This is a genomic window from Brevibacillus sp. AY1, assembly GCF_029870785.1.
GTDB lineage: Bacteria > Bacillota > Bacilli > Brevibacillales > Brevibacillaceae > Brevibacillus > Brevibacillus invocatus.
This window is the reverse complement of record NZ_JAFLPN010000008.1, coordinates 1-57,671: the sequence shown is the minus strand read 5'-3', so window position 1 is coordinate 57,671 and position 57,671 is coordinate 1. Positions and strand designations below refer to the sequence as shown.

49 protein-coding genes (1 of these 49 running past the window's edge) are annotated in these 57,671 nt (G+C 50.3%); 41 read left to right on the top strand and 8 right to left on the bottom strand.

All coding sequences use genetic code 11. The features are described 5' to 3' along the window. The 4 genes from pdxR to JZI27_RS09530 form a co-directional block, all read left to right on the top strand. Positions 1–905: the 3' portion of a MocR-like pyridoxine biosynthesis transcription factor PdxR gene (pdxR, locus tag JZI27_RS09545; RefSeq protein WP_280207388.1), read on the top strand. The gene continues 538 nt to the left of window position 1, outside the view; 905 of the gene's 1,443 nt are visible here — the last part of the coding sequence; the start codon falls outside the window, past its left edge; the stop codon is at positions 903–905. Between the two features lie 50 nt (positions 906–955). After that, positions 956–1,639, top strand: a complete 684-nt coding sequence (locus tag JZI27_RS09540) for an AzlC family ABC transporter permease (protein WP_122909034.1) — start codon at positions 956–958, stop codon at positions 1,637–1,639. Next, the gene (locus JZI27_RS09535) at positions 1,629–1,955 is read left to right on the top strand and encodes an AzlD domain-containing protein (protein WP_245996791.1); all 327 of its coding nucleotides are present in this window, start codon (positions 1,629–1,631) and stop codon (positions 1,953–1,955) included. Before JZI27_RS09540 ends, JZI27_RS09535 begins: the two co-directional genes overlap by 11 nt. Before the next feature lie 92 nt (positions 1,956–2,047). Beyond that, positions 2,048–2,227 carry a hypothetical protein gene (locus JZI27_RS09530; protein WP_280207387.1) on the top strand — a complete coding sequence of 60 codons (180 nt, stop codon included), beginning with the start codon at positions 2,048–2,050 and terminating at the stop codon, positions 2,225–2,227. A gap of 89 nt (positions 2,228–2,316) precedes the next feature. Here JZI27_RS09530 and JZI27_RS09525 read toward each other — a convergent pair whose 3' ends face one another. Further along, on the bottom strand, positions 2,317–3,072 hold the full coding sequence (locus JZI27_RS09525) for an IclR family transcriptional regulator (RefSeq protein WP_122909036.1): 756 nt from the start codon (positions 3,070–3,072) through the stop codon (positions 2,317–2,319). A 184-nt stretch (positions 3,073–3,256) separates the two neighbouring features. Between JZI27_RS09525 and JZI27_RS09520 the strand changes: the two genes are divergently transcribed. The 6 genes from JZI27_RS09520 to JZI27_RS09495 all read left to right on the top strand — a co-directional run bounded on the left by JZI27_RS09520 (position 3,257) and on the right by JZI27_RS09495 (position 9,385). Then, on the top strand, positions 3,257–4,384 hold the full coding sequence (locus JZI27_RS09520) for an ABC transporter substrate-binding protein (RefSeq protein ID WP_251243987.1): 1,128 nt from the start codon (positions 3,257–3,259) through the stop codon (positions 4,382–4,384). A 9-nt stretch (positions 4,385–4,393) separates the two neighbouring features. Further along, a complete protein-coding gene (locus JZI27_RS09515; RefSeq protein ID WP_122909262.1) occupies positions 4,394–5,491 on the top strand; it encodes an ABC transporter ATP-binding protein in 1,098 nt (365 codons plus the stop codon). Positions 5,492–5,494: 3 nt separating this feature from the next. Then, complete coding sequence (locus tag JZI27_RS09510) at positions 5,495–6,337, top strand: ABC transporter permease (RefSeq protein ID WP_122909037.1); 843 nt, start codon at positions 5,495–5,497, stop codon at positions 6,335–6,337. Next, a complete protein-coding gene (locus JZI27_RS09505) occupies positions 6,334–7,134 on the top strand; it encodes an ABC transporter permease (RefSeq protein ID WP_122909038.1) in 801 nt (266 codons plus the stop codon). Before JZI27_RS09510 ends, JZI27_RS09505 begins: the two co-directional genes overlap by 4 nt. 12 nt (positions 7,135–7,146) lie before the next feature. Then, positions 7,147–8,283, top strand: coding sequence for a M20 family metallopeptidase (locus JZI27_RS09500; RefSeq protein ID WP_280207386.1), 1,137 nt, complete (start codon positions 7,147–7,149; stop codon positions 8,281–8,283). Between the two features lie 127 nt (positions 8,284–8,410). Continuing rightward, the gene (locus JZI27_RS09495) at positions 8,411–9,385 is read left to right on the top strand and encodes an aldo/keto reductase (protein ID WP_280207385.1); all 975 of its coding nucleotides are present in this window, start codon (positions 8,411–8,413) and stop codon (positions 9,383–9,385) included. A gap of 67 nt (positions 9,386–9,452) precedes the next feature. Here the strand turns inward: JZI27_RS09495 and JZI27_RS09490 are convergent, their stop codons facing one another. Then, positions 9,453–10,952: an IMP dehydrogenase gene (locus tag JZI27_RS09490; RefSeq protein ID WP_280207384.1), complete on the bottom strand. Its 1,500-nt coding sequence runs from the start codon at positions 10,950–10,952 to the stop codon at positions 9,453–9,455. Positions 10,953–11,105: 153 nt separating this feature from the next. Here JZI27_RS09490 and JZI27_RS09485 point away from each other — a divergent pair, with 153 nt between their 5' ends. Then, positions 11,106–11,897, top strand: a complete 792-nt coding sequence (locus tag JZI27_RS09485; protein ID WP_251243984.1) for a GNAT family N-acetyltransferase — start codon at positions 11,106–11,108, stop codon at positions 11,895–11,897. Between the two features lie 575 nt (positions 11,898–12,472). Here the strand turns inward: JZI27_RS09485 and JZI27_RS09480 are convergent. Both JZI27_RS09480 and JZI27_RS09475 read right to left on the bottom strand, forming a co-directional pair. Then, a complete protein-coding gene (locus JZI27_RS09480) occupies positions 12,473–13,873 on the bottom strand; it encodes a HAMP domain-containing sensor histidine kinase (RefSeq protein ID WP_122909042.1) in 1,401 nt (466 codons plus the stop codon). Next, positions 13,870–14,571, bottom strand: a complete 702-nt coding sequence (locus JZI27_RS09475; RefSeq protein ID WP_122909264.1) for a response regulator transcription factor — start codon at positions 14,569–14,571, stop codon at positions 13,870–13,872. Before JZI27_RS09475 ends, JZI27_RS09480 begins: the two co-directional genes overlap by 4 nt. 159 nt (positions 14,572–14,730) lie before the next feature. Here JZI27_RS09475 and JZI27_RS09470 point away from each other — a divergent pair, with 159 nt between their 5' ends. From JZI27_RS09470 to mglC, 9 genes are all read left to right on the top strand, one after another. After that, the gene (locus tag JZI27_RS09470; protein WP_280207383.1) at positions 14,731–15,786 is read left to right on the top strand and encodes a DUF3048 domain-containing protein; all 1,056 of its coding nucleotides are present in this window, start codon (positions 14,731–14,733) and stop codon (positions 15,784–15,786) included. Between the two features lie 108 nt (positions 15,787–15,894). After that, entirely contained in the window at positions 15,895–16,185 is a 291-nt protein-coding gene (locus tag JZI27_RS09465) for a YerC/YecD family TrpR-related protein (RefSeq protein ID WP_055747723.1), read from the top strand. A 13-nt stretch (positions 16,186–16,198) separates the two neighbouring features. Next, complete coding sequence (pcrB, locus tag JZI27_RS09460; RefSeq protein WP_251243980.1) at positions 16,199–16,888, top strand: heptaprenylglyceryl phosphate synthase; 690 nt, start codon at positions 16,199–16,201, stop codon at positions 16,886–16,888. Positions 16,889–17,023: 135 nt separating this feature from the next. Next, the gene (locus JZI27_RS09455) at positions 17,024–18,637 is read left to right on the top strand and encodes a response regulator (protein ID WP_280207382.1); all 1,614 of its coding nucleotides are present in this window, start codon (positions 17,024–17,026) and stop codon (positions 18,635–18,637) included. Positions 18,638–18,641: 4 nt separating this feature from the next. Next, on the top strand, positions 18,642–20,399 hold the full coding sequence (locus JZI27_RS09450; RefSeq protein ID WP_280207381.1) for a sensor histidine kinase: 1,758 nt from the start codon (positions 18,642–18,644) through the stop codon (positions 20,397–20,399). A gap of 13 nt (positions 20,400–20,412) precedes the next feature. Further along, on the top strand, positions 20,413–21,390 hold the full coding sequence (locus JZI27_RS09445) for a substrate-binding domain-containing protein (protein WP_280207380.1): 978 nt from the start codon (positions 20,413–20,415) through the stop codon (positions 21,388–21,390). A gap of 127 nt (positions 21,391–21,517) precedes the next feature. Next, the gene (locus JZI27_RS09440; protein WP_280207379.1) at positions 21,518–22,561 is read left to right on the top strand and encodes a galactose ABC transporter substrate-binding protein; all 1,044 of its coding nucleotides are present in this window, start codon (positions 21,518–21,520) and stop codon (positions 22,559–22,561) included. A 129-nt stretch (positions 22,562–22,690) separates the two neighbouring features. After that, positions 22,691–24,211, top strand: coding sequence for a sugar ABC transporter ATP-binding protein (locus JZI27_RS09435; RefSeq protein WP_280207378.1), 1,521 nt, complete (start codon positions 22,691–22,693; stop codon positions 24,209–24,211). 41 nt (positions 24,212–24,252) lie between these two features. Then, positions 24,253–25,272, top strand: a complete 1,020-nt coding sequence (gene mglC, locus JZI27_RS09430; protein WP_280207377.1) for a galactose/methyl galactoside ABC transporter permease MglC — start codon at positions 24,253–24,255, stop codon at positions 25,270–25,272. A 216-nt stretch (positions 25,273–25,488) separates the two neighbouring features. Here mglC and JZI27_RS09425 read toward each other — a convergent pair whose 3' ends face one another. Continuing rightward, complete coding sequence (locus JZI27_RS09425; RefSeq protein ID WP_122909050.1) at positions 25,489–25,704, bottom strand: EamA family transporter; 216 nt, start codon at positions 25,702–25,704, stop codon at positions 25,489–25,491. A gap of 146 nt (positions 25,705–25,850) precedes the next feature. On the opposite strand from JZI27_RS09425, the gene JZI27_RS09420 reads away from it, so the two are divergent. The 6 genes from JZI27_RS09420 (at position 25,851) to pruA (ending at position 34,975) form a co-directional block, all read left to right on the top strand. Next, positions 25,851–26,660 (top strand): VanW family protein, encoded by an 810-nt coding sequence (locus tag JZI27_RS09420; protein WP_280207376.1) that lies wholly within the window; start codon positions 25,851–25,853, stop codon positions 26,658–26,660. 108 nt (positions 26,661–26,768) lie between these two features. Then, positions 26,769–29,096, top strand: coding sequence for a DNA helicase PcrA (pcrA, locus tag JZI27_RS09415; protein ID WP_280207375.1), 2,328 nt, complete (start codon positions 26,769–26,771; stop codon positions 29,094–29,096). A 35-nt stretch (positions 29,097–29,131) separates the two neighbouring features. After that, on the top strand, positions 29,132–31,147 hold the full coding sequence (gene ligA / locus JZI27_RS09410; RefSeq protein ID WP_280207374.1) for an NAD-dependent DNA ligase LigA: 2,016 nt from the start codon (positions 29,132–29,134) through the stop codon (positions 31,145–31,147). Positions 31,148–31,197: 50 nt separating this feature from the next. Further along, positions 31,198–32,076 carry a WD40/YVTN/BNR-like repeat-containing protein gene (locus tag JZI27_RS09405; protein ID WP_122909054.1) on the top strand — a complete coding sequence of 293 codons (879 nt, stop codon included), beginning with the start codon at positions 31,198–31,200 and terminating at the stop codon, positions 32,074–32,076. Between the two features lie 34 nt (positions 32,077–32,110). Next, positions 32,111–33,175, top strand: a complete 1,065-nt coding sequence (locus JZI27_RS09400) for a CamS family sex pheromone protein (RefSeq protein WP_280207373.1) — start codon at positions 32,111–32,113, stop codon at positions 33,173–33,175. 252 nt (positions 33,176–33,427) lie between these two features. Further along, on the top strand, positions 33,428–34,975 hold the full coding sequence (pruA, locus tag JZI27_RS09395) for an L-glutamate gamma-semialdehyde dehydrogenase (RefSeq protein ID WP_280207372.1): 1,548 nt from the start codon (positions 33,428–33,430) through the stop codon (positions 34,973–34,975). A 239-nt stretch (positions 34,976–35,214) separates the two neighbouring features. Here the strand turns inward: pruA and JZI27_RS09390 are convergent, their stop codons facing one another. After that, positions 35,215–36,162: a diguanylate cyclase domain-containing protein gene (locus JZI27_RS09390; protein ID WP_280207371.1), complete on the bottom strand. Its 948-nt coding sequence runs from the start codon at positions 36,160–36,162 to the stop codon at positions 35,215–35,217. Between the two features lie 319 nt (positions 36,163–36,481). On the opposite strand from JZI27_RS09390, the gene asd reads away from it, so the two are divergent. The 4 genes from asd to gatB all read left to right on the top strand — a co-directional run bounded on the left by asd (position 36,482) and on the right by gatB (position 40,893). Beyond that, positions 36,482–37,327, top strand: a complete 846-nt coding sequence (gene asd / locus JZI27_RS09385; protein WP_280207370.1) for an archaetidylserine decarboxylase — start codon at positions 36,482–36,484, stop codon at positions 37,325–37,327. Between the two features lie 330 nt (positions 37,328–37,657). Further along, the gene (gene gatC, locus JZI27_RS09380; protein WP_122909058.1) at positions 37,658–37,948 is read left to right on the top strand and encodes an Asp-tRNA(Asn)/Glu-tRNA(Gln) amidotransferase subunit GatC; all 291 of its coding nucleotides are present in this window, start codon (positions 37,658–37,660) and stop codon (positions 37,946–37,948) included. 33 nt (positions 37,949–37,981) lie between these two features. After that, positions 37,982–39,451 carry an Asp-tRNA(Asn)/Glu-tRNA(Gln) amidotransferase subunit GatA gene (gene gatA / locus JZI27_RS09375; RefSeq protein ID WP_280207369.1) on the top strand — a complete coding sequence of 490 codons (1,470 nt, stop codon included), beginning with the start codon at positions 37,982–37,984 and terminating at the stop codon, positions 39,449–39,451. Positions 39,452–39,456: 5 nt separating this feature from the next. Further along, on the top strand, positions 39,457–40,893 hold the full coding sequence (gene gatB / locus JZI27_RS09370) for an Asp-tRNA(Asn)/Glu-tRNA(Gln) amidotransferase subunit GatB (protein ID WP_280207368.1): 1,437 nt from the start codon (positions 39,457–39,459) through the stop codon (positions 40,891–40,893). Between the two features lie 288 nt (positions 40,894–41,181). Here the strand turns inward: gatB and JZI27_RS09365 are convergent, their stop codons facing one another. Further along, positions 41,182–42,933 carry an RNA polymerase sigma factor gene (locus JZI27_RS09365; protein WP_280207367.1) on the bottom strand — a complete coding sequence of 584 codons (1,752 nt, stop codon included), beginning with the start codon at positions 42,931–42,933 and terminating at the stop codon, positions 41,182–41,184. A gap of 127 nt (positions 42,934–43,060) precedes the next feature. Here JZI27_RS09365 and JZI27_RS09360 point away from each other — a divergent pair, with 127 nt between their 5' ends. The 5 genes from JZI27_RS09360 to JZI27_RS09340 all read left to right on the top strand — a co-directional run bounded on the left by JZI27_RS09360 (position 43,061) and on the right by JZI27_RS09340 (position 47,270). Further along, positions 43,061–43,423, top strand: coding sequence for a hypothetical protein (locus tag JZI27_RS09360; protein WP_280207366.1), 363 nt, complete (start codon positions 43,061–43,063; stop codon positions 43,421–43,423). Between the two features lie 114 nt (positions 43,424–43,537). Continuing rightward, the gene (locus JZI27_RS09355; RefSeq protein ID WP_280207365.1) at positions 43,538–44,266 is read left to right on the top strand and encodes an ABC transporter ATP-binding protein; all 729 of its coding nucleotides are present in this window, start codon (positions 43,538–43,540) and stop codon (positions 44,264–44,266) included. Next, positions 44,266–45,441, top strand: a complete 1,176-nt coding sequence (locus JZI27_RS09350; protein WP_280207364.1) for an ABC transporter permease — start codon at positions 44,266–44,268, stop codon at positions 45,439–45,441. Before JZI27_RS09355 ends, JZI27_RS09350 begins: the two co-directional genes overlap by 1 nt. A gap of 38 nt (positions 45,442–45,479) precedes the next feature. Next, positions 45,480–46,403 carry a DMT family transporter gene (locus JZI27_RS09345; RefSeq protein ID WP_348521359.1) on the top strand — a complete coding sequence of 308 codons (924 nt, stop codon included), beginning with the start codon at positions 45,480–45,482 and terminating at the stop codon, positions 46,401–46,403. A gap of 321 nt (positions 46,404–46,724) precedes the next feature. Next, a complete protein-coding gene (locus JZI27_RS09340; RefSeq protein WP_481752806.1) occupies positions 46,725–47,270 on the top strand; it encodes a cysteine hydrolase family protein in 546 nt (181 codons plus the stop codon). Between the two features lie 151 nt (positions 47,271–47,421). Here JZI27_RS09340 and JZI27_RS09335 read toward each other — a convergent pair whose 3' ends face one another. Next, on the bottom strand, positions 47,422–48,393 hold the full coding sequence (locus JZI27_RS09335) for an ROK family glucokinase (protein WP_280207361.1): 972 nt from the start codon (positions 48,391–48,393) through the stop codon (positions 47,422–47,424). Positions 48,394–48,537: 144 nt separating this feature from the next. Between JZI27_RS09335 and JZI27_RS09330 the strand changes: the two genes are divergently transcribed. The 6 genes from JZI27_RS09330 to JZI27_RS09305 all read left to right on the top strand — a co-directional run bounded on the left by JZI27_RS09330 (position 48,538) and on the right by JZI27_RS09305 (position 57,500). Then, entirely contained in the window at positions 48,538–49,428 is an 891-nt protein-coding gene (locus JZI27_RS09330; protein WP_280207360.1) for a diacylglycerol kinase, read from the top strand. 76 nt (positions 49,429–49,504) lie between these two features. Then, a complete protein-coding gene (gene rlmD, locus JZI27_RS09325) occupies positions 49,505–50,935 on the top strand; it encodes a 23S rRNA (uracil(1939)-C(5))-methyltransferase RlmD (RefSeq protein ID WP_280207359.1) in 1,431 nt (476 codons plus the stop codon). Between the two features lie 224 nt (positions 50,936–51,159). Then, the gene (locus JZI27_RS09320) at positions 51,160–52,851 is read left to right on the top strand and encodes a DUF262 domain-containing protein (RefSeq protein ID WP_280207358.1); all 1,692 of its coding nucleotides are present in this window, start codon (positions 51,160–51,162) and stop codon (positions 52,849–52,851) included. A gap of 378 nt (positions 52,852–53,229) precedes the next feature. Next, entirely contained in the window at positions 53,230–53,697 is a 468-nt protein-coding gene (locus JZI27_RS09315) for a DUF7226 domain-containing protein (RefSeq protein ID WP_280207357.1), read from the top strand. A 139-nt stretch (positions 53,698–53,836) separates the two neighbouring features. Further along, positions 53,837–55,738, top strand: coding sequence for a Dam family site-specific DNA-(adenine-N6)-methyltransferase (locus JZI27_RS09310; RefSeq protein ID WP_280207356.1), 1,902 nt, complete (start codon positions 53,837–53,839; stop codon positions 55,736–55,738). A 13-nt stretch (positions 55,739–55,751) separates the two neighbouring features. Then, on the top strand, positions 55,752–57,500 hold the full coding sequence (locus JZI27_RS09305) for an AlwI family type II restriction endonuclease (protein WP_280207355.1): 1,749 nt from the start codon (positions 55,752–55,754) through the stop codon (positions 57,498–57,500). The last annotated feature ends 171 nt before the right edge of the window (positions 57,501–57,671 follow it).

The following is a 57,671-nucleotide window of genomic DNA, read 5'->3' as shown; positions in this document are numbered from 1 at the left end:
AACAGATCGTGATCGGGGCAGGCACGCAAACGATGATCAATCTGCTGGGTTGTCTCTTTGGCTTGCGCGGACAAGCCGTAGCGATGGAGGAGCCCGGCTATCAAGGCGTCCGCAGGGTGTTTCTCAATCAAGGCTTTGATGTTCGGCCGATTCCCTTGGAGGAGGATGGCATCGATGTACAGAGGCTGAGTGAAAGTGGAGCCAGACTGGTCTATATTACCCCATCGCACCAGGACCCGACAGGAATCGTGATGCCCTACGCCAAACGCTTGAAGATGCTGCAATGGACTAGGCAGGTAGAGGGATATATCATCGAGGATGACTACGATGGAGAGTTCCGCTATCACGGCAGGCCCATTCCGTCCCTGCAAGGCTTGGATACGGCGGGTCGTGTCATCTATTTGGGGACATTCTCCAAGTCGCTTTTGCCCTCGATTCGCGTCAGCTACATGGTCTTGCCGGAAGGGTTGCTGCCGCTCTATCAGGAGCATCTGGCCGATTACGATCAATCGGCATCGCGCATTCATCAACAGACGCTGGCCCTTTTTATGAAAATGGGAGATTGGGAGCGGCATATCCGCAAAATGAGGACGCTATACAAGAACAAGCATGATGCTTTGCTTGGCTTTTTGCGAGAGGAAATGGGAGATTCGATCCGCATTACCGGACACGACGCGGGGATTTCTGTCACGGTGGAAGTTCGGAGCAGCTGCACATCGCAGGAATTGACAGAGCGTGCGGCGTCCGCAGGTATTCGCGTCTATCCGACGGATCATAAATGGCTCCATCCGACGAGACAGGGCCACCCCAGCTTTCAGTTTGGATTTGGTGGACAGACGGTGGAGGAGATGGAAGCAGGCATTCGTTTACTCGGTGAGATCTGGCGCCCCACATTCCAAGGCTAGTAGCGGGAAGCAGAACAGAATAAGAGAAAGTGCAGGAGTGAGAAGCTAGCATGGGTTCATCATATGGTTTATTTGTGAAAGGGATGAAACAGATCATTCCGGTCGCAGCGGCCGGGATCATCGACGGTATCGTGTTTGGTCTTTTGGCCAGACAGGCTGGTCTGGGTGTGACCGAAGCGGTCTTGTTTTCTTTGCTGGTCAATGCAGGTTCGTCCCAGTTTGCGGCGGTTGGCTTGATCTCGCAGGGGATTGTCGGATGGCCAATCCTGCTTTCTACCTTATTGTTAAACGCGCGCCATCTGTTATATGGACTTTCATTGGGTCCGAAGTTTCAGGGGACGCCCGCCTGGAAGCTATCTTTGATGGGCTTGGGTTTGAATGATGAGACGTACGCATTGAAGGCGACGTATCTGGATACGGGCGGGAAGCCGAGTCTCGCGTTTTTTGCCGGAGCCGGCATCGTGGATTATTTGATCTGGAACGCGAGTACGTTTGCCGGAGCCTGGTTCGGAGCGGCGTTTACCGAGACCGAAGCTTACGGACTGGATTTTGCCTTTATCGCCACGTTCCTGGGCTTTCTCGCTGTCAATTTGTTCAGCTCCCTTCATGTTAAAGTGGCGGGATGTGCCGCAGCAGCGGCCTGCATCGGCTACTGGCTTGGTGGGGGAACAGCAGCAGTGATCGTAGGAACCTTGACTGCGGTCGTGATTGGGGCGGTGAACGGTGAACGATAATATCGTCTGGATGATTGTGCTGATGGCGCTGATTACGTATTTGACGAGATTTCCGATGCTTTTGATCAGCTCGCGATGGGAGATCCCTGCCTGGCTGAAGCGGGGACTGGCGATGGTGCCAGTAGGTGTGTTCAGCTCCATGACGATTCCGCCGATATTGTTCCACATGCGCGAGGGTGTATGGAATCCGGAGTACCTCGTGGCGGGTGTCGTGTCGCTTGCGGTAGGCTGGTGGAGAAAGCAGATTGTCTGGGCCTTGGTAGCAGGGGTAGTCGTGATTGCCTTGTATCGGCAGGTTCTATTGTTCATTTTATAAGGTTTCGTAAAAGGACAGGATATAGACCAAAACAGCCAAGAGAGCATGAATTATGGCTGTTTTTCTATTTTACGTGAGGAATGCTACGGCGAATGACTCATCAAGATGGGCCTCGACGAGAATATTGCAGCTCGGAAGACCCTGATGTAGTCAGTTCCACAGGTCATGCCGGGGACCGCAATCTGGTATGGGCATTTTCTAACCATGGCATCTACGAGCTGTCTACTCCTTTAATGGGTGAACCTAAAAACGGTTTGCCACAGGCAAAATAGCTCAAACACGTCCAAGGGGGCTCCAGAAAGTCGGTGTTGACCGATTTCCTGGAGCCCCCCTTTTAATGAGCATCTGAAATTCCTCGATTTCAAGGCCGATAACCCAACTGCACCGACATCTCCTGAACCGTCTCCAGCACCTCGCGCAGGATATTATCGAGCTCAGGCTGGACACGATCGGACGGTCCGACGACACTGATCGAGGCTGCAACCTGATCCGACGAATCAAAGATCGGTGCCGCCACTCCAGTCACACCTTCGTTGCGGCGATTGGAGCTGACTTCGTAGCCGTGCTCCCGGATGATCTGCAGATTTTGCTTGATCTCTTCCGTGGAAGTGTACGAATGTTCGGTATACGTCTTCAATGGTTCTGCCAAAATCTCTTCCTGAAATTCGTCTGGTTGATAGGCGAGCAGTACACGGGCCGCAGAAGTCGAGTAGAGCGGAAATCGCCGGAACGATTCTACGGTAAAACGGATCGGATGAGGGGAATCTACTTTGGCGACGTAGATGGCATCCTTTCCGTCTCTGACACAGAGGACGACCAGCTCGCTGGTACGTGACAACAGCCGATTGATATACGGCATGGAAAAATCTACAATGTCGTGATTCTTCAGTACCTTTGTGCCAAGCTCCAGCAAGGTGTAGCCAAGCGTATACTGCTTGGTTTTTTCATTTTGCCGGATAAAACCCTCCGACTCCAGGGTAGTGAGCAGCTTGTGGACGGCTCCTTTGGAAAGCTGAAGCTTTTTGCTCAGTTCGGTTACACCCAGCTCCTTGGGAGAGTCCAAAAAGATTTTTAATAGTTTACAGCCATTACGAACAGAAGAGAGAACTTGATCCATGCACACGTCTCCTTCAAAGTACAGTGACCTCAATTCTACCATAATAAGGTATTCGTACTTTACGTTTTTTTCGAAACAATCTTGAATTGTCAGTCTACTTATGGTAGTGTAACACTATCGTTCTCGAATAGCAAACACCGTTCTCTATTCGTGAACAAACTAGAAAATCGGGGGTTGAACTCAGATGAAGAAAAAAGCTCTATCCGTACTCTCCATTTTTGCTTTGACAGGCTCACTGTTGGTGGGATGTTCTTCCACACCTGCACCGCAATCTTCTGCACCAGCTCCAACACCAGCTCCAGAAAATGCACCTGCTGCTGAACAACAGGTACAGCTGGAAGATTCCCTGATCGTATCAGGTAATGGTGCGACGGTAGAAAAGCTGATGAAAGACGAGATCTTCAAGAAGTTTAACGAGAAGTACCCGAATGTGAAGCTGACATACGTATCCGGGGTTTCTACCGAGATCGTAGCGAAAGTAAAAGCACAGCAAAACGCTCCACAGATCGACATCGCGATTATCGAAGGTGGAGAGCAAGAAAAAGGACGTCTCGAAGGACTATGGGAACCACTTAACGAAGCAGAAATCCCGAATATGAAAAACATTTCCAAGGATTTGCTTGTAGCGGATAACAGTGGTGCAACGGTTAACTTTACCCCAATGGGTATTTCCTACAATAGCGAAATCGTAAAAGAAAAGAACCTGCCGGTACCTACCTCCTGGAATGACCTGGCGAAGCCTGAGTTGAAAGGCAACATCACGATGACAGACGTAGCGAGCAACTTCGGACGTTCTGCCACAATCATGATGGCGTATGCCAACGGCGGTTCCGAAAAGAACATGGAACCAGGATTTGAAAAGCTGACCACCATCGCGGGCTACATGCCGACATTTGCTAAGAGTGCAGCGCAATTGCAACAAAACCTGCAAAATAAAACGTCTGCTTACACCACTTGGACAATGGCTCGCAGCTTGACGCAAAAAGCAGCTGGTCTGCCAATCGAGTTCGTCTTCCCGCAAGAAGGTGCTAACCTCGTTCCAACGATTGCTTCTCTCGTAAAAAATGCCAAGCATCCAGAAGCAGCAAAAGCATTTATCGACTTCCTGCTGACTGACGAAGTACAAACCATGTATGCAACCAAGCTGTTCTACAATCCTTCCACAGCTGTCGCGTTGCCTGATGAAGTTGCCAAAGCACTCGAATTCGATCGTTCCAAAGTGGTTGTATTCGACTATGAAGTGATCAGCAAAGAAACGGCGGCATGGCTGGACCGCTTTAACAGAGAAATTGCACCAAACACAGGAAAGTAGGTGTCCTTTTTGGCAAAGGTATATGACGTCGAACTACGGAACATCATGAAAAAATTCCAAAACAATGTCGTGGTTCAGGACTTCAACCTGCAGGTAGAGCAAGGTGAGTTCGTCTCTTTTCTCGGCCCATCTGGCTGTGGAAAAACAACGACATTAAACATGATCGCTGGCTTTCTGGAACCGGACGGCGGGGATTTGTTGATCAAGGGACAGCGGATGAACGGTGTTCCCCCATACAAACGGGAGTTGGGCATGGTGTTTCAGACCTACTCCCTGTTCCCACACATGACCGTTGCGGAAAACATCGCGTACGGATTGAAACTGAGAAAAGTCAACAAAGCAGAGATGAAAGAACGTGTCGATCGCGTCCTGTCTCTCGTCAAGCTGCCGAACGTAGCAGACCGCTATCCGAAGCAGCTGTCCGGTGGACAACGCCAGCGGATCGCCATCGCGCGTGCACTGGTGATCGAGCCCTCGCTCTTGCTGTTGGACGAGCCACTGAGCAACCTGGATGCCAAATTGCGCGAAGAGCTGCGTGATGAGTTGAAACGCCTGCACCATGAGATTGGCGTAACAACTATTTTCGTAACGCATGACCAGGAAGAAGCCTTGTCCTTGTCCGATCGCATCGTCGTGTTGAACCACGGCTTTGTCGAGCAGATCGGGACACCCCTGGAGATTTACAATCAGCCTGCTTCCGAATTCGTCCACACCTTTATCGGCAAAACCAACCGCCTGGAAGGGGAAGTCGTCGAGGTGGACGGTGATCGGATCACGGTACAAACGCCAGAAGGCATGCTGATTCATGCAGCGAAACAAAGCCGCAGCTTTACACCAAAACAAAAAGTAGTGGCTTTTGTAAGACCGGAGAAGATTGTCCTGTCCCAGACCGATTCAGGCGATGCTGCCAACAAGGTGAAGGGGAATTTGCAGCTGGCTTCCTTCCTCGGCTCCTATACCGAGTGTGAAGTAAAAGTCGGCGGTCAATCCTTGTCGGTAAAAATTCAGAAGCTGATCGACAAAGCAGCAGCGCAAGAGGCTGAAAAAGGCATTTACTGCCACTGGAATGCAGAAGATGTGCTGATCATGCCGACGGAGAGGGGATGACGTATGAGCAGACGTCTTTCCATCACGCTGTTGACTGCACCTGCCCTGATCCTGCTTCTGGGGGTCTTTCTGATCCCCATGCTGTTGATGCTGCTGCTTAGTTTTCAGGATGGTCAACAAGCGTTTACGCTGGCTAACTACTCGCTATTCTTTCAGGATACCTTTTACCTGGACATTCTCTGGAGAACGATTCGCGTCAGCCTTTGGACCGTTCTTGCCACCCTCGTACTCGGTTATCCGGTAGCCATGTTCATGGCACAGGCCTCGGGAAAAATGCGCGGGATTGTCACCATGTGCGTACTGGCTCCTCACTTGATCAGCGTGGTCATTCGCAACTTCGGCTGGGTGGTCGTATTGGGTGAAAAGGGCTGGGTCAATGAAATGCTGATGGCAATGGGAATTATCGAAACACCACTTCGCCTGCTGTACAACGAGCTGGGCGTGGTCATCGGTCTGACGGATTCCTTCATCGCCTATATGGTACTGGCATTGGCTACGAGTCTGTACGCGATCGATCCTTCGCTGAACAAGGCAGCTTCGATTTTGGGTGCCTCGCGTGCCCGCACGTTCTTCTCGGTGACGCTGCCGCTCAGTCTTCCTGGTATCGTGGCTGGGACGACACTGGTATTCAGCTTGTCGATGAGCGCATTCGTGACACCTGCCCTGATGGGGGGAACCTCCGTGAAGGTGATTCCGGTACTCGCTTATGAACAAATCATGTCGACCTTGAACTGGCCGCTGGGTGCAGCGCTTGCCTTCCTCTTGCTCGGAAGCACGATTGTGTTGGTCAGCCTGTACACGAAACTGATTGAAAACAAGAGATACAAAGAGGTGTTTGCGTCATGAAAAAGATCAATGTTCTCGGGCTCATCACCTTCATTGTCATCATTTTGGTCAATCTGCCGTTTTTGGTCATTATTCCAAGCTCCTTTACAGCCGCAGGCTATCTGGCATTTCCACCAGAAGGCTTCTCATGGAAATGGTATGCGATGATTCTGGACAGACCGGAATTCATCGATTCCTTCTGGACGAGCATCAAGCTGGCGACACTGACTGCGATCCTGGCCACCGTATTGGGAACGCTGGCAGCCTTCGCCTTGTCCAAATACAAGTTTCGCGGGAGCGGCTACATCAACGCTTTGATGCTCTCGCCGCTGACTGTTCCGTCTTTGATTATCGGGATTTCTGCGCTGCTGTTCTTTACACGCATTGGCATCGCAGGTACGTTTACGGGTCTTTTGCTCGCCCATATCCTGATTTCCATCCCGTACGTGGTTCGTCTGGTGCTGACCGGGCTCAGCTCGTTTGACTACACACTGGAAAAGGCGGGTTACATGCTGGGTGCTCATCCGTTCCGCGTATTCTGGGATATTACGCTGCCACTCGTGCGTCCAGCGATTGCATCAGGGATGATCTTCTCCTTCCTGACCTCGTTTGACAACGTGACAGTATCGCTGTTCCTGGTGGCGCCGGATACGACGACGCTGCCGCTCGCGATCTTTAGTTACATGCAGGAAACACTTGACCCGCTGGTTGCTTCGATCTCATCGGTCGTTATTCTGCTAAGTCTTGTGTTCATTATCTTGTTGGAAAAAGTGTACGGACTGGAGCGCCTGTTCGGACTTAATTCTCAATCACATTAAGGAAGAGGCAATATGTCAATGCACACGTATATCGAAGAAAACCTGCAACACTTTCTCCAACTATTGGAAGCCTCGGTGAACATGGATTCCCCGTCAAAAAATAAACGACTGGGAGACCAGATGGCAAAGTGGTTCGCGGAGCAGTTCGAATCACTGACCGGGGGCAAGGCGGAACTAGTAGCAAATGCGACCTATGGCGATCAGGTGCGTTGCACATTGGGAGAAGGGGACAAGCAGGTTCTCATCATCGGCCACTACGATACCGTATGGCCGGAGGGGGAAGCGGCGCGCCGCCCTTTCTCGATGCGCGATGGCAAGGCATACGGACCCGGCGTCTACGATATGAAGGCGGGGGTATTGCAAGCCATGTTCGCGATGCGGGCATTGGTTCAGCTGGGCCGCTTGCCAGAGGACAAGAAAATCGTGCTGATTTTAAGCAGTGACGAAGAGATCGGCAGCCCGACTTCACGAGAGCTCGTCGAGCAGGAAGCTGTGCGTTCGATGGCGAGTTTTGTTCTGGAACCGCCGAGTGAACCGGTCGGTGCGCTGAAAACCTGGCGCAAGGGAAGCGGGCACTTTACCCTGCAAGCACGCGGGATCTCTTCTCATGCTGGCGTCGATCATCAAAAGGGTGTATCTGCCATCGAAGAGCTGTCGCGCCAAATCCAGTTTCTGCATTCATTGACGGATTACGAAAAAGGAACAACGCTCAATGTAGGGCTGGTCAAAGGCGGAATTGGCTCCAATGTCGTGGCAGATCTTGCAGAAGCAGAAGTCGATGTCCGATTCATGACGATCGCAGAAGCGAACCGGATTGAGCAGGTGTTCCATGCCCTCTCGCCACAGCTGGAGGGAGCGAGGATCCAAGTCTCGGGGGGCATTCGCCGTCCGCCCATGGAACGCACGGATGAGACGGAGCGGTTGTTTGCGCTCGCTCAATCCATCAGTCACGACGAATTGGGCTTTACCTTGCATGAGTCTGGTACAGGCGGTGTAAGTGACGGGAATTTTGCCGCGGCTTGCGGAAGCCCTACCCTGGATGGACTCGGTGCGAGAGGCGATTTTGCTCATTCGCCCGATGAGTTTGTGGAGCTCGCAGAGGTGCCGATACGGACGGCTCTCTTGGCGAGGTTGATAGAGGAAGTATAGGGAAGCACCTGCAGGATGTCTCGTGGAGACGTCTGTGCAGGTGCTTTTCATTAGGCAGAAAGATTTGTAAAAATGGAGAAATCATCCTATAGTGAGAAGAGAGAATGAAGGAAGGAGCTGAATACCGATGAGATATCATCGTTTGGGAAACAGTGGATTGCAAGTATCGGCGATGGGGATTGGAACGAATTCCTTCGGAGGGCGTGCAGACGAAGCAGCCTCGTTGGCGATCATTGATGCAGCATTGGAGGGTGGTATCAATTTTATCGATACCGCTAATATTTATACGGGAACAGAATCAGAACGCATCATCGGAAAAGCATTGGAAGGCCGCAGACATGATGTCGTACTGGCGACCAAGGCCGGCTTGCCACGCGGAGAGGGAGTCAATCAGCGAGGATCTTCACGCTACCATTTGCAGAAGGAGCTGGAAGGCAGTCTGAAGCGCTTGCGCACCGATTATGTGGACCTTTACCAGATCCATACCTTCGATCCGCACACACCGTTGGAAGAAACACTGAGAGCGCTGGATGACATGGTACGCTCTGGTAAAGTTCGCTATATCGGCGCTTCCAACTACTTCGCCTGGGAACTGATGAAAGCGCTCGGAATCAGTGAGCTGAAAGGCCTGAATCGCTTCGCATCTCTGCAAATCAGCTACTCGCTGGCAGACCGGACACCGGAGCGCGAAATGATTCCGCTTTGCCTGGATCAGGGATTGGGAATTATTCCGTATTTCCCGCTGGCAGGCGGCATTTTGACAGGAAAGTATACCTCAGCCGAACAGGCACCGGAAGGCTCACGTCTGGAAAAAGAACCGCGCTTTGGCAGATTGCTCGGACAGGATAAGATCGAGCTGGGCAAGCAGGTCGCAGATCTCGCGCACGACCTGGGCATGACGCCAAGCGTTCTTTCTATCGCCTGGCTGATGAACAAGCCTGCTGTCTCTTCCGTAATCGTCGGCGCTTCGCGTGTCGAGCAGCTGAGCACCAATCTGGAGAGTGCCTCGGTAGAGCTGGGCGCGGACACCATGAAGCGTCTGGATGAACTGAGTGATCCGTATCGTCTGGGTGAGCCGTTCGGGTTTTATCGCCTGCCATAGCCTGCCTTTCCGTCAGAATACATAAGGACCCTCGCCACTACGGAGTGGGAGGGTCCTCTTCATTGAATTATTCAGCCGCCATGCTGCTTTCCTTGAGAATAACGTCATGCGCGCCGCCTTCGACCAGGCTGGTCGCAGAGACGAGTGTAATTCTTGCCTTTTGCTGCAATTCAGGAATCGAGAGCGAACCGCAGTTGCACATGGTGGATTTCACTTTGTTCAAGGTTCTGTCCAGATTCTCGCGCAGGGTTCCCGCGTAAGGAACGTAAGAGTCTACCCCTTCTTCAAAGACGAGGCTTTGCTTGCCGCCTGTGTCGTAACGCTGCCAGTTGCGTGCGCGGTTGGAGCCTTCACCCCAGTATTCTTTTACGAAGTTGTTCCCGATTTTGACCTTTTTGGTTGGACTTTCATCGAAACGGGCGAAGTAACGGCCCAGCATGACGAAATCAGCGCCCATGGCCAGAGCGAGAGTTACGTGATAATCGTGTACGATACCGCCATCGGAGCAGATCGGGACATAGATGCCTGTTTCCTTGAAGTATTCGTCACGGGCAGCTGCCACTTCGATGACAGCAGATGCTTGTCCGCGCCCGATCCCTTTTTGCTCGCGTGTAATGCAGATCGAGCCGCCGCCGATCCCTACTTTGATGAAATCCGCACCAGCTTCGACCAGGTAGCGGAAACCTTCCTTGTCTACTACGTTTCCAGCGCCAATCGCCACGTTGAAGTTGGCTTTCACGTATTCGACCGTTTCCTTTTGCCATTCACTAAAGCCGTCCGAAGAGTCGATCACGAGAACGTCTACGCCAGCCTCGACGAGGGCAGGTACGCGTTCCTTGTAATCCTTGGTATTGATCCCTGCGCCGACGATGTAGCTCTTGTTGGCATCCAGCAGAGAGAGAGGATTGTTTTTGCGAGAGTCATAGTCTTTGCGGAAGACCAGGAACTCGAGATTTTGACTTTCATCCACGATTGGCAGACAGTTCAGCTTGTGCTCCCAGATGAGGTCGTTTGCTTCGGACAAGGTCGTGCCAGATTTGGCGTAAATCAGGGAGGAGAAAGGTGTCATGATTTCGCTAACCTTTTTATCAAGGGAGTCGCGGCTGATCCGATAGTCGCGGCCAGTCACGATGCCGAGCAGCTTGCCTTTCGCAGTGCCGTCTTCTGTGACCGCGCAGGTAGAGTGTCCGGTCATTTCTTTCAGATCCAGGATGTCCTTGAGGGTCTGGTCAGGTGTCAGATTGGATTTACTGACAACAAATCCAGCCTTGTAGGCTTTTGCTTTGCGGACCATCGTCGCCTGACTTTCAACAGATTGTGAACCGAAAATAAAGGAAATACCGCCACATCGAGCCAGAGCTACCGCCATATGATGGTCGGATACAGCTTGCATGACTGCAGATGAGAACGGTATGTTGAGGGAGATAGCTGGTTTTTCCCCTTTTTTAAACTTAGTAATCGGGGTGGACAAATCTACATTAGCGGGTGTGCATTCCTTGGTTGTGAGATTAGGAAGCAACAAAAACTCGTTGAAGGTCCGGGATGGTTCGTTGTAATAGGTTGCCAAGATTCTCTCCTCCTGAAAGTTCTCTCATGAAAATTTTTGATCGATCAAAAAGTATGTGGTACGCCAAAAATCTTGGCGTGGCCAAGTGTTCTAATCATGGTAACTTTGAAGTGGAAAGACGTCAATAGGGAATTCAAGAATGGGGTGTATTTCATGTTTGTGTGGGACGAAAAGTCGGGGCAGGTTGATATGAAAGGCTATGTGCCATTGGAAAATGCTTTCATCTTATATGGAAATCTTTTTGTTCGACCCGAGCGGTGCGTGAGTCTGATCGATGATAGCAAAGAGGCAGGGAGAATCGCAGCGATCGGTTCCTATCTAAAGGGCTTGCCTTTTCATGCCTTCACGATTCACGTCGACGAGGAAGTGGAGGAGTACGATGTGGTAGGGATGCTGGAGCGTTTGCGTACGGAGGTGGCGATCACCACACCAGCAGGGTCTACCACCGCCATTTTCACGGTACCAGAGAAGCTCCTGAAGAAGCTGCGCATCCCCCATATGCAATCACAACGCACCATGCTGCTGAAAAAGCTGACATATCCAGCACGACTGCTGCCACAAGGTGAATCACGGCTGATTACAGAGGCGGATGTCGATGCCATCACCAGCATGACACCAAAAATCGGCATGACGAGCTTTCAACCGAACAAACTTCTCGAGATGCCGCACTTGGGGCTATTTGATGGAACGAAGCCTGTCGCTTTGGCAGGATTTCATATCTATAAGGAAGAGTTTGTGGAGATTGGAAACATCGGAACCTTACCTGACTATCAGGGTAAGGGCCTGGCCACACAGATCACGTCTGATATTAGCCGGATCGGTCTGGAGAAATCGGACAAGGTCTACCTATGCGTATTCGAAGATAACCTGCCTGCGATTCGTGTCTATGAAAAGCTGGGGTTTACGACCGTGGAGCGGTATGTATTTGTGAGCTTTTTGTTCTAGGAACCGGATGTCAGTACAAAATTAACGATGCCGATACAGACGAGCAGACCCAGCAAAAATATGAAACCGTACCAGATCAGCAGAATCATTTTTTCAATCTCTCTGTTCATCCTGTGTCCCCCTTAAAGTGAGTCGCGCAAGTATTTGGAAATATTTTACTGAAAGATATCCGAAGACACAATGGGTGTAAAGTCATGCAGGCTGCCGGGATCGACTGGCAGCCTTTGCGTCGTGTGATACTAGGATTCTAGCAAGTCGGACCAGGCCTCTTTTAACAGGTAAGAGAATGATCAGAATAAAAAAGGGATAAACCATCATAGCTCCTAATGACAAAAGACCTGTCGCTGGATTGGGATCGTCACCGCCGTAGGTGATGGGAAACAGCCTGGCGAACACATAAATAAAAAAGATAAAGTATGGAAGCCACAGAACGGTTGTCCAATAAGCACTTTGAATATGAAGACGGATGAAATAGACAATCAGTTACATGTAACCTTTCCGAAGTAGAACAAACCCAAGAAGACCCTGTTCTCACAAAAATGAGAGAGGGTCTTCCCTGATGTCTGATACCGTTCCTAGCTCAAGCTCTTCACCGGAACCGTCATCGTAAAGCACGGTCCGTCCGCTGTATTCTCAGCGACAATCGTTCCGCCATGCGCCTCAAATACGGCGCGGGCAATCGCCAGTCCCAGTCCGTGCTTTCCGGACTTCCCTTTGCGAAAGCGCTGGAACAATTGAGGGAGCAGAGCTTCCTCGATCGGTGGTCCGTCGTTGGAGATGGTGACGATGACCTGCTGCCCTGCTTGCTTTCCGGTGATGTTCAAGCGGCTTTTGGCATAGCGAAGCTGGTTTTCCATGATATTGACAAAGGCCGTACTCAGCTGTTCGCCATCGCCCTCCATGACCAGCTCAGGGGGAAGCTTCAGCTCCCACTCGACTTGCGGGTTCAGGACGGACAGGCGCACCTTCAGCAGCTTAAACATCTCGCTCAGATCTACACGTCCCATCTGCATCATCTGTGCGACGGATTCAATCTTGGTCAGATAGAGCAGCTGGCCGACTACTTTTTCCAGTCGTTTGCTCTCTTCCATGATGATCGTCAGTCCTTTTTCTGCCTGCGGTCCTTGAAAGACGCCCTCGATCAGGCCTTGCGTATAGCCCTGGATCGCCATGATCGGTGTCTTCAGCTCATGGGAGATGTTCTGGATAAAGTGTCGCTGGGACTCATCGTATTCCTTCAGCTGATTTTTCATGGAATCAAAGGATCGGGCCAGCTGTCCAATCTCGTCCCCGCGGTCCATCGCCAGCGGAATATCGAACTGACGGCGGGCAATTTTTTTGCACAGCTCCTCCAGACTGCGCAGCGGTTTGCTCAAGTAACCGCTAAACCAGACAGCCAACAGCCAGCTGACCAAAAGCAGCAGACTGAATACCAAAAGGAACTGACGGGTCAGAATGGAATTGATCTGATTGAGCTCCTGTTCCTTGGAAAACAGCACGATATAGTAGGGAAAGCCGTGGTAGTCCATCTTTTTGCTGACGAACAGGTAGCTCTCGTCAGCACGGTCCAGCTCCCCATGCTGAATTCGCCCGGACGGATGGGAGGCAGCCTCTCGGAAGAGGTCCATACTGTCCTGATAGGTAATCTGTCCGCTGCTACGGCTGCCCAGATGACGTCCATCGATCGAGTAGACGATCATGTCAAAAGAGTACTCGTAGCGGGAGAGCAGCAGCTGCAAAAAGTACGGGGCTGAAGACGGTATCGTAAGCAGCTCGTTCTTTTCATTGAAGGTAATATGCTCGGACAAGGAGAACAGCTCATCTTCTAGCAAAGCGTACGTGTTGTTCACCAGGTACTGCTTGACGGCAAACGGATAACCGATTCCCAGCCCCACGCCCAGCACACTGGTCAACAGCATGAACAAAATCAAAATTTGCCGGGAGAGCGGCAGGTTTTTCAGACGGAATTTGCTCATGTGCGTGTCAGGCGATAGCCGAAGCCGTAGACGGTCTCCAGCGGGAGCTTGCTCATTTTCTTGCGGATTCGTTTGACCAGATCATCTACAGCACGATCCGACCCGATGTAATCCTCCCCCCAGATTGAGGTGAGAATCTGCTCGCGGTTGAGAGCCATCCCCTGATTGTGCAGGAGGTAGATGATGAGTTCAAACTCCTTGGTGGTCAAATCCAGCAGCTCTTCGCCTTCCTTCACCTGCCGTCCTTTTTCGGAAATCATATACGGTCCAATCGTCACCCAGTCTTGAAAGGTTTGGGAAGGAGCAGCCGGATTGACTCCGTTTTCGTAAATGCGCTGTAGCAGCTTTTTCGCCCGGATGACCAGCTCCCGGGGAAGAAACGGCTTGGCCAGGTAGTCGTCGCTGCCCAGCTCCAGTCCAATGATTTTATCGACATCCTGATCGCGAGCCGAAATGAAGATGATCGGCACATTGGATTTCTGACGGATCAAGCGCAGCAGCTCGTAGCCGTCAATGTCTGGCATCATGATGTCGAGTATCCATAAATGAGGCTGCTGTTCCTCTTCCAGAACAGACAGTACCTCGGTTCCATTCGCAAATGCCCTTACCTGTAAACCAGCGTTTTGCAAGTAGGATTGCAATAGCTCCAATAGATTGGTTTCGTCGTCCACAAGATAGACGAGGTAGGGAGTATCCACGGTGCATCCCTCGCTTTGCATCACTCTTTTTCTTCATTGTAGCATAGGAAAAAACATATGTGTGGGAGGGGCGTATGAGAATCGTGGAAAACATGTGGAAGCAGGATTCACTATAGTGGAAGCGAAAAAGAAGAAGAGAACCCAGGAAGGAGCGATTCCATGCAACGAAACATCAAATCATCTCTCGTACTGCTCTCACTGCTGCTGCTCACCGCATGCACCGGACAACCTGTTGTCGAGGTTGAGCCCAAACCAGTGCCAGAACAGCCGCCCGCTCCCGTCGTTGAAACCCCTGTCGTGGAAGAACCAAAGCTTCCCTACATATCGCCTTTGACAGGATTGGGCTCCAATCAGCCACCCGAACAGCGACCGATCATGGTCATGATCAACAATGCCCCGCCTGCACGACCGCAGACTGGCTTGAATCAGGCAGACATGATTTACGAAGTGCTGGCGGAGGGGGAAATGACCCGTTTTCTCACCCTCTATCAAAGTCAAAAGCCGGAAGTGATCGGACCCGTCCGCAGTATCCGACCTTATTTTATCCAATTGGGTGTCGGATTTGACGCCGTACTGATCCATGCTGGAGGAAGCCAGGAAGCATTGAACACTCTGGCCCGCTCGGATTACAGCCATCTCGACGAAATTCCCAACGGTCGCTATTTCTGGAGGGAGCAATTCCGCAAGATGCCGCACAATCTCTATACCAAGATAGAGCTGATCGAACAAGCCATGCTGGACAAGGGAATGCGGACGACAGCGGAGCCAGTGCACTTTACCTTTCTTCCCGAGGATGCCGTGATCACAGAGGGAGAGCCTGCGACATCGATTGAGATTATCTTCCATTCCCTGAACAAGGCAGGCTTTCAATACGATGCCGAGAAGAAAAAATACATGCGTCTCACGGAAGGCAAGCCGCATATCGATCTGAGCGACAACGAGCAGCTCACAGCGACCAACGTACTCGTCATTTCGTCCAAGCACCGTGTTCTGGACAGCGAAGGCAGACGTCAGGTGGACGTAGTGGGGCCAGGAGACGGCTACCTGTTCCAGCAGGGAAAAGCCAAGAAGATCAAATGGAAGCGCAGCAACGGCGTCATCAAAGCGTATGCGGATGAAGCGATGACGCAAGAAATGCCGCTTTTGCCAGGCCAAACCTGGGTAGAGATCGTACCAAATTCTCCTGGACTTGCCCAGTCATTGAAATTTCAGTAGGGGCTTGCAGCCTCCCCCTGTTTCTTTTATGATTAAAGCTAGGACTTTAGCGCTTAAAAATTTCACAGTGGGAAATTGGAGACGTATTCATAAATTGGGGTGAATGGCATGCAACTGGAGAAATTGAAAGGGAAAGGGATCGAACAGCTTTTTGAAGCCGTCCTTTCCTTGGAAACAATGGAAGAGTGCTATCAATTTTTCGACGATCTGTGCACGGTTAACGAAATGCAATCGCTCGCTCAGCGCTTGGAAGTAGCGCGTATGCTTCGCAAAGGCTTTACCTACAATCAGATTGAAGCAGAGACTGGTGCAAGTACAGCGACTATCTCGCGTGTCAAGCGTTGCCTGAACTATGGCAATGACGGCTATCAGATGGCGCTGGAGCGGATCGGAAAATAGGGAGGCAGCATCGTTGATTGATTATCGTGGCTGGCGCCATGTTTTTAAGCTGGACCCGGATAAAACCATAGGAGACGAGGCACTGGAAGCGATCTGCGAATCGGGAACAGACGCGATCATCGTAGGCGGTACGTACGGTGTGACGTTTGACAACACGTTGGAGCTGATGTCGCGCATTCGGCGCTACGCCGTTGTGACGGTGCTGGAGATCTCCTCACTGGAAGCAGTGGTTCCAGGCTTTGATTCGTATTTTGTTCCGCTCGTGCTCAATGCAGGCGACCCAGACATGCTGTTTGCCCCGCATGTGTCGGGGCTTCTCGCTTACGGGTCTTATATTCATTGGGATGAGATCATTACCGAGGGATATTTGATCGCCAACCCGGATGCTGGAGTAGCCGAACGAACCCAGGCAGGTCCGATTCAGGATGCTGCTACGGCCAAGGCATACGCACAGGTAGCCACCCGTATTTGCCGCTTGCCGATCGTTTACCTGGAGTACAGCGGAAAATACGGCGATCCTGAAGTCGTGCGGGGCTGCAGGGCAGGCGTACATGAGGCGCATTTCTTTTATGGAGGGGGCATCCGCACCCCTGAGCAGGCTGCTGAGATGGCGGCGATTGCCGACACGATCGTCGTGGGGAATCTGATCTACGAAGATTTGTCGGCGGCATTGGCCACTGTCGCTGCGGTGAAGAGGCCCTAACAGAAGAAGTCGAGTGATCCATGGGGATTGCTCGGCTTTTTTCTTTTTACCCCTCGACATCTTTCCTTCCTACCCATCATAAGAAGGAAAAAATAGGTGCTCGTGGTAGAAGTAGAGCAACGAGGAGGTGCTCCCATGTACAAATTGCTACTGGTTGATGACGAGGAGGATGTCAGGGAAGGGGTCAGCCAAGAGATCGATTGGGAAGGCTTTGGCTTTCAGATTGCAGCGAAAGCGGAGAATGGAAAAGAAGCGTGGGAGCTGGTCGAAAGGCTGAGACCCGATCTGGTCGTGACCGATATCAAGATGCCCTTCATGGACGGCCTTCAGCTGGCGGGCTTGATTCGCGAGCACTATCCTGCGACACGGATCATGATTCTGACTGGTTTTGACGAGTTTGACTACGCCCAAAAAGCAGTCAGGCTCGATATTGATGAATATGTACTGAAGCCATTTTCAGCGGTGGAGCTGATCGAGGGACTGCTCAAGGTCAAAAAGCGGATGGATGAAGAAGCGGCTTACCGGGAGAACGTCCAGCTTTTGCGGGAGAGCTATGAGAAAAGCCTGCCTGTCTTACGCGAGGTCTTTCTCACCTCGCTGATGAGCGCGAACAAGCTGACGAGGGCAGAAATCATGGAAAAAGCCAGGGAATACGGAATCAAGCTGAGTGCCAGCGCCTATTTGGTAGCAACCCTCTGTCTGGACGAGAGGAACCAGGAAGATCGGCAGCTTTGTCTGTTTGCGGTCAAAAACATCGCACAGGAATACCTCGGCAGCTCCTGCCCGGCTCTGCTTTTTCACCACAACGATCAGCTGGTGCTGCTGTTTCTAGCTGATGAGGCTGACAACGAACGGAAGCTGTACCAACGCATACAGCCTGTACTCGAAGAAATTCGACGGACGGTAGACAAGTACATGAGCTTTACGGTGACGATTGGAATCGGGACCACGGTCCATGATTTGACCGAACTGGCTTATTCCTATGAGAATGCGATGCTCGCTCTCGATTACAAGGCGATTCTCGGCAACAATCAACTCCTGTTCCTAGAAGATGTAGAACAACATACGCGAGAGAAGCTGCGCTTTGACGAGAGGAAGGAGCATGAGTTGGTTCGCTGCATCAAAATGGGAACCTATCCAGAATTGATGACGGTGATGGATGAGCTGTTTCGCGAGGTGGCGGAAGGACATGTAGCGATTCAGGAATATCGCATTTACCTCCTGGAGATCGTGACCACCATTTTAAAGACGGCCAAACGTACAGAGAGCGAGTCAGATACAAGCAGCCAGGAGTGGGGAGGAGCATCGGATTTTCTCGCGGAGATCTCCACCTGCAACAACCTGGAAGAGGCCAAACAGATCCTCACTCTGACTTGCCAAAAGATCATGACGCGCATCGCTGCTGGTCGACACTCCAGCAACAAGCGGCTGGTAGATCAGGCTATCGACTACACCCACAGGCACTACCAGTCTCCCGACATATCCATCCACAAAGTATGTGCTGCCCTGCATATCAGCCCCGGCTATTTCAGCAGTCTCTTCAAAAAAGAAACCAACATGACCTTCGTGACCTACCTGCAATCGCTTCGCATGGAAAAAGCACAGGAGCTTTTGCGCACGACGGATCTGAAAACCTTCGAAATCGCCGAACGAGTCGGCTTTACGGATTCCAACTACTTCAGCTTTTGCTTCCGCAAGCACGTCGGCATCTCAGCCAAAGCATACCGAAATGAAGTTCTAGAGGGGTAGGCGGATGAAAAGCTTTATTGCGAGCGTAGTCAAAGCCCTGCAGGTGAGGAGTATTCAGTTTATCATTACCACTTCGTTTACACTGGTCACGGTACTGGTGATGCTGTTCGTCGGCGTGATGCTGTACAGCAAATTTTCAGAGACAGCCGAGCAGAATGCGTATCTGAACACCCAACAGATTCTGGAGCAGGTGAAGTACAATCTGGACAGCTATTTGAATGCCATGACTCAAATCTTTGAGCTGGTGGATGACAAGATTCGCAATAACCAAGGGGGATCGGACGGCAAGCTGAATGAACAGCTGGAGGCCATCGTGGAGACGAGAAAGGACATCGTCTCGATCGCGGTATTTTCCCGAAGTGGCGAACTGCTGACTGCGACACCAGCCAGACAGATGCGCAATCACACACAGATCACCGAGCAAAGCTGGTTCCGGTCGGCAATAGAGGACCCGCACAACCTGTCCTTCTCTCTTCCTCACGTCCAAAATCTGTTCAAGGGAGAATATCCCTGGGTGGTCTCCATGAGCAGGGAGATTACAGTCAAGGGGAGCCATGGCGATATTCCCGCCGTGCTGTTGGTCGATGTGAATTTCAAGGAAATCGACGAGCTGTGCCAGCGCGTAGGCTTGGGAAAGAAGGGATATGTCTACATCATCGATCTGGTCGGCAATATCGTGTACCACCCTCAGCAGCAGCTGATCTACGTCGGATTGAAAAATGAGAATCGGGCCTTGGCATTGAAGCACTCCTATGGCAGCTATGTGGAAGAGGCAGAGGGGGACAAGCGACTGATTACGATCAAGACGATTGATCCGTTGGGCTGGAAAATCATCAGTGTTTCCTACATGGATGAGATTGTGACGACGAAGAAGGAAATCAGCCGCTTTATTTTCTGGCTGCTCATTTTTGTGATTGTCATCGTGCTGCTGGTTCTCAGCTATCTTTCTGAGAAAATTTCACGTCCGATCAAAATGCTGGAGCGTTCAATGGAGCAGGTCGAGCAGGGGGATTTTTCCGTCAACCACCCGATTACAGGCAGCCATGAAGTGCAGCAGCTGTCTCTTCGTTTTCACCTGATGGTCGGCAAGGTGCGCGATCTGATGAACCAGAACATCCGGGATCAGGAGGCCAAGCGAAAAAGCGAGCTGGAAGTGCTTCATGCCCAGATCAATCCGCATTTTCTCTACAACACGTTGAACTCTGTCGTCAGGATGGTCGGAATCGGCAAAAATGAGGATGTGATCACGACGATTACCTCCTTGTCCAAGCTGTTCCGCATCTCGCTCAGCCGTGGAAAAAGCATGATCACGATCCAGGAGGAGCTGGAGCATGTCCGTCATTATCTTATTATTCAAAAAATGAGGTACAAGCAAAAATTTGAATACGAGATCACGGCGGAGGAAGAGGTTCTGCCCTGCAAGACCTTGAAGCTGCTGTTGCAGCCGATCGTGGAGAACGCCATTTATCACGGGATCGAGCAGATGGCTGACCCAGGGATGATTCACATCAAGGCTTCCAAGTCCGATGGCAAGGTGCTGCTTGAGGTGAAGGACAACGGTCTGGGAATGTCTTCGCAGGTAAGGGAGCAGGTGATGGCAGGCACGTATAAAAGCAATTCCGGCTCAGGCGTGGGAGTCAACAATATTCATGAGCGCATCCGCCTTTCCTTTGGAGAGGGCTACGGGTTGGAAATCGAGAGTGAAATCGAGACTGGTACAGTGGTGAAGCTATGGATTCCGCATGTTCAGGACGAGAGCTGAAGGGGCTGTGGAAATGGGGAAATGGAAACAGTTGGTCCTTTATCTGATGCTGATTTTGCTCGCATTGACCGCTTTTTATTCCTGTGAAGCCCGTTTTGATGCTCCGGTGGACAAGAAAAAGACGGTCGCATTGATCGCTGGAATGAAGCATGGCGATTACTGGCGTACGGTAAAGCTGGGGGCTCAGATGGCAGCGCGGGAATTCGATCTCAATTTGAACTTTTACGCTCCTGATTATGAGAATGATCCACAAAGTCAGATCGAGCTGGTCGAACAGGCCGCGCGTGACGGCTATGACGCACTTGTCGTCGCCCCCAGCGATGAGCAGGTCATGCAAAAAGCGTTGGAGCAAGATAATAAACAATCCATGCCCATCCTGACGCTGGATGAAGAAGGAGAGTATCCCATGATCCGGAGCTACGTCGGGACAGACAACTACGAAATGGGCAAAAAAGCGGGAGAGAAAATGCTCGCCATCATTGGAAAGATCGGTCAGGTTGCCCTCATTGGTTCCGGGGAGAAACAAGCCAATACAAAAAAGCGGGAGCAGGGCGTGCTGGATGTGATGAATGGGACGTCAGGAGTAGAGCTGGTGGCTACGCGTTATGTCCAGTCCGACAAAAGGCAGGCAGGGGATCTGGCACGTGAGGTCATCCGCAGCTATCCAGGAGTAGAAGGCATCATTGCGCTGGATGCCAGTACGGCTACGAGAGTGGCTGCTGAGATCGAGCGTCTCGGTCTGCAAGGCAAGGTGAAAGTAGTGGCCATCGACAGCCCGCCGGAGGTGCTGGAGTATTTGCAGGAAGGTGTGATCCAGGCCACGATTATTCAGAATCCATTCTCGATGGGGTATCTGGGAGTCAAATACGCGCTTGAGGCTAGTGAGGGCAAGTCTATCCCCAAAAGGCTGGATACGGGCACGAAGGTAATCGACCGAGAGAACATGTTCTGGTCGGAAAATCAAAAGCTGCTCTTTCCCTTTGTCAAATAATCGGGGTTTCAAACTGATGAGAATTTTGATAAAAGATCGCAGGATTTTCGATGGTGAACGCGATGGAAAACGCTTACATTTTGTGTATATCCATTGCACACACGAAAGGAAAAAGGGGGAAATTCTCATGAGAAAGTTGCTTGCCACATCACTCATCGCAGCGCTTGCATTCTCTGTGGTCGGTTGTTCACAATCAGGCGGTTCGCAGCCGTCCTCTTCGGGAGGAGGGGCCGCAGGTGGCACCCCTTCGATCGGTGTCGCCATCTACAAGTTTGACGATACCTTCATGACGGGTGTACGCAATGCGATCTCCAAGGCAGCAGAAGGCAAGGCTCAGGTGGATATTGTAGACAGCCAAAATGCCCAGCCGACCCAAAATGACAAGGTGGACTTGTTCATCAACAAGAAGGTGAGTGCGCTCGCCATCAATCCGGTTGACCGGACGGCTGCTGGTGTCATCATCGACAAGGCCAAACAAGCCAACATTCCGGTCGTCTTTTTCAACCGTGAACCGATGCCGGAGGACATGACGAAATGGGATAAGGTGTATTACGTAGGCGCGAAGGCGGAGGAGTCGGGTACCATCTCGGGGCAGCTCTTGGTCGATTACTGGAAGGCCAATCCGGATGCGGACAAAAACAAGGATGGCGTGCTCCAATATGTGATGCTCAAGGGAGAGCCCGGACACCAGGATGCAGAGCTGCGGACGAAGTTTTCCGTCAAGGCTATTGAGGATGCCGGGATCAAGGTAGAGAAAGTAGCCGAAGACACCGCGATGTGGGATCGCGTGAAGGGACAGGAGAAAATGGCGGCCTTCCTTGCTGCTTCCGGTGACAAGATTGAAGCGGTGCTCGCCAACAATGATGATATGGCCTTGGGCGCGATCGAGGCACTCAAGGCATCTGGATACTTTACGAATGGCAAATACATGCCGGTCGTGGGCGTTGATGCGACGGCGCCAGCACTCAAGGAGCTGGAGGCAGGCACCTTGCTTGGTACGGTGCTCAACGATGCGAACAACCAGGGCAAGGCAACGCTAGAAATTGCCGCTGTTCTGGCCAAGGGTGAAGTGCCGAGCAAGGACAACACAGGCTTTGAGATTGTGGATGGCAAGTACGTCTGGGTTCCTTACAAGAAGATCACGAAGGAAAACATGGACGAAGCGAAGTAAGCCGCTAGCGGTGCGCTTTGGATGAAAAGTGGAGAAAAAGGATGGCTTTCGCTGCTGGATTTGGCGAAAGCCAGGTTTTTCTCTTCCCTTTACATCCGTGCACACGATACGTACAGGAGGTCAGTGCGCATGGTCCATCATGAATACGTACTGGAGATGCACCACATAACGAAGGAGTTTCCTGGCGTAAAAGCGCTGGATGATGTGACGTTGAAGGTACGTCCAGGGACCGTGCACGCGCTGATGGGCGAAAACGGTGCAGGCAAATCCACCTTGATGAAATGCTTGTTCGGGATCTATACCCCGGATGCCGGGCACATCATTCTGGATGGAGAAGAGGTGCGCTTTCAAAGCTCCAGGGATGCACTGGAAAAAGGGATTTCCATGATTCATCAGGAGCTGCACCCTGTCCCCTATCGCAATGTGATGGAAAATATTTGGCTGGGCCGCTTCCCAGTGAAAAGGCTGGGCCCCTTTCCTTTTATTGACGAGAAAAAAATGGTGCGGGACACCGAGCAGCTTTTTGCTGACCTCAAGATGGATCTGGGTCCCTATGAAATCGTCAAACACCTCTCCGTCTCCAAGATACAATCCCTGGAGATCGCGAAGGCTGTCTCCTACCAGTCCAGAGTGATCGTCATGGACGAACCTACCTCCTCGTTGACCGGAAACGAAGTGGAGCAGCTTTTTGCCATTATCGATGAGCTGAGGAGTCGAGGGGTCGCGATCATCTATATCTCGCACAAAATGGAAGAAATATTGCGCATCTCGGATGAAGTCACGATCATGCGCGACGGTCGACTGATCGGGACCTGGGAGGCAAAAGAACTGACCACGGATCTGATTATTGCCAGAATGGTCGGAAGAGATTTGACCCAGCGCTTTCCCGCCCGCAGCAACAAGCCGGGAGAGGTCGTCCTGCAGGTGGATGGCTTGAGCTCTACGTTTGAACACTCCTTTCAGGACGTATCCTTCGAGCTGCGCAAGGGGGAAATTCTCGGTGTAGGCGGTCTTGTCGGGGCACAGAGAACCGAGCTTATCGAAGCGTTGTTCGGGCTGCGTTCCTTGAAGGCCGGGAAGGTCAGGCTGAAGGGAAAAGAAGTGCGAATCAAGTCAGCCAAGGACGCCAAACGGCACAAAATGGCTCTGTTGACAGAGGAAAGACGGGTGACGGGTATTTTTCCTGTCCTGCAGGTATTGGAAAATACGGTGGTTGCCAATCAAGCCAGCTACCAGACTCCGTACCTGCTGCTAAACGAGAAAAAGCGCCGGGAGCATGTAGCGCAAAGCATGGAGCTGCTTCGAGTGAAAACGCCGTCGATGAAAACACTGATCAAGAATTTGTCAGGAGGTAATCAGCAAAAGGTTTTGTTGGCTAGATGGCTGCTCACGGAACCGGAGATTTTGCTTCTGGATGAACCCACCAGAGGGATTGACGTCGGAGCCAAATACGAAATCTATAGCATCATCGCCGATCTTGCCGAGCGTGGAAAAAGCATCATGATGATCTCGTCTGAAATGCCGGAATTGCTGGGCATGTCGGATCGCATCATGGTCATGTGCGAGGGGCGGCTGACAGGCATCCTCGAAGGGAACGAAGCAAGCGAGGAAGAGATCATGCGGCTTGCTACCCGTCACGCCGCCCAATAAAACAATGTGAACGCATACAGATGAGAGGAGGGAGGAGAAACGTGAACCAACCAGCGCTAAAGCAGGTGCAGGGGTTTGTGACGCAAAACGCGATTTACATCGTACTGGTGGTTCTGATCGCAGGAATTGCCTTGTATGATACAAATTTTTTGTCCTTTACGACACTGCGGGATATTCTCATGCAATCTTCTACGCGTGCCATCATCGCCTTGGGAGCAGCGTTTGTTCTGATCACGGGAGGGACGGATTTGTCTTCGGGGCGTGTCGTCGGTCTGACAGCGGTCATTTCCGCTTCGATGCTCCAGACGCAGGATTACGGGCGTCGCTTTTTTCCCGACTTGCCTGATTTGCCGCTCTTGGTGCCGATCCTGATTGCCATCCTGGCGGGTCTTTTGGTTGGCCTGATCAATGGCATCGTCGTCTCCCGTTTTAGTGTCCCGCCTTTTATCGCTACACTTGGCACGATGGTGATGGTTTACGGGATCAACTCCCTCTACTTTGACATGGAGCCCAATCAGTCCCAGCCCATCGGTGGGCTGCGACCAGATTTTAATCATCTCGGGACAGGATACTTCGGTCCCAGCGGCCCTTATTCGGTGCCGTATATCGTCGTGATCGCGATCGCCGTAGCCGGTCTGGTATGGGTGGTCTTCAACAAGACGCGGCTTGGGAAAAACATGTACGCCATCGGTGGAAACATGCAGGCTGCTATCGTATCCGGCATCAACGTTCGCTGGAATCTGATGATCATCTACGCGATTGCAGGTGCCCTCTATGGTCTCGGTGGCGTGCTGGAAGCGGCGAGGACGGGAGGTGCCACCAACAACTACGGGAACATGTACGAGCTGGATGCGATCGCTGCCTGTGTCGTAGGCGGTGTCTCTACCTCGGGCGGAATAGGCACCGTTCAGGGGGTATTGGCAGGGGTTCTGATTTTTGGCGTGATCAACTACGGATTGACCTTTATCGGGGTGAGCCCTTATTGGCAGCTGATCATTAAAGGCTTGATCATCGTGGCAGCTGTTGCCTTTGACATTCGTAAATACCTGGTGAAAAAATAACAGAGGCTCCGAGACGGCAAATGATCAGCCGTGACGGAGCTTTTTTCTGCACAAAGGGCACGTTGGTCCAACTGTAGTAGTGGGCAGGAAACAGGAGCATGTTGTTTGCAAGATGGATCAAGCGCCCAATCTTTTTTCTCTCCTCCACAAAAGTAACGAACTTGAACTTCCCGGGGATGTTACAAATCCTTCGCATCTTGCAGCTTCCTTTTCGGTTCAACAGAGATGAAGAAGATCGCGCCGAACACAAAAACCACTTTTTTCTTTGTAGTAGAAGAGAGCAAGCAGGATGACGGTCGCAATGATAAAACGAAGCTCGGATGCTAGGAAAACCGGGAAAGTCGAGGTGATCCGTTTACCAAACACAACCGAGCTTCCTACAATAGCCATTGCCAGAATGATTTGCAGATGGGCGATTACAAGCGGGTTCACAGGCTCATCTCCTCGCGTACAAAATGGACATTATCACTATAACGCAATTGATGGGTGAATTGAGGCGGTAGAGTCAGGTGCAACAAAATTCCCTGAATCACGTTTTACTTAGTAAGAGAAAAAACGTGTGGGGGAAGGACAGAATCATGAAACCGATCAAGAGGAGCAGATGGCGTCTGGCCGCTGGAATCACCTACTATCGCATGAAGCGCTATGGGGAATGGCTCTTTGGACGCAAACGCTACGCGAAGACAATCGCGAAAGACTTGTTTGCCCATGTCCAGTTTCGCCATCAGACACCGCTCTTGCGTCAGTTGAAGGACGTGGAGATGTGGATGCAGCACAACAAAGTCACGAATTTGCGGTTGGCGATTCAAAAGCTGGATGGCGTGCTGATTCAGCCGTCAGAGACTTTTTCTTATTGGAAGCTGATTGGAAAACCGACGAAGAGCAAGGGATACCTCCCCGGCATGCTGCTATCACACGGTCGCGTAACGGCAGGGATAGGCGGTGGGCTTTGCCAGCTTTCCAATCTGCTTTTCTGGATGACGATTCATACGCCGTTGACCGTCACCGAGCGGCATCGGCACAGCTACGATGTTTTCCCTGACGCCAATCGGACGCAGCCCTTTGGCAGCGGAGCTACCTGCTTTTACAATTACATGGACCTTCAGATCAAGAACGAGACGAAGCAGTCATACCAGCTGCATCTCTACCTGACGGACACGCATCTGGTTGGCGAGTGGAGGGCGCAGATGCCAGCAACACGCCGCTATCGGATCATTGAAAAGGAGCATGTCATCGAACCGTCCATTTGGGGTGGATACGAGCGTAAAAACCAGCTGTATCGTCAAGTGTACAGTCTGAGTGGGGAGTGGCTGCAGGAAGAATGGGTGACCGACAATTTTGCCAAATTGATGTATGAGCCTCTTTTGCCCGAGAGTATGCAGAGCTAGAGGAGGATTTTTCCACATGTGGTTTCCTAACTGGAACTCGACCACGATCTGTGCGAAAATAGGAACATATGCTTTCGTTAGGGAACGTGGAAAGGTGGATTTATACATATGTCGTTAGTTGACCGCATCACTACAGGATTAAATCCAGAGCAAAGGGAGGCTGTGCTTACCACGGAAGGGCCAGTACTGATTCTGGCCGGAGCGGGAAGTGGCAAGACCAAGGTGCTCACCCAACGGATCGCCTATCTGATCAGTGCCAAACAGGTAGCACCGTGGAGCATTTTGGCCATTACCTTTACGAACAAAGCAGCTCGCGAAATGCAAAATCGCGTGGCAGCGATTATTGGAGGGGTGGCTGCTCAGGAGACGTGGCTATCTACGTTCCACTCTCTGTGCGTACGGATTCTACGCAGGGATATCGACCGTCTGGGTATCAGCCGCAACTTTTCCATTCTGGATGCAGGCGATCAGCTGTCGGTGGTCAAGCAGTGTCTCAAGGAGCTGAATATTGACCCGAAGCAATATGAGCCGCGCACGATTTTGTCACAGATCAGCGGAGCGAAGAACGAATTGACGGACGTGGCCACTTTTGCCAGATTGGCAGGGGACCCGATTTCACAGGTGGCTGCCAGGGTGTATGAGCTGTACCAGAAAAAGCTGAGAAACAACCAGTCGCTTGATTTCGATGACCTGATCATGACGACGGTTCGCTTGTTTAAAGAAGTGCCGGAAGTGCTGGAGTTCTACCAAAAGAAATTCCGCTACATCCACGTGGATGAGTATCAGGATACCAACCGGGCGCAGTACCTGCTGATCTCCATGCTGGCGGACAAACACCACAATCTTTGCTGCGTGGGGGATGCGGACCAAAGCATCTACAAGTGGCGGGGTGCCGACATTTCTATCATTTTGAACTTTGAAAAGGATTATCCGGAAGCGAAAATGATCAAGCTGGAGCAAAATTACCGCTCCACCAAAACCATTTTGCAAGCAGCCAACCAGGTGATTGCAAACAACAAGCTGCGCAAGGAAAAAAAGCTTTGGACCCAGAAGCAGGAAGGCAACAAGATCATCTGCTACCAGGGTGATTCCGAGCATGAAGAAGCGTATTTCATCGTCGATACGATCCGCAAGCAGATGGCAGAATACAAACGATACGACAAGTTTGCCGTCCTGTACCGGACCAATGCGCAGTCCCGCGTGGTGGAGGATGTGTTCATGAAATCGAACATCCCGTACACCATCGTCGGCGGAACCAAGTTCTACGATCGCAAAGAGATTAAGGACATTCTCGCTTATCTGCGCTTGATCTCCAATCCGGATGACGATATCAGCCTGACGCGCATCATCAATGTGCCGAAGCGCAACATCGGGGATACGACGGTTGAAAAGCTCCAGTCTTTTGCCAACCAGCAGGGACAGTCGCTTTACAAGGCGATTCAGGAAGCTGGCTACATGGGACTTCCGGCGCGCACGACCAATGCTATCCTCGCATTTAACGACCTGATCACCAACCTGATCGAAATGACCGATTATCTGAGTGTGACGGAGCTGGTCGAAGAAGTATTGAAGCGTACAGGCTATCGCGAGTCGCTACAGGTGGAAAAGACGCTTGAAGCACAGGCGCGACTGGAGAACATCGACGAGTTTCTCTCCGTCACACAGGAATTCGAGCGTAAAAACGAAGATAAGAGCCTTCTGGCTTTCTTGACGGATATGGCTTTGGTTGCAGACATTGATTCACTGGGTGACGAGGATGCACCGGAAGAGGTTTCTGCAGACGGACAGGTCGTGCTGATGACCTTGCACAGTGCCAAGGGCCTGGAGTTTCCTGTCGTCTTTCTCATCGGTATGGAGGAAGGTGTCTTTCCGCACAGCCGCTCGATTTTCGATGAGTCGGAAATGGAAGAGGAACGGCGTCTGGCTTATGTCGGCATCACCCGTGCCGAGGAGCAGCTGTATCTGAGCTGCGCACGCATGAGAACCTTGTTCGGGCGCACCAATGCCAGTGCCCCGTCGCGCTTCTTGCAGGAGATCCCTGCTGAGCTGCTGGATGGCAACCTGTCACAAGACCGCGGCTACGGTGGACAGGGGGGAGGGTTCACCGGTCAGCGAGAGTCCTCTTTCCGTTCGTTCGGCACGACCACTCAAACGGGGATGGCGAGACCCGGAATGGCTTCCCGTCCTGCTGGTGCCACTGCTTCGCCATTTTCACGTCCTTCTGCCCAACAGGCTGGCGATAAATTGCCAGGCCACGGTGGCGGTGCAGGGATAAACTGGAAGGTGGGCGAAAAGGTTAAACATGGAAAATGGGGCACAGGTACCGTGGTCAAGGTGAAAGGAGCGGGTGACGATATGGAGCTGGATATTGCTTTCCCAAGCCCTGTCGGAATCAAAAAGCTGTTGGCCAAATTTGCTCCGATTGAGCGTGAATAGAAGAGATACTGTCAAATAAAGGGTGGACGGATGAAATGGATCGATTGACGGCTGTAACGAAAATCGCGGAATTAACGAATAGTATTGAACGGCATAACCGTCTCTATCATGCAGAGGATCGGCCGGAGATTAGCGATCAGGAGTATGATCAGCTGGTGCGGGAATTGATAGAGCTGGAAGCCCGTTTTCCTGAGCTTGCCCAGCCTGATTCTCCGACCAAGCGAGTGGGCGGAGCGCCGTTGCCTTTCTTTGAAAAGGTCGTACATAAGACGCCGATGCTCAGTCTCGGCAATGCCTTTGGAGAAGACGATCTGCGCGATTTTGACCGCCGTGTACGTCAAGCGGTGGGCAGCCAGGCGGTGCGTTACGTCTGCGAGCTGAAGATCGACGGGCTTGCCGTGTCGCTTCACTATGAAAACGGACTGTTCGTCAAGGGAGCGACTCGCGGGGACGGCACGACGGGTGAGGACATTACCCAAAACCTGAGGACGATTCGCTCGATCCCTTTGCGCCTGAGCCGACCCTTGACACTGGAGGTGCGCGGAGAAGCGTATATGCCCAAGCCTGCCTTTGAAAAGCTGAACAAGGAGCGGGAAGAGCGTGGCGAGCCGCTGTTTGCCAATCCGCGCAACTCGGCTGCGGGTTCTTTGCGTCAGCTCGACCCCAAAATCGCTGCGTCCAGACAGCTGGATACATTTATCTACGGAATAGGCGAGTTGCAAGGGGAGAGTGTGGATTCGCACAGCGAAGGACTGGATTTGCTGGAGACGCTCGGCTTCAAGGTCAATCAGGAGCGCCGTGTTTTTGCGGATATCGAAGAAGTGATTTCCTTTATAAATACTTGGACTGAAAAGCGTCCGACTCTTCCCTATGAAATCGATGGCATGGTCATCAAGCTGGACAGCTACGCGCAGCAACAGGAGCTGGGCTTTACCGCGAAAAGTCCACGCTGGGCCATCGCCTACAAGTTTCCGGCCGAGGAAGCCGTGACCGTTCTCGAAGGAATCGAGGTTTCTGTTGGCCGTACGGGCACAGTCACGCCGACAGCTTTGCTCAAGCCTGTCAGTCTGGCTGGTACGACCGTGAAGCGTGCCTCCTTGCACAATGAAGACATCATCCGTGAAAAAGGATTGTTGATCGGTGATTATGTAGTGGTAAAAAAAGCCGGAGACATTATCCCGGAAATCGTTGCGGTACTGCCAGAGCGGCGAACGGGTAATGAAACACCGTTTTCCATGCCGACTCATTGCCCGGAGTGCGGCAGTGATCTGGTGCGCCTGGAGGAAGAAGTGGCCCTGCGATGCATCAATCCGATGTGTCCTGCCCTGATTCGGGAAGGAATGATCCATTTTGTTTCCAGAACGGCCATGAATATCGATGGCCTTGGAGAAAAAGTGGTGGCACAATTGTTTAACGATGGTATTATTCACAGTGTCGCGGATCTGTACTATTTGCACCAGCAGCGCGACGTGCTTTTGGGCATGGAGCGGATGGGTGAAAAGTCGGTCGACAATCTGTTGGCTGCGATTGAGGCGAGCAAGGAAAACTCGCTGGAGCGTCTCTTGTTCGGCCTGGGTATCCGTTTGGTCGGAGCCAAGGCTGCGCGGGTATTGGCCGAGCACTTTGGACACATAGACGCCATCATGCAAGCGGAGGAAGCCGATTTTACACAGATTGACGAGATCGGACCTAAAATGGCGGCCAGTCTGATCCACTATTTCCGCCAACCGCAGGCAGAGGCTGTGATCGAGAGGCTGAAGGCAGCCGGAGTGAATATGACCTATAAAGGCATCCGGATAGAGAGTGGCGATGACCTGCCATTCGCTGGAAAAACGATTGTGTTGACCGGCACGCTCGCTCAGATGTCGAGGCAAGAAGCGGAAGAAGCGATTGCCCGTCTGGGAGGCAAGGTGACTGGAAGCGTCAGCAAGAAGACCGATCTGGTCATCGTAGGAGAAAAAGCAGGTTCCAAGCTTGAAAAAGCGGAAAAATTAGGCGTGGCTGTGATGGACGAGGCTGGATTTTTGCAAGTTCTGGAAGGCAACGGATAATCTCGAAAGAGGCTGCGCAAGACAGGAAACGGAAGGAATGGTGATGGAGTATGAAAAAGTTCCAGCGATGGGGAGCTGTCTTGATTGCGATGAGCGTCATGACTGGCTGCAGTGAGAGCGGACCGAATAAGCCATCTTCTTCATCTGTTACAGCAGCAGCAATGCCGGGAGATCTGACCTATCAGGAGGTACTGGAAAAGGGAGGAACGGTTCACAACCTCTCCATGCGTGCGTCGGATCAAATATGGGTCGGCACCAATTCCGGTTTGTACTATTCGGCGGATCGCGGAGGCTGGGGACTGCTTTCATCCCAGATCGAGTATCAGGATATCGTAGGCTGGTACATTGATCCGAATGATCCCGATCACATCATTATTGCCGGACATACGGGAGTCATGCGCTCTGAAGACGGAGGCAAGCATTGGGATTCGATCGGCAAAGGGCTCCCTTCTCCAGCTAATATCCGCAGTTTTGTCGGTATTCAGGAGGAAGACCAACTTCGACTGTGTGCCTTTGTTTCTGGTGAAGGCATCTATCATTCCGTTGATGGCGGCGAAATCTGGAGCATGTGGCTGCCGATGGATCAGGAAGTCTATGCCATGGACTTCAATCCCGTGGAAAACCGTCTGTACGTAGCCGCCCAATTCAGCCTGTTTTATCATGAGGATGGCCAATGGAAGTCGGAAGTGGTGCCACAGGCCCAGCAGACGTATTCGCTGGCTGTAGACCCACGCTCAGGTGTATTGGCAGTCGCTACGGAACAGGGCGTATTTGAAAAAGCAAATGGCGAATGGCGCCTGCTGAATGCCAAAGCGCCTGAAAGATTAATTGTAGTTGCCCCTGGAGAAGGAAAAACGAAGTGGATTGGAATTGGCGAATCCGCGCTGATCTACTCGTTAGCCAACGACAGGTGGACAAAATGGAACTGACGAGCTCAACTTCCAGACAGATAAGGAGTAACGTATGAAAGCGAAGTTTTTGGCACGATGCAAGCTGGCGGCGGCAGGACTTCTCGCGATCGTAGCAGCAGGATGCTCGCTGCTTCCCACTGACAAGGAGCGTGTAGTGGAACCGACCGAGCCATCTCTGTCTCCGGTTATTGAAGTGTCGGAGGATTACTATGGAAGTATTCTGCCCTACAAGCCCAACCAGACACGGGGAATGTTAAGTGAGAATAAATTCCGGATTGATTTCAGCCATCTTGAGCTAGGCATGATGGAATTTGCCAGGGATACCTACCCGACGTCCTCCTTTTTGTTCCAGGAAGGACAACAGATCCAAAAAGAGCAGGTACGCACGTGGATTGCCGAAGAAAAGGCAGGGGCTGCGACCGGCCAGCGTAAAACAGGTTTGCTCGTTCATGTCATGGAGCACAATTACCTGAACAAGGAAACACAGCAGCTCGCAGGAATGGCATTGGGCCTATCTCTGTCGCCTGTGTATCAAGATGCTACAGGCCAGGAAAAACGGTACACAGTTCAAGAGCTGCAGGAACGAGGTCAGCAATTAGCCACCAAGATTATCCAATCGGTTCGGGGAAAAAATCTGCAGGTACCACTCCTGATCATGCTGTATCAGGTGCCTGATATCAGTTCATCGCTGGTTCCCGGGAACTTTATTATGTCCGGAACCGTGAATGCGAATGAATCGGCAATCTCAAAATGGCAGGCGATAGAAGAAGAGTTTTTCCTTTTTCCTAGCCCTGAAGTTGCGAATAAGTATGCCCAACAATCCCTGCAATACGACAAGTTCATGCGGGAGTCCCAGTCTTTTTTCCGGGATTTTATCGGTATGACAGGCGTCGGTCGATTCATGGGCGGAAACCTCACAGAGTTGACCATAACGGCTACGGCAGAATACGATTCTCGTACAGAGGTTCTGCAGTTTACCCAATTTGCTGCGAATAATATTGACCAGCTTTTTGACAAAAGCGTGCATGTCAATATGTATGTACAAGCGATGAACAAGCCGCTCGCGGTCTATATTCGTCCTGTAAAAGGTGAACCTTACATGCATATTTATCGATAATTGGATGGTAAAGGCTCGTAACGGGCGCTCTCGAAGCGTGCCCGTGACGGGTCTTTTTTCTTGCACAAAACTGTTCATCATGTGCAATCTTTGAACATGTGTGTGCAAGTCATTCCCTTATTCCGGTTTGTTGTTTTGAGGTGAAATAGTAAACACTAGCGGGGTAGGGAGACGTATGTAATGGATTGGTACGATCATTGCATATGTATGTGGATGAATGGGTATGGAAGAAATTGATAAGGAGGCGTCATCATGCAAGTAGAATTTAAAAACGAGGCGTTTACCAATTTTGGCTTGCCGGAAAACAAAAAAGCATTTGAGCAAGCACTGGCAAAAGTGGAGAGTGAACTAGGCAGAGAGTACGACCTGATCATTGGCGGGGAGCGTATCTCGACCGAAAAGAAATCCCGCTCCATCAACCCTTCTAATACAAATCAAGTGGTGGGAATCGTTTCCCAGGCAGACCAGGAGCTGGCTGAAAAGGCCATGCAAACAGCAGCGAAAACGTTTGAAACCTGGAAAAAGGTGCCTGGCACCGATCGCTCCCGCTATCTGTATAAAGCGGCTGCTATTCTGCGTCGCCGCAAGCATGAATTCTCGGCATGGCTGGTAAAAGAAGCAGGAAAAAGCTGGAATGAGGCAGATGCGGATACGGCTGAAGCGATTGACTTCATGGAGTATTACGCTCGTCAAATGGATAAGCTGTCCCAGCGTCATGAATTGCCGCGAATTCCGGATGAAGACAACGAGCTGTACTACGTTCCACTGGGTGTAGGTGTCGTGATTCCGCCTTGGAACTTCCCATTGGCGATCATGGTAGGGATGACAACAGCTGCACTTGTAGCAGGAAATACCGTTGTTTTGAAACCAGCATCCACTACACCGGTCATCGCTGCAAAATTCATGGAGATTTTGGAAGATGCAGGCGTACCGGCAGGCGTTGTCAACTTCGTGCCAGGCTCCGGCAGCGAGATCGGTGATTATCTGGTCGAACATACATTGACTCGTTTCATCAGCTTTACGGGTTCCCGCGATGTGGGACTTCGTATCAATGAGCTGGCAGCCAAGCATCGTCCTGGCCAAAAATGGATGAAGCGTCTCGTCGCTGAAATGGGCGGCAAGGATTCCATCGTAGTAGACAGCGAGTGCGATATTGAATTGGCTGCTCAATCGATCGTCGCCTCAGCTTTTGGCTTCTCCGGTCAAAAATGCTCGGCATGCTCACGTGCAATCGTGCATCAGGACGTGTACGATCAGGTGCTGAATCGCGTAGTCGAGCTGACCAAGCAGCTCACTGTGGGAGATATCGCGTCGACCGAGATCTACACAGGTCCGGTTGTGGACGACAAAGCGTTCAATAAAATTCTCGAATACATCGAGATCGGAAAAAAAGAAGGCAAGCTGATGGCTGGCGGCGAGAGAGGGCCAGAGGGAGGATATTTCATCCTGCCGACCGTTTTTGCTGATGTAGATCCACAAGCGCGAATTATGCAGGAAGAAATCTTTGGACCTGTAGTGGCTTTCACCAAGGCGAAAGACTTTGATCATGCGATGGAGATCGCAAATAATACCGAGTACGGCTTGACCGGTTCTGTGATCAGTCGCAATCGTAAGCATCTGGAGCGTGCGCGCGAAGAATTCCACGTAGGAAATCTGTACTTCAACCGCAAGTGTACAGGAGCTTTGGTAGGTGTCCATCCGTTTGGAGGCTTTAACATGTCTGGTACTGACTCCAAAGCTGGCGGACCTGACTATCTGCTGCTCTTCACGCAAGCCAAATTGGTTTCGGAAAAAATGTAATTTCGATTCAGGTATGAGAGCTGCCTCTGCAAAGGGGTGGCTTTTTCGTTGTACTATCGGAAAGTGTTGAGTGCGCTAAAGCGCTAAAAAGATTAGCGGAAGATAGTATAAGTGCAACTAAGGCTCCGCCAAAAGCTTGGCGTAGCCAAGTTTTCTAATGTCTGGTGAATGATTTTTTGGCAGCAGTGCCAAAAATAGTGGCAGTAGGTGGAGAGGCAGCGAGAGAGATTTTTGTTGAATCATTCGTTCGGAAACCTGTAAAACTGATTACGGCCCGTTTCTTTAGCTAGATAAAGTGCTTCGTCTGCACGGTTCAAGAGTTCTTCCACTGTGGCAGCGTTTAGCGGAAACAGGGCAATCCCAATACTGGAGGTCACGGTAAAGGTTGCGTCTTGCACCTGCCAGGGCTCCTCAATGGCTTTCAAAATGCGGGCTGCAACCTCTTCTGCTTGAGTTGGGTGCTGCACATGGCGAATGACGACGACGAACTCGTCTCCACCAAGCCGGGATACTGTATCTTCGTCTCGTACACAGGCTTGCAGACGTTCCGCCAGCATTTGCAGGAAGGCATCGCCTGTGGCGTGACCCCAGGTGTCGTTGATTTGCTTGAAGTAATCACAGTCTAGAAAGAGAACGGCGACCATCTCATCATCGTCTTTGGTTTCGTGCAAAGCGCGCTCCAACTGGAGTTCAAGCAGGCGGCGATTGGGCAGCCCTGTCAGGACATCGTGGTAAGCCATGAATTCCAGCTTTGCTTCCAATTGCTTGCGCTCGGTAATATCGCGAGTGACGGCAAACACGTGCGTGCAAACCCCGTCGGTATTAATGACAGGAGTAAGAATGGACTCGCCAATGATGTCGTCTTCGTTCGTTTGATGCACGGGGTTTCGGCTTGTAACGGCTTTCTCGTACATGTGCACGAGCGCTGCTGCTTTTTCTGCGGGATAAACATCTTCGAATCGCTTGCCGTAGGCGGTTTTGTCCAACTGAGCGTATCGCATGGCTGAAGGATTCATCAAGACATAGCGGAACTGGTACTCTCCCTCGGACACCTCTTCGACCGACATGAGGAAAAGCATGTCCGATATATGTTCAAATAAGTCAGACAAAATGTCCCCGTATTGATTGATCAGAGTGGTGATGTTCCGCTTCCCGATCTCATTGGCTCCGAAGTTCATCATACTCATAGCTGATTATCTCCCAAGTTAGGCTTAATCTCTTTATTATAGTACACACAGCTAGGGAATGAAATGATCCAGGATGATGGAGAGCAGGCTTTACTGGAAGCAACCGGAAGTGGTAAAGTGGGTTTATCCATTTTTTTGTACTATCGGAAAGTGTTGAGTGCGCTAAAGCGCTAAAAAGATTAGCGGAAGATAGTATAAGTGCAACTAAGGCTCCGCCAAAAGCTTGGCGTAGCCAAGTTTTCTAAACGTGTAAGAATTTATCATCCATACAAATGCCTCGATCGAGGTTTGTTTTCGAAGAATATCAAGGAGTTGTCTTATGCGAAAAAAGCTACTGCCAGGTCTGATTCATCGTTTGCCTCAAAATGCGATGTCACGGACGATGGGGAAAATTACCGCAACAAAATTTAGCCGTCTGGCGATTCAACGATATATTCGGCACTACCAGATTGATGCTTCCATCGTGGAAAAACCAGTGAAGGAATACAAAACACTCAAGGAGTTCTTTACCCGCCGTCTGAAGCCGGGTGCTCGTCCGATTGCCGAGGGAGCGGATGTGGTAGTCAGTCCTGTGGACGGAACCATTTCACAGCTCGGGGATATTTGTGAAGGCACACTGATTCAGGCCAAAGGCAAAGGGTACAGTGTCGAAGAGCTCTTGGGGGGCTGCGCCCATGAGGCAGAGCGCTATTATGGAGGCAAGTTTATCACGATCTATCTGAGTCCGCGTGACTATCACCGGATTCACATGCCTGTAACCGGGAATCTGATGGGGTACAGCTATCTTCCAGGCAGACTGTATCCGGTCAATCAACTGGGCGTAGAGCATGTGGATCGCCTGTTTGCCCGCAATGAGCGTCTCGTAACCTACATCCACACGGAGAATCAGGGGGAAGTGGCGCTGATTAAGGTAGGGGCTCTTTTTGTCGGCAGCGTAAAGGTCGTCTACAACACCGCGACGACCAACGTGAAGAAAGCAAGACAAATGGAGGGGCCGATTGACGGAACGCCGGTATATGAAAAAGGAGATGAGGTGGGCTGGTTTGAATTCGGCTCCACTGTGATCCTGCTCTTTGAATCCGGTCAGCTGGAATGGGCATCAGGTGTGGAGACAGGTGCTTCCCTGCTGATGGGCCAAAAATTGGCGACCATCCCGATCAAGTAAAAATGGACTGGCAAAGACCTAAGCCTAAGATCCTCGGACTTGGGCTTTTTTTATTGGTATGTTAATCCAGCCGTAGTGGTGGGCAGGAATGCCCCCCAGCAGGAATCCCAAGAACTTGGAGCGTTTTCTTCTTTTTTCTCTCCTCCACCAAAGCAAGGTTCTATTTCATTAAAGTGATAATAGTCAAAAGCGTGAGAAAACGAAGGCTTTGGCTAGTAACCCTGTCGACATGCCGAGTTTTTCAAAGCAGGATGATGGAGGGGAAATTGACTCAACCAGCCTCTTTCAAGTAAGATCAAAGTTATGTGATACGATTCGGAGGTGGAAAACATGAGTGCCATTACTCGCAAGGAAGTGGAGCACGTAGCCAATCTGGCTCGCTTGCAATTAACCGAAGAAGAGGCGGAGCGTTACACGAAGGATTTGAACGCCATTCTTGATTTTGCCGCCAAACTGAATGAGCTGGATACGTCCAGCGTTCAACCGACCAGCCATGCGACGGATGTGAAAAACGTCATGCGTGAAGACGTGAATCGTCCATCCCTGCCGATCGCGGAAGTACTGAAAAACGCACCTGATCACGAAGACGGGCAATTCAAGGTGCCTGCCGTGTTCGAATAATTCGACTGGAGAAAGAGAAGGGAGGAACTTACTGTGTCGCTGTTTGACAAGCGATTGTCGGAGATACATAGCGCCTTGCGCGCGAAGGAGTTGTCCGTTACCGATCTGGTACAAGCCTCTGTAGCCAGCATCAAGGAACATGATGGAGAAATCAAATCGGTTCTGGAAGTGGATGAGGAAGGTGCCCTTGCCCATGCCCACAAGCTGGACGAGCAGCTAGCCGGGGGAGAAGAGCTGGGGCTGTTGTTCGGTCTGCCAGCAGGAGTGAAAGACAACATCGTGACAAAAGGGATTCGTACGACATGTGCAAGCAAATTTTTGTCCAATTACGATCCTGTGTACGACGGTACGGTATCGCAAAAGGTGAAGGAAGCCGATGCGGTGATCGTGGCCAAGCTGAACATGGACGAGTTTGCGATGGGCGGTTCCAATGAAAATTCTGGATTTTTCCCTGCAAAAAACCCGTGGAACACCGATTATGTACCGGGTGGCTCCAGTGGTGGATCGGCTGCAGCGATGGCAGCGCGCCATTTTTACTTTACACTCGGGTCCGACACAGGCGGATCGATTCGCCAGCCAGCGGCTTTTTGCGGCGTTGTCGGCTTGAAGCCTACGTATGGCCGTGTCTCCCGCTTTGGTCTGGTGGCATTCGCATCCTCGCTGGATCAGATCGGACCGATTACGAAAAACGTGGAAGACTCGGCATTCGTACTCCAGGCCATTGCTGGACACGATGCCTATGATTCCACTTCTGCCAATGTGGAAGTGCCTGACTTCCTGTCTGCACTGACAGGCGATGTCAAAGGGCTGCGCATTGGTGTGCCCAAAGAGCTGATCGGGGAAGGGATCGATCCGGAGGTGCGCGAAGCGGTTCTGGCTGCATTGAAACAGCTGGAGAGCCTGGGCGCGACCTGGAGCGAGGTCTCCATGCCGCATACCGAATACGCGGTACCTGCGTATTACCTGCTCGCATCCTCGGAAGCTTCGTCCAACCTGGCTCGTTTTGACGGTGTGCGCTACGGCGTACGTGCGGACAACGCGGAAAACCTGATCGACCTGTACAAGGAGTCCCGCAGCCAAGGCTTTGGACCAGAGGTAAAACGCCGGATCATGCTCGGAACCTACGCGCTCTCGTCCGGTTACTACGACGCGTATTACAAAAAAGCACAGCAAGTACGTACCTTGATCATTCAGGATTTCAATAACATTTTTGCAGACTTTGACGTCATTCTCCACCCGACCACGCCGACCACCGCGTTCAAGATCGGTGACAAGGTAGATGATCCGGTGAAAATGTACCTGGAGGACATCTGCACGGTTCCCGTCAACCTGGCGGGTCTGCCAGCAATCAGCGTACCGTGTGGCTTTGCGAAGAGCGGCCTGCCAATCGGCTTGCAAATCGTCGGCAAGGCGTTTGACGAATCCACCGTGCTGCGAGTGGCACATGCCTACGAACAATCCGTCGGCCATCACCTGCGCAAGCCGGAATGGGTGAGGGGGTAAGGAATATGAGCAAGTACGAAACCGTCATCGGCTTGGAGGTCCATGCCGAGCTGTCTACGAACAGTAAAATCTTCTGTGGCTGCCCGACCGAGTTCGGTGCACCGCCGAATACCCATACCTGCCCGATTTGCTTGGGTCATCCAGGGGTACTTCCGGTGACCAACAAGCAAGCTGTGGAGTTTGCCATGAAAGCGGCGCTCGCGCTCAATTGCGAGATTTCCCGCGAGACCAAGTTTGACCGCAAAAACTACTTTTATCCCGATTCTCCGAAAGCGTATCAAATCTCTCAGTTTGATCAGCCAATCGGCTACAACGGCTGGATTGATATCGAAGTGAACGGAGAGACCAAGCGCATCGGGATCACGCGTCTGCATCTGGAAGAGGATGCGGGCAAGCTGACGCACAGCGATTTTGGCGGAGAGTCCTTGGTAGACTTCAACCGCGTCGGGGTACCTTTGGTGGAGATTGTCTCGGAGCCGGATATCCGCACACCAGAAGAAGCGCGTGCGTATCTGGAAAAGCTGAAAGCGATTATCCAGTACACGGAAGTTTCCGACGTACGCATGGAGCAAGGCTCACTGCGTTGCGATGCCAACGTCTCGATTCGCCCTTATGGTCAAGAAGAATTCGGTACCAAAGCTGAGCTGAAAAACATGAACTCATTCCGCAACGTACAGGCTGGACTGGAGTACGAGGTGAAGCGTCAGGCAGAGGTGCTCGATTCTGGAGGCAAGGTCGTACAGGAAACACGCCGTTGGGATGAAGCCAACCGCAAGACCTTGTCCATGCGCTCCAAGGAAGAAGCGCATGACTACCGTTACTTCCCGGACCCGGATCTGGTGCGTATGCAGATTTCCGAAGAGTGGATCGAGGCTGTCCGTGCAACCATTCCAGAGCTGCCAGATGCTCGTAAAGCTCGCTATGTAAATGAATTCGGACTGTCGCAGGCGGATGCCGAGGTACTCACGATTTCCAAGGAAACGGCTGATTTCTTTGACGAAACCGTGAAGACAGGTGCTGATCCTAAAGCGGTAGCCAACTGGCTGATGGTGGACCTGCTGGCTCATCTGAACGCCAATGATATGGAGTTTGCGGAAGTGAAAATGACGCCGCATGGCTTGGGTGAAATGATCAAGCTCATCGCAGACGGCACGATCTCTTCCAAAATCGCCAAAACCGTCTTTAAAGAAATGATCGAGTCAGGCAAGGAGCCGAAACAGATCGTCGAGGAAAAAGGACTGGTGCAAATCAGCGACGAGGGTGCGCTGCGCCAAATTGTCGTCGATGCGGTCAACTCCAACCCGCAGGCAGTCGCCGACTACAAGGCAGGGAATGAGAAGGCTGCTGCTTTCTTCGTCGGACAAGTGATGAAGCAGACCAAGGGAAAAGCAAATCCGCCGATGGTCAACAAGCTCATTGCGGAAGTTTTGAAAGACATGTAAGGAAAGATGAAGCTGTCCCTACGGTAAAGGCCGAAAGGACAGCTTTTTTTCGTTGAAAAGTAACTGTGGTGAGGAGAAGAAGGTTTCCGATCTTCGCTCGGTTCTACGTCCGCAGGGATGTAGAGACTGTCCTCTCCGCTGGGCAGGACTCCGCCATAAGCTACGCCTGGAAACCTTCTTCTCCTGCGTAGCAGGATGCTTTCAATACATCTAAAAAATCAAAGGAACCTGCTTAGTCACCCCTGTATGGTGGGACTAAGCAAGTTCCTTATTTTTCTTTAAAAACAATTATACGGACAAAGTCTCCAGCATTTGTTCCAACAAGACGACAGCTTCCTTTTCCAGCTGTTCAATCGATTGCAGGATGTCAATTGCCTGTTGTCCATTAATTGGATTATTTGGCTCCCCGCCAGCAGGGAAAGGGAAGAGGCGACTTAACTCGGCGAATTGTTCCGCTATTTTCTCATAAAGCGCAGCTGCCTCGCGGATAAAAGGACGAACGCTGTCAAAAGTCGAGTCTGTCCATGTATCAGCGATTTCTCCCCAGAAAAGTGCTGCGTTGCGTCTTGCGTCAAGAGCTACAGCGGTCGTATAGGAATTGCCGTTGGGCTCGATGCCGCCCTTTTCATAGGCTTCCTTCCAGGCTGTATACGCCGCCAGTCCATTGACTACCTCATCGCAGTTGCTGTCTTCCTGCTCGCGATAATGATGGAGGGCTATATGGATGGCTTCCTTGAGCATCGAATGCTGGTCGGTTTGAATAGGCTCGCGAATCGACAGGACGAACAGCTCCTCGATCAATCCCCGACCCAAATCCTCGTAGGCAATCGTCTGATCATGCCCGCAGTTGTCGGCTGCATGGAGAAGCTTTTGCTCATCATCGTAGCCGTAAATCAATCCGAACTCGGGGATGAAGAGATCCCAGGCAAGGACGGGATGACCGCGATCGATCGAGCGATGAATGAGTTCGAGCGCCTCAGGGAGGGATTGCGCGATTTCACGTTTTTTCCGAGCGCTGGCGCTGAGGAGGGCGGGATCGACGAGATTGGCATTGAGGGCTGGTCCATCTGCTGCCTTGCCTTCATTGATAACGTTTGATTCAAAACCAATATTGCGCAGGCCCTGCTGCAGCACTTTTGTAAAGTCAAACATGGTGGGACCGGCGATGTGTATACCATCAGGCACGACAGTTAGGCGAAACGCGTGACCACTTACGCCCATTACCATCGGGAAAGACATTTTTTTGCCTGTATTTTCGATCATTCCGTACAAAGCCATCGCGCAGGTCACCCACGTTGGCTGCCTCAGTGCTGCCGGTTTATCCAAGATCACTTTTTTCATCGTACCCGCTTCCTTTCGAGAGTTTACGTATTGGTCAACCACGACGCGCGTTTTTTCCTGAATCAGCTTTCTTCGAGAACGGGACAGGATCTGATAGACATTGCCCTGGGAGATTTGGAATAACCCGGCGATCTCAGCAGGAGAGAGGTGATCGAAAAAATGCGACTCTACGATCTTACGCTCCCGGGCATTGAGACAGCCCAACAGATCCATGATGGTCTGGAGCAGCTCCCGGCGCATGAGGACGTCCTCAGGATTGGTGAGATTATCCGAGGCTTGTGACCAGGATCTGCCCAGCCTGCGCAAAATACTGTCCAGGTCTTCCCAATCGGTGGCTTCCATTTCGGGTTCCTCACGCTGCATCCCGGTGAAAACCTGCTCTCTCTTCTGAGGCCCTTTGGACAGTCGAGTAAAGGCTTGATTGCGGACGATCCGGTGCAGCCAAGGCAAAAAACGGCGGCTGTCTGAGAGCTTACCCAGATGCAGGAAGGCGCGGATCAGGGCGTCCTGGACGATATCCTCTGCGAGAAAGGACTCCTGTGTGTACGAGCGCGCATACCCGTATACCTTTGCCCGATGACGTCTGACCAGCTCGCCAAACGCTTCGCGGTCTCCAGTCTTTGCCCGTTCGACCAGGACTTCATCCTGTTCACCCTGATTTTCCTGTCTCGATTGCTGATTGAACATGGTTGGTTTCATTGCAAAAACTCCTCATCGGTAAGTTGACCTGAAACATAGACTCCTGAAGAGCAGGTTTCCTGACAAAATTGTAAAAAAATATGACCTCCCCTATAATGATACTGACATGATCGTGAGGAGGAAGAAAATGATGAAGCTGATTTCGGTGACAGGTGAACAGGTTCCTGCTAGCAAGGGTGGATCTCCTGCGGATACGTTTGACCGCTCGATTGCCACATGGGAAGTGGAAGGCAAACAAAAGACCACAACCGTCACGTATGTCCGTTACTTTGCCAAGGTATTGGCGGAGCAAGGCGTGTACGATCAGGAGGCACAGGGAGTTCCGGTCAGTCATCTGGTCGCCGTACTATACAAGGAAAAATACCCGCAAGCCGTTGAAAGTCGTCATTATATCAATAATACAGCTGATTTTTTGGCTTTGTTTGCCGATTTTTCCCTCGCCGCCTTCAAAGAGCGCTACCCTGGTGCCGCTGGCTTAGCTCACGTATAAGAGCTGCGGGGAAGGGACAGAAAGAAAAGTCCAAAGATTCTGATGGACACCATGAAGCAGCTTGCATAGCTCCCGGAATTTGAACATCTTGGAAGGCGAAGAGGGGGAAGCTGATTGATTGAGGTTCGAAAGGTAAGTAAAACGTTTGGAGCTTTTACGGCCCTGGAGGATGTTTCGTTTCGCGTGGAGGTTGGAGAGGTATACGGGCTTTTGGGTGAGAACGGGGCCGGTAAGACAACGATGATGCGGATGATGGCGACAATTCTGAAGCCGACAGAGGGCGAAATAGAGGTGGCGGGCTATTCTGTCCGCAAAGAGCCTGATGAAGTGCGCCGCCGGATTGGGATCTTGTTCGGCGGGGACGTGGGCTTGTACAGCCGATTGACGGCGAGAGAGAATATCGCATATTTCGGGAGCATGTACGGCATGGAGAAGCAAGCGATTGGGGAGCGGATCGAGCGGCTCAGCCAGATGTTTGAAATGGGAGCTTTTCTCGACAGGCGCGTTGGTCCCTTTTCTCGAGGGATGAAGCAAAAAGTGGCGATTGCCCGTACGCTTGTGCATGACCCTGATGTCATTCTACTGGATGAGCCGACGACGGGATTGGACGTGACTGCCGCCAATATCTTTCGCCGGGTGATTGGCATGCTTCAGGAGGAGGGAAAAACGATTCTCTTTTCCAGCCACAACATGGGGGAGATCGACAAGCTGTGCAAACGGATTGCCTTGATACACAAAGGCAGGCTTCAGTTTGCCGGAGCCTTGGAGCTGCTGCGTGAACAATACGGAAAAGAGGACCTGGATGAGCTGTTCATGACGGTCGTGGAAGGGAGCGGTCGCTGATGCGCAATACGATCATCTGGGCCGTCTTTCAAAAAGAGATGCGGGATTTGTTCCGGGATCACAAGACGTGGCTCGGGACGTTTCTGATTCCGCTCGTGCTCGTGCCATTTGTCTTTTTCCTGATGGGCTCCTCCTACAGCAGTCAGGAGCAGGAGGCACGCGCCCACGTTCCGATTGCCGTCTACGGTTCTTCCGACTTGCTGAAACAGCTGGAAGCCATTCCTGGTGTCAGCTTTCATCAGCCAGGTGATCCCAATCAAGCCCTGCAAGCTGGTCAGCTGCGGGCCATCGTCAGGATTCCGGATCGCTTTGATGAGCGTTTGGAGGCAGGAGGTAAGGCACAGCTGCACGTCGAATACGACATTACCAATCAGAAGTCCGTTTACGCACGAGATGTGATTGAGGAGCGAGTCATGGCGTACAGCAAGCAAATCGCTGCTGAGCGCCTGCAAGCGGCAGGGCTGTCCGAGACAGATATCGAGCCGATCGAGGCTGTCTACGAGCAAGTCGCGTCAGAGGAAAAGCGTTCGGGCGGCATGCTGGCAGGAATCATTCCGTTGATGCTGGTGGTGTCGCTAGCTTCCGGGGGGATCGCCGTAGCCAACGATCTGATTGCTGGGGAGAGAGAGCGTGGCACATTGGAAGCGTTGATGAGCGCCCCGATTCCTGCGAACCAGCTGCTGACGGCAAAGCTTCTTACGGTGATGATCATGAGCTGCACGAGTGCTGCCGCTTCCCTGGTGTCCCTGACATTGATCCTTCACTTCGGACCGATTGCCTCTCAGGGTTTTGCGTTATCCCTTTTCACTCCTGTGACCTTGCTGGTGCTAATCCTGACTCTTTTGCTGCTTGCCGCTTTCTTTGCAGGGCTGGAGCTGATGCTGAGCATGAAGGCCAAGTCCGTGAAGGAAGGTCAGACCTACATGAGTGCGGTCATTTTTCTGGCGATGATCCCTTCGTATATGCTGATGCCGATCCATCCGGTGGATATTCCGCAGCATTACTACATGATCCCTGTATTCAACGGTGTATCGCTGGCCAAGGAAGTGTTTTACGGGAAAGTCGACCCGATGCATGCGGTGATCGGATTGGGCACTTCCCTGTTGTATGTGGTTCTCATCATTGCCTGGACAGCGCGGTTGTTTCGCCGTGAAGGTGTGGTCGTCAAGCCCTGATCGGATGGTTTGATTATAGGGAAAGCTGGTGAGTGGTCTTGAATCCGCTCTATTTAGGGGTCATTTATGTCATCGTCTCTGCGGTCGGTTTTGGAGTCATGTCTATTTTTGCAGTCTATGCCTATGGAGCGGGCGCGTCTGTCACCAGTTTGCTATTTCTGCGTTTTTTGCTGGCTGCTATTCTCTTTTTTGGCCTGATGCTGCTGCGGCGTGAATCGCTTGTTATCAACAAAAAGCAGCTGCTGTCCCTGATATTGCTGGGAGGAGTGCTGTACACCCTGCAATCGCTCAGCTTTTTTTCGGCTGTCCAATACATCCCGACATCGTTGGCAGGGCTTGTGCTTTACACCTTCCCCGTCTTCGTGGCGATCCTGAGCTTCTTCGTGGACAAGGAAGTGCTCCGTCTCAAGACCGTGGCGGCCATGCTTCTCTCTTTGCTGGGTCTGGGGCTGGTACTCGGGCTTTCCTTCGGTGGTATTCAGCCGCTCGGTGTCGTGCTTGCTTTTGCTGCCGCACTTTTTTACTCGGTCTATATCGTGGTGGGCAATCGCGTAGGCAAAGGTCTTTCGCCGTATGTGACCTCCGGCTATATTGCGCTGTTTGCGTCCTGCTCCAGCTTCGTAGTGGCACAAGTGGATGGAGGCGTCGACCTTTCCTTTTTGGCGCAAGGCTGGTGGGCATTGGCGGGCATTGTTGTCTTTTCGACAGTCATGGCGATTAGCTGTTTTTTTCGCGGTCTGCAGCTGATCGGCTCGACCAAGGCTTCTGTCATCAGCATGGTGGAGCCTGTCGTGACGATCCTCTTTTCTGCTGTCTTGTTTGGCGAGCTGCTTGGCGGTTTGCAGTGGATCGGTGCCTGTGCCGTCATCGTGGGCGCTGTCCTGATCGTATTAGGCAAGCAGGAGACGCAGGAAAAACCGCTGGAGACTCAATATGAAACAGTGACTGTTCGGGGAGAATAATGAATGGGAGAATCGAACGCAAAAACCTCATTCATAGCAGAATGCACTGCACGCTAATTATTAGACCTTCCTAATAGTTGGGGTGCAGTTTTTTGTATGTGGCAGGAGTTCAATACAATACAGCAGTTTAGTATCAATAATTTCAAACAGATTGTTCGGGAATTTCAATTTTACTAATGGATTTTGGCCATTTATGCTACTTCTATGGAAATCAAATCGGCTTGGACCGAAGGGGTTGTATGGGTAGAGACAGCATGATTTCGACGAAGCTCCTGGATTCCTTGCCTTGATTCAGATACACATAGGAGGATTCAAATGGGCATACTCACGAATGCTGCATTAATCTTGATTGATGTGCAAAATCATTTTGACGATCCTGCACATGGGAGGAGAAACAATCCAGATGCAGAAGAAAAGATGGCTACGTTGCTGCACAGATGGAGAAAGTCAAATCTTCTGGTAATCCACATCCAGCACATCAGCAATCCATCCCTGCCACATCATCCTGGACGAGATATTAAGGAGATTGTTGCTCCTCTGCCTGGCGAGCAGGTGATGATCAAGCATGTAAACAGTTCCTTTATTGGTACGAATCTGGAGAGATATTTAAGAGAAGCTGGAATTGAAACGCTTGTGATTGTCGGGCTAACAACGGATCACTGTGTTTCCACGACAACAAGAATGGCAAAAAATCTGGGCTTCAATCCGTTCCTTGTATCGGATGCTACCGCTACTTTTGAAAGAATCAGCTTTGATGGAAAGCTGTATCTCGCGGAAGATATTCATCACATGGCTCTGGTTAGCTTGCATGATGAATTTGCAACTGTGATAGATACGAATGGAGTTTTACAATTGCTAGAAGGGTAATCAGAACTAATAGAGCGAGGAATGGGGAGGGGATTTTTTCGTCTTGGTTGGTTGGAATAGGTGGAATGATGGATGATTTTCTATTTGGTTTAATAAAAGTCAAAGCGCTGCTGTCCGGCATGAGATCGCCATGACAGAGCGCTTTTCTCGTTTATTTGTCCATTTGAGAGCGGATCAACCAACCGGCACCGTAGACTCCCGCGTCGTTACCCAGGCTGGCAGGGACGATTTGCGTAGATGCAACCACATAGGGAAACGGGATGAAGCGGCTGAAGGCATCACGGATGCGAGTAAAGAGGAACTCACCTGCATGGGCGACGCCGCCACCGATGACGACCCTGGATGGATTGAGCACCATACCGAGGTGAGAGAGGGCGAGCCCAAGGTACATGGCGGCCTGATCGACGATGACGAGTGCAGCAGTATCCCCAGCCTTGGCGGCATCCAGGACGTCCTTTGCCTGAATTTCACCTTGTGAATCCAGGATGTGTGCCAGCATCGGGCTTGCTCCGTTCAAGGCAGCCAGGCGACCTTCACGAATCAGGGCGGTGGCAGAGGAATACGTCTCCAGGCAGCCTGTTTTGCCGCAGTTGCACAAGGAACCGCTGTTGGGCGTCATCGTGATGTGACCGATTTCTCCCCCTACACCATTGATCCCGTGTACGACCTGACCGTGCAGAACAACGCCGCCGCCGATACCCGTACCGATGGTCAAGAGGATCAGGTCCTTAGCGCCTTGACCGGAGCCCTGCCACATTTCGCCCAGTGCTGCGGTATTGGCATCGTTGTCCACTTCGACCAAGAGACCTGTGAGCGCTTCCAGCTTGGCTTTTAGCGGAACGGGCGATCTCCAATGCAGATTGACGGCTTGCTGGACGATGCCTTGTTTGGAATCGATGGGCCCTGGTACTCCGACCCCGATCCCGCCAGCCTGTTCAAGGGAAAAACCGTGCTGCTGCAAGAGGCTGCGCGTTATTTCGGCCGTTTTTTGCAGGATGCCGTCTTCTCCGGAAGTGAGAGGAGTAGGCTCCTGTGCCTTGGCTACAAGCTCCCCATCCGGTGTGATCAGAGCGATTTTAATCGCAGTTCCCCCTATGTCTACTCCCACGATGATTGGTTTCACAGCTCTCCCTCCCAGCTTTTGGAACATCATCTTTATTATCTTATCACGCGTCACCTAGCATAGCGATTCCCAAAATTGGCTATACAGGATATGATGAGAAGAGAGTATACCCGTGAGCTTATGGGAAGGAAGAAGGGATCTACCTTGAAAAAAGCCAGATTAATCTACAATCCAAGCTCCGGCCGAGAGATCGTACGTCGGCGTTTGCCGGATATCCTGGATTTGATGGAGTCGGCCGGATACGAGACGTCATGTCATGCGACAAAAGGGAAAGATGACGCGACGAAGGAAGCTGCCCGCGCTGTGTCGCGTGGTTATGATTTGATTGTAGCTGCTGGTGGAGACGGTACCATTTATGAAGTAGTGAACGGAATGGCTGGGCAAAAAGCACGCCCGTCCTTAGGGATCATCCCTTGTGGAACGACGAATGACTTGGCCAGAGCGATTGGCATCCCGAAGTCCATCAGCCGTTCTTGTGAAGTGATCAAGCAGGGGAAGAAAAAGCGTATTGACCTGGGCAGGATCAATGATCGGTATTTCATCAATATTGCAGGCGGGGGGTCTCTGACCAATCTCACCTACGAAGTCCCAAGCAAGCTGAAAACCATGATGGGTCAGATCGCCTACTACGTCAAAGGACTGGAAAAGCTGCCTTCGCTGCACCCAATCCGGGTCAAGATGGAGAATCGCAAGGAAGTGCTGCTGGACGAGGAGATCATGATCTTTTTAGTCGCAAATAGTCATTCTGTCGGCGGCTTCGAAAAGCTCGCGCCCAATGCCGATTTGTCAGATGGAAAGCTGGATGTTATTGTGGTGAAAAAGGCGAACATCGCCGAATTTATTCGTATCGCGACCCAAGCGGTGCGTGGAGAGCACCTCAAGGATCCGCTCGTGAAATACTTCCAGACCGATTACCTCAAGGCTACCTCCTTTGGCGGGGAGCTGGTTCAGATCAATCTGGACGGAGAATTGGGTGGACAGCTGCCATGCGTCATCGAGGCGTTGCCAGGGCACATCGAGATGTTTGTCCCATAGGACTTGAGAACAAGGGGGATGCCATCAACTGCATCCCTGTATACATAGCAATCCGGATATTAAAGGAGAAAAGATCGTGGCAAAGACAACAAAGAAGCGGAGAGGACCGCAACCGACAGCTAAAGCAGAGCTGGATGTACCTGTACGCGTCGGACAAACCGTGGAAGTGGAGATGACCGGGCTCAATCATGAGGGAGCGGGCGTCGGCCGCATCGAGGGCTATACGCTGTTCGTGGCAGGCGCCTTGGCTGGGGAGCGAGTGCGCGCGCGGGTAGAGCATGTCAAAAAGAACTTTGGCTTTGCCAGGCTGGTAGAGGTCGCCCGGGCCAGCGCTCATCGGGCGATGCCGCCCTGTCCCTTATACGATCGCTGCGGAGGCTGTTCGCTGCAGCACCTGAATTATGAGGAGCAGCTTCGTCACAAGCAGCAGATCGTTCGGGACAACCTGCGGCGGATCGGAGGCTTTCAGGTGGAGGGAGAAGGGGCGATTACCGTACTCCCGACACTGGGCATGAGCGAGCCGTGGCGCTACCGCAACAAGGCACAGGTGCCGATCGGGGAAGAGAATGGCGCCCTGGTAGGCGGCTTTTATGCGGAAAAATCGCATTCCATCATCGATATGAGCGAATGCCTGATCCAGCATCAGGCCAACGACGAGGCTGTCAACGTCGTAAAGAAGCTCGCGACAGAATTGAATATCCGGGCGTATGATGAGCTGCACCATACTGGACTTTTGCGTCACGTAGTCGTCAAGGTAGGCGTGAAGACAGGCGAAGTCATGGTGGTGCTGGTGACGACCGAGGAATCGATTCCCCAGCGGGATCGCCTCATCGCAGCGATTCGAGAACAGCTTGCGGTCGTGACCAGTATCGTGCAGAACATCAATCCGGATAAGACCAACGTCATTTTCGGCAAGAAGACCGTCACTCTGTGGGGCAATGATGTCATTTACGACTATATTGGCCCGATCAAGTTCGCGATATCGGCCCGTTCGTTCTATCAGGTGAACCCGACGCAGACCGAGGTTTTGTACAACAAGACCTTGGAGTATGCAGGTGCGACCGGTACCGAGACAGTAATCGACGCGTACTGCGGAATCGGAACCATCTCGCTTTTTCTGGCCCAGAAGTCGCGTCATGTCTACGGCGTGGAGATCGTGCCGGAAGCGATCGCGGATGCAAATCGCAATGCTAAGCTGAATGGCGTGGAGAATGTGACGTTTGAGACAGGTCCTGCTGAGGTGGTCATTCCGGCTTGGAAGGAGAAAGGGATACGTGCGGATGTAATCGTGGTCGATCCGCCGCGCAAGGGCTGTGATGAAGCGTTGCTCGCGACGATTCTGGAGATGCAGCCTGAGCGAGTGGTGTATGTGTCCTGTAACCCGTCCACGTTGGCGAGGGATTTGAAGATGCTGGCGGAGCTGTATGAGGTGAAGGAAGTGCAGCCGGTGGATATGTTCCCGCATACGGGGCATGTGGAGTGCTGTGTGTCGCTCATAAGGAAGTAGTAGTTAAGAGCCGCATTTACCTATTATATAAAGACTGTAAGAGCCTAAGCGGGTTAGCGCTTGGGCTTTTCTTATGCAGAGATACTGCAGAGGCAATAGTGAAAGATATTCAGGAAATGGAAGGGGATTGAAGAAATATGTCGAACTATTTGAGGGTAATGATTATTCGGTAACGATCTGGCAAGAGGTTGGAAGTCACCCATGAAGGATTGAGAGGTTTGAGTATGAGTAGATTAATTGATAGCAGTATAACAATATACGAGGCTTTACAAAACATTAAAAACGGCAAGTTTGTTATGCCTGCATTTCAAAGACAGTATGTTTGGAGCATGGAGCAAATTGAAAAGTTGTGGGACTCCATTCTGCTTGATTACCCAATTGCCACATTCCTGTTCTGGCACGTGGACGATGACAATGTGACATGGGATACATACTTCTGCAACTTCCTGTCTGAGGTAACGTTCGATAGCAGAAAACAGGCAGACAGCGTAAATTATGAATTGACCAGCATAGATGTGAAGATTACTGATACTGCGGTATTGGACGGACAGCAGAGATTAACTTCTCTGTTTCTGTCCTTGTTAGGAGATGCTTATATTCGGCAAAAACACGCAAGGAAGCAAAATGGTGGTGGATTGGTTACAAAGCTATTGATTGAACTGAATAAGAATAAGCTGACTGTTGATGAAGAGGAATATAATAGTAAAAAGTATGACATCAAGTTCAGTGAAAAAGTAGGCAAGCTGAGTCCGACACAGTTTGAAATTAAGAGTATTCTAATCGAGAAGTTCCAGGATGGATCAACCAGAGACCAAGCTATCGATGAAGCTATTGCCAATGTTCCGGCAGACAGTAAACAGTATGCAAGGGATATTCTAAATAAGCTGTATAATAAAATCTTTGTAGAAAAGCTGATTCGGTTTACAGAAATCCAGGACATGAAACAGGATGATGCCCTTGAGATGTTCGTAAGGTTTAACAGCGGTGGCAAGGCACTCCGCAAATCGGAAATTACGATGTCCATCCTTGAGGCATATTGGCCAAGTGCAAAGACGGAGTTCGGAAAGCTACTTGTGGAGTCTTATGCTGGATTCGGTTCGGATTTTATAATCCGTTCTGCTCTTATGCTTTATGGTGATGTTGTAAAGTCAAATATTAACAAGCAGATAGCAGAGGAACTGAAGAATAACTGGAGTGCTTTCAGAAAGGCACTAAAGGATCTGGAAACCGTGCTGAAAGGCATGAAAATCGAGGTCAGCCGTTTTTCAAGCAGCTGGAACGTACTGTTACCTATAATCTACTTTATTTATTACAACCCAGAATATAATAAAAACCTTGATGGCATTCGTGCTTATTTGATTAGAGCGGTTCTGTTCACGTATTTCCAATCTGGCACAACTAGCAAACTTCAACAGATGAAGAGTAACATCAACAGCTATGATTATGAAATCAATGTGGATATGCTCAACCAGATAAATGAACTCCGAGTAACGGACGGCAAAATTGAAGATATACTCAATGCAGAAAAAGGCAGTAGAGTTGCTGGAGAGGCACTATATTATCTGTCCCTTGACTGGATGAACAGGAACTATAAGTATGAGCAAGACCATCTGCATCCATATGACAGATTTGAAGGTAACAAGCCTGTGTCTGTTTCTATGGAAGATTGGAAAAGGTGGCGTGGAAATCGTAATCGACTACCTAATCTACATTTGCTTGAAGGTAGAAGTAACGGTAGCAAAAATAATATGCGACTTGTTGATTATTACAATGATATGAATGATGATCAGAAAGCGGAGTTCCTGAAGCAGGCTATGATTGCAGATGGTGTTTCACTTGAAATTGAGGATTTTGAAAAGTTTTATGAGGCAAGAAAAGCAATACTCTCGGAAAGGGTACGAGAGTTGCTAAGGTGATTAACTTTTGTTGTTAGGTCAAATAGATATTTTTTACGAGTGGTAAGGTTGAATGTGAAATGTCAACATATCGTGTTGACAAATAACAGGGACCAAAACCACTTTTATTTTTAACAATAACTAATACTTTCTTAAAAAAACAGTTGGCTCCCAACGTTACCCACTTTTTTATATCTATAATGTGTTGACACTGAATACTCAACACACGTGGAGTGCAGTGTGTCGCTCATAAGAAAATAGCAATTAGAGCCGCATTTACCTATATTTCTAAGAGCCCATGCCGAGATAGTAGGGGCTCTATTGATGTTATCTTTTGGAAATATGATACAATAGTAGGATAGGACTAAAGTTATTATAGATATAGGAGGTAAACCAGAAATGCTCCATTCGAGTGAAGTGCCACAAGCCGATATTTTGTCGGATGTTATCAGAACAGTGAGCTTTGTACAACAACACCGTGGTGCAAATTTTAGCATGATTGCGAGACATATTGGAAAAGGAGAACGACAAGGTAGATATTACAGACACGCAGCTCAAATCTTGGGACTTATTAACAATCATCAGAATTATGCCTGGCTCCTACCTGATGGCGAATATTTCCTAGGTCTAAATCCACAAGAACAAATGGACTATTTACGACAACGTGTTAGGGGCATCAGGGTGTTTGAATTGGCAGAGCAATTAATCCGTTCAAATCCAGGATGCAGTGAAGATGATATTGAGCAAATGCTGATCGACGAAGGTATAACCATATCAACCGGCGACCGTAGAACTAGCACCATTGTTAGTTGGTTGGTTGATTTGAACATTATCAGACTTTCGGGGAATTCGTTATTTATCAGATAGACATCATACTATTGTAATTATCTAGGGGTGAGGCGATAAAGTCGCTTCACTCTTTATTTTAGGTGGTGAATAACCCGAGAGTATATTAAAATATAAGAAGGTATGTCTTTTGCAATAGAATTGAATTGGTGGTGCTCTTATGAGTTCAAAGGTAGTCAACATGAATGTTAACAGGAATTTACCTATGTCCAAACCAATATTGAAATGGGCTGGAGGTAAGCAGCAGCTCTGGTTTGAGATCGAAAAATATATACCTTCTAACTATAACAAGTATATCGAGCCCTTTGTCGGAGGGGGCGCTATTTTTTTTGGTCTTTCGCCAGAGAAAGCTGTATTATCGGATACTAATCCAGATTTGATCAACCTCTACGAAGTAGTTAGGGATAATGTATCAAATCTTATTGATATACTTGGTAATTATCATAATGATGAGGAATTCTATTATTTTATCCGCTCTCAAAATCCAGAGAAGTTAAGTAAGTTGGAACGGGCAGCGAGGACTATGTTTCTCAATCGAACTTGTTATAACGGGTTATACCGCGTAAATAAAAAAGGTGAGTTTAATGTGCCCTTTGGCAAGTATAAGAATCCTAAGATATGCGATGAAACTACTTTATTAAATGCAAGTAATGCTCTTAAGGGTCAGATACTCGTATGTGATGATTACCTAGAGGTACTTAATCAATACGCATCAGAAGGAGACGTCATATTTCTTGACCCACCTTACATTCCGGTTTCGCAATATGCAGATTTCAAGAGATATACGAAGCATTTCTTTGACAACGATGACCATAAGGACTTGGCAGATGAAGTGAAGAGACTTTATGAATTAGGATGCACAGTTATACTGACCAATTCAAACCATCCTTATGTTCATGAGCTATATAGTGATTATAAAATTGAGATTCACCAGACAAAGCGATTTATTAACTCTAAAGGGGATAAACGTGTAGGCGAAGATGTGATCGTGCTTGCACAACCTAATAGGAGAAGTGTTCGTGTTATTAAACCCCGAGTTCCTGAAAACCAATTGGAAAAGTTCCCAGGTACTCGATATATGGGTAGTAAACAAAACCTAATTGGGTCGATCTGGGATATCGCTAAACAATATAAGTTTGAATCTGTACTAGATGCTTTCAGTGGCAGTAGCGTCGTAGGATATATGTTCAAAACCAAGGGTAAAAAGGTTACTACAAATGACTTTATGAGCTTTTCATCAAATGTAGCCAAAGCGATTGTTGAGAATAACAACGTACAGTTGACTATCGATGATATCGATCATCTCTTGATTAAAGGAAACGGGTCAGGCTTCATACCCGAAACATTCAAAGACTTATACTTTACAGATGACGAAAATATCTTTATCGACGATCTAAGAGCTAGGATCGAGTTGTTGGAATGCCCTTATAAGAAAGCTATCGCGATTGCAGCTTTATGTAGAGCATGCTTAAAAAGACGTCCTAGAGGCATATTTACTTATGTAGGAAACCGATATAACGATGGCAGGAAAGATCTGCAAAAGAGTGTTCATCAGCATTTCCTAGAGTCAGTAAAGTTATATAACGATGCAGTTTTTGATAATGGACAAACTAATAAGTCCTTTAATAGTGATACTATGCAGTTATCGGTCGACTGTGACCTAATCTATATCGACCCTCCATATTATAGCCCTTTAAGTGATAATGAATACACCAGAAGATACCATTTCCTCGAAGGGTTATCAACTATGTGGGAAGGTTTGGAGATTCAGTGGGAAACAAAGACGAAGAAATTCAAAAAGTACACAACGCCCTTTGGTAATAAAGAAGGGGCATACGAAGCCTTCGATCAGTTGTTCCAAAAATATCAGAATAGTATCCTGATGGTTTCCTATTCATCAAACGCTTTTCCTTCTATGGACGAGATGGTTCAAATTATGAAGAGATACAAGACTAATGTTGACGTCCACCAGATCGAGCATCGATATTCGGTCGGTAATCAGGCTCACAAGGTAAACGATAATCGAAATCAAGTGTTTGAGTATATCTTCGTGGGTTATTAAGGGGTGAGATATTATGGGGTCAGCTTGGCACTTCGGGAATACAACTGTTAGGAATCCTCAGCGAATTCGGGATGGGTTAATCGTATTACAAAACTCAACACTAAATGGTAATTTAATAGGTAAACCGCAAGAGCTTTTGTTTGCAGAAGCTTTAGATAATGCAGGGGTTGTAGTAATCGCAAACAGGGACAGGGATTACAGCGATCTTGGTCGTAAATGGAGGGCTTGTTTTTCGCAGCTTGGCTTTATTACTCATAAATTTTCAAGAAGTGTGGGTACTAATGAAGTTGATGGTGTTATTAGAGAGGTCCAGGCGGACTACAACACTTCTGGCTTGTCAGGTAAACCATACGAAATCACTGCAAGTGGTCGAAGAATGATTAATGCAGAGAGTGTTCAACAGCAAAATGAGTGCATGCTAAGGGCACTCTTAGCATATCAGATACCGTCAGCAATTGAGCCGAGGAACGGGGATTCTCCTTTTAGTCCACTTGTATTTATTCTGCAAGTGCTAGTAAAGTTAACTACCCTGCAGGATTCTCGTGGATTGTCGAAGACTGAAATGGCTTTAGTCCAGGTGTGTAGATACCACAATGAGGTAGAGCAGGTTATCACTCAAATAAACAACTTCCGTGACAATTATGATCAGGCAGTCGGACGTGTAGGTAAAAGGCAACAGGAAAGACTCCTTTTGGAACATATCGCGTCTAGTGCAGGAGTAAGTTGGGAATCGCTACGCGATTACGCTGATGTTAACTTTCGATATCCACGGTTAACAGGTCTGGTTTCTTTGCAAGGCAAACGGTTGGTTATTAACCCCACTAAACTACCAGTAGTAAATGCAATATTAAGAAGTCACCGCTTGATTGACATCGACAATCAGAATGCTTATCTGACGAGGCTTTGGAAAGGTGCAGAATTACCTACCGATAATGAAGCGAATGCGCTTGAAGAGATAGAGCGGTATAAAAATATATTGTTGGATGCGGGCTTTCAGATTGATTCCTTACCAACGGTATCAACTGATATGCAGGTAGCCGAAATAAACCTTGTTCGGATGAAATATGAAGAGATATACCAGTTACACTTGGAAGAGCGCTTCGCAGCTGATCAATCAAATACTAGTCAGGTGAAAGAAATTATTGCTTATCTGAGGAAGCTCGATAATCAAGCTGTAGGTGACGAGTTTGATATTGAGATCGATGATGCTCCATCATTCTTTGAATGGGCAGTCTGGAGAGCATTCTTAGCAGTTAATAATTTAGTAAACAAACCACACGAAGCCCGAAGGTTTAAGGTCGATCAGGACTTCTTTCCGATCTCATGCGCATCGGGCGGTGGTGCGGATATGATCTTTGAGTTCGAGGATTTTGTACTTGTTGTCGAAGTAACCCTAACTACTTCTTCGAGACAAGAGGCAGCCGAAGGAGAGCCGGTTAGAAGGCATGTAGCGAAAGAAAAACTGAAATACCAAGCACAAGATAAACCTGTATATGGTTTATTCCTAGCTAGAAGTATAGACAACAATACTGCTGAAACGTTCAGAATAGGAGTATGGTATCGTGGTGATGAGCCAGACTTCATCAATATTGTACCTCTCACGTTGGCTCATTTTATTTTGATTATGGAAAAATTTGAGTCAAATAGATTTGAAAACCGACATTTCAGAAGTCTATTAGATGGTTGTTTAATACCTCGTAATGCACATGCTCCAGCTTGGAAACGTGAAATTGAAAAGAATGTTGCATCTTTCGTGAGCTGAATATGAGTCTTTATATGTACGACGTTGCTCTATCTTTTGCGGGGGAAGATAGAGAGTATGTTCAACAAGTAGCTGATATATTGCATGAAATCGGTATCGGTTTAACCCCTCAAAATTTGAGTCTTTCTCCCTTATTCTCGCATTTTCATATGATTCTTCTCTTCTTCAACC

Bases quoted from the DNA above. Each gene is read 5' to 3' on its own strand.
- JZI27_RS09365 (WP_280207367.1), bottom strand. From the start codon at position 42,933: ATGAAACCAACCATGTTCAATCAGCAATCGAGACAGGAAAATCAGGGT.
- JZI27_RS09320 (WP_280207358.1), top strand. From the start codon at position 51,160: ATGAGTAGATTAATTGATAGCAGTATAACAATATACGAGGCTTTACAA.
- JZI27_RS09440 (WP_280207379.1), top strand. From the start codon at position 21,518: ATGAGAAAGTTGCTTGCCACATCACTCATCGCAGCGCTTGCATTCTCT.
- pcrA (WP_280207375.1), top strand. From the start codon at position 26,769: ATGTCGTTAGTTGACCGCATCACTACAGGATTAAATCCAGAGCAAAGG.
- JZI27_RS09420 (WP_280207376.1), top strand. From the start codon at position 25,851: ATGAAACCGATCAAGAGGAGCAGATGGCGTCTGGCCGCTGGAATCACC.
- JZI27_RS09540 (WP_122909034.1), top strand. From the start codon at position 956: ATGGGTTCATCATATGGTTTATTTGTGAAAGGGATGAAACAGATCATT.
- ligA (WP_280207374.1), top strand. From the start codon at position 29,132: ATGGATCGATTGACGGCTGTAACGAAAATCGCGGAATTAACGAATAGT.
- JZI27_RS09350 (WP_280207364.1), top strand. From the start codon at position 44,266: ATGCGCAATACGATCATCTGGGCCGTCTTTCAAAAAGAGATGCGGGAT.
- JZI27_RS09445 (WP_280207380.1), top strand. From the start codon at position 20,413: ATGGGGAAATGGAAACAGTTGGTCCTTTATCTGATGCTGATTTTGCTC.
- JZI27_RS09480 (WP_122909042.1), bottom strand. From the start codon at position 13,873: ATGAGCAAATTCCGTCTGAAAAACCTGCCGCTCTCCCGGCAAATTTTG.
- JZI27_RS09400 (WP_280207373.1), top strand. From the start codon at position 32,111: ATGAAAGCGAAGTTTTTGGCACGATGCAAGCTGGCGGCGGCAGGACTT.
- JZI27_RS09530 (WP_280207387.1), top strand. From the start codon at position 2,048: ATGACTCATCAAGATGGGCCTCGACGAGAATATTGCAGCTCGGAAGAC.
- pruA (WP_280207372.1), top strand. From the start codon at position 33,428: ATGCAAGTAGAATTTAAAAACGAGGCGTTTACCAATTTTGGCTTGCCG.
- JZI27_RS09470 (WP_280207383.1), top strand. From the start codon at position 14,731: ATGCAACGAAACATCAAATCATCTCTCGTACTGCTCTCACTGCTGCTG.
- JZI27_RS09315 (WP_280207357.1), top strand. From the start codon at position 53,230: ATGCTCCATTCGAGTGAAGTGCCACAAGCCGATATTTTGTCGGATGTT.
- JZI27_RS09450 (WP_280207381.1), top strand. From the start codon at position 18,642: ATGAAAAGCTTTATTGCGAGCGTAGTCAAAGCCCTGCAGGTGAGGAGT.
- gatC (WP_122909058.1), top strand. From the start codon at position 37,658: ATGAGTGCCATTACTCGCAAGGAAGTGGAGCACGTAGCCAATCTGGCT.
- JZI27_RS09525 (WP_122909036.1), bottom strand. From the start codon at position 3,072: ATGGATCAAGTTCTCTCTTCTGTTCGTAATGGCTGTAAACTATTAAAA.
- JZI27_RS09495 (WP_280207385.1), top strand. From the start codon at position 8,411: ATGAGATATCATCGTTTGGGAAACAGTGGATTGCAAGTATCGGCGATG.
- JZI27_RS09500 (WP_280207386.1), top strand. From the start codon at position 7,147: ATGTCAATGCACACGTATATCGAAGAAAACCTGCAACACTTTCTCCAA.
- gatB (WP_280207368.1), top strand. From the start codon at position 39,457: ATGAGCAAGTACGAAACCGTCATCGGCTTGGAGGTCCATGCCGAGCTG.
- JZI27_RS09310 (WP_280207356.1), top strand. From the start codon at position 53,837: ATGAGTTCAAAGGTAGTCAACATGAATGTTAACAGGAATTTACCTATG.
- JZI27_RS09435 (WP_280207378.1), top strand. From the start codon at position 22,691: ATGGTCCATCATGAATACGTACTGGAGATGCACCACATAACGAAGGAG.
- JZI27_RS09465 (WP_055747723.1), top strand. From the start codon at position 15,895: ATGCAACTGGAGAAATTGAAAGGGAAAGGGATCGAACAGCTTTTTGAA.
- JZI27_RS09305 (WP_280207355.1), top strand. From the start codon at position 55,752: ATGGGGTCAGCTTGGCACTTCGGGAATACAACTGTTAGGAATCCTCAG.
- JZI27_RS09505 (WP_122909038.1), top strand. From the start codon at position 6,334: ATGAAAAAGATCAATGTTCTCGGGCTCATCACCTTCATTGTCATCATT.
- JZI27_RS09485 (WP_251243984.1), top strand. From the start codon at position 11,106: ATGTTTGTGTGGGACGAAAAGTCGGGGCAGGTTGATATGAAAGGCTAT.
- JZI27_RS09520 (WP_251243987.1), top strand. From the start codon at position 3,257: ATGAAGAAAAAAGCTCTATCCGTACTCTCCATTTTTGCTTTGACAGGC.
- JZI27_RS09360 (WP_280207366.1), top strand. From the start codon at position 43,061: ATGATGAAGCTGATTTCGGTGACAGGTGAACAGGTTCCTGCTAGCAAG.
- JZI27_RS09455 (WP_280207382.1), top strand. From the start codon at position 17,024: ATGTACAAATTGCTACTGGTTGATGACGAGGAGGATGTCAGGGAAGGG.
- JZI27_RS09405 (WP_122909054.1), top strand. From the start codon at position 31,198: ATGAAAAAGTTCCAGCGATGGGGAGCTGTCTTGATTGCGATGAGCGTC.
- asd (WP_280207370.1), top strand. From the start codon at position 36,482: ATGCGAAAAAAGCTACTGCCAGGTCTGATTCATCGTTTGCCTCAAAAT.
- JZI27_RS09390 (WP_280207371.1), bottom strand. From the start codon at position 36,162: ATGAGTATGATGAACTTCGGAGCCAATGAGATCGGGAAGCGGAACATC.
- JZI27_RS09510 (WP_122909037.1), top strand. From the start codon at position 5,495: ATGAGCAGACGTCTTTCCATCACGCTGTTGACTGCACCTGCCCTGATC.